Raw genomic sequence first — 43,750 nt, forward strand, 5'->3', positions numbered from 1 at the left:
CCTTTTGGGGGTGCTGCCCTTTTTCATTTGGAGCGCAACCACTGGGCGCGGGCCAGCAGCAGCAACAGGAGGAGGGCCGAGGCCAGCATGAGCGGAGAATCGGCGCGTTCGCCGAGATCCTGCACCCAAGTGCTGAGGTCGGCGCCGGACCAGGCGTAGACGCGGTTGGTGAGCCAGCCGAGCAGCAGGGAGCAGACGGCGATGGAGGCGAGGTAGGTGAGGGTCGCGGCGCGTCCCCAGAACCGTCCGACCACGGTAAGGGTGGCGGCGTTGGTGGCCGGACCGGCCAGCAGAAACACCAGGGCGGCCCCGGGCGAGAGGCCCTTGAGCACCAGCGCCGCGGCGATGGGCGTCGAGGCGCTGGCGCAGATGTAGAGGGGAATGCCGACTCCCAGCATGATGAGCAACGAGAGAAATTCGCCGCTCAGATAGCGCAGGAAGAAATCCTCGGGCAACAGGTAGGAAATGACCCCGGCGATGACGATGCCGAGGAGCAGCCATTTGCCGATATCGCGCAAGAGCTCGCCGAAGGCATAATCCAGCCCGGCGCGCAGGCGCCGGGGTAAGGAGGGCTGATCGGGCGGCGGGCAACTCCCGCCTTCCTTGGCCGGTCAGCCGCAGCCCGGCGGTTGGGCCGGGGCCGGGGGCGAAAGGGGCGGTCCCTCGGGCAGCAGGTTGATGAGCACGCCGGTGACGGTAGCGGTGAGAAACGCGGCCAGGGGCCGCACCAGGGTCATGATCGGATCGAGCAGCGCCCAGGTGATGGCGATGGAATCAACGCCGGTTTCCGGCACCGAGACGAGAAACGCGGCCGCCGCGCCCTTGCTCGCCCCCTGGCGGCGCAGGCCGATGGCGGCGGGGATCACGCCGCAGGAGCACAGGGGCAGGGGCACGCCGAACAGCGAGGCCTTGAGCACCGCGCCCAGGTTGTTGCCGCCCAGATGGCGCGCCACCGCCTCGGGCGGGATGAGCGCCTGAAGCAGGCCCGCCGCGAAAAAGCCGAACAGCACGTAAGGGGCGGCCTCGGCGAAAATCATCCAGCACTCGCGCAGAATGCCGACGAGCATCTCGAGCATTTTTCACGCCCTCACAGCGGCACGCGCGCTTCGCAGGGGATCCTGACCTGGCACAGGCCGCAGGGCGTGGCGCCCGTCCCGAAGGTCTTCGTGGTGTAGGGGGTGGTGACTTCGCGGATGTAGGCGTGGCAGCTTTTCTTGTCATGGCCCGCGGCGGTGGTGATGGCATCCACCGGGCAGCGCCGCGCGCAGACGCCGCAGGTGCCGCGCGCATGCCATAGGCACCAGGCCTGATGATCTTCGCCGTAGGGGCGCGCGCTGGCCGGCAGCGCCAGTTTCGTCACCACCGAGCCGAAGCGCACCGCCTTGCCCCAGGGAGTGATGAGGCCGTCGGAGAGGCCGAAGGTGCCCAGCCCGGCGACAAAGGCCGTGTGGCGCTCCGACCAGTTGGAGGCCAGGCCGAAGCCCTCGGACTGGCGGTAATCGAAGCCCGGCAGGCGCTCCGGGGCGACGGCCGGGTAGCCGGCGGCGCTCAGGTTCGCCGCCAGGTGCAGGCGCAAATCGCAGTTGAACTGCTCGCCGAAGAAGCGCGAGCGCGCCCAGCGCTCGGCGGGCAACTCCCGTTCCTGGGCCTGGTCGCGGCGGGTGGCGGCGGTCTGCGGCAGCACGTAGCTGAGGACGCTGAGTTCCGCGGGGGCGGCCGGCGCTTCGGGAAAGGCCAGGGCGAAGGCCTCCGCGGGCGTCCAGTAGAAGGGCCCGATCATCTCCTTGAGGCGGGCGAACCAGGGATCGTCGCCGCGCGCCACGGCCAGGCGCGGCATCTCCCAGGCTTTTTCATCTCCCGGCAAGTGCAGGCTGTTGGATGGGGCGGTGCGCCAGAAATCCTCGAGGATTTCTTGCACCCAGGCGAGATTGTGCGCGGTCGCATCGGTCATGGTCTTCTCCCCAAGATGAAGAAGGTAATCACCTGCGGTAAACCTCTTTGCGTTGTCCGACCTGAAGTACGGAAAGAATGCGGAGCTCCTGGTCAAGAACGTAGATGACGCGGATTTTTCCGTAGCGATAGCGATAGAGTCCCGAGAACGGCCCGGTCAGGGGTTTTCCCAGGGATAGAGGGTTTTGTGCCAGGTAATCGCGAACTTTGGCGATGATTTTTTTCGCCAGGGCCTTGTCCTTAAGTGCTCTTAAGTCCTCGAGGGCCGCCTCGTGCCATCGCACCTCAAAGATCAAGAAGTTTCTCCACCTCTTCGCTGCTGCGGAAGCGGGCGTTGGAGTCGCTCCGCCGCTCCAGGGCCAGGTAGGCTTCCTCGAGCTCGTGAAGATGGCTTTCAAGAATCTCCCTGACATAATAGCTTTTGGTGCGATGGGTTTTTTCCGCCAGCCGGTCGAGTCGTTCGGCAACGGCGTCGGGAACTCGAACATTGACCGTTTTCATAAAGTCCTCAGATTAGTTTGTAATATTTGTAACACAGGTAACACGCCAAGGGGCGAATGAAAAGCGAAAATTATTCGGCGGGAATTATTCTAGCCCCGCGCCAGGCTGCGCGGCAGGGCGCGGGTGAGCACGAACAGCAGGGCGGCGCTGACGACGATGGAGGGCCCGGCCGGGGTGTCCCAGCGCAGGGAAGCGAAAAGGCCGCCGCCCACCGCTAGGCAGCCGATCAGGCTGGCCAGGGCCGCCATGGCTTCGGGGGAGCGGGCCAGACGGCGCGCCGCGGCGGCGGGGATGATGAGCAGGGCGGTGACCAGGACGATGCCGACGATCTTCATCATCACCGCGACCACGAGGGCCAGCAACGCGGTGTAGAGCCACTGCACCAGGCCGGTGGCGACCCCGTCGACCCGCGCCAGGTCCTCGTGCACGGTGAGGGCGAGAAGCGGCCGCCAGATGGCCGCCAGGACGCTGATGGCGAGCAAGCCGCCGCCGAAAATCCAGGCCAGGTCGCCGCGGCTCACGGCAAGGATGTCGCCGAACAGATAGGCCATGAGATCGACGCGCACGTCCCGCAAAAAGGCCAGGGCCACCAGGCCCAGGGCCAGGGAGCCGTGGGCGAGGATGCCGAGGAGGGTGTCGCCGGCCAGTTCGCGTTGGCGTTGCAGGACAAAGAGCAGCAGGGCGAGCAGCTGGCAGACCGCGACCGTCGCCAGGGTCAGGTCGAGATGCAGCAAAAAGCCCAGGGCGACGCCGAGCAAGGCGCTGTGCGCCAGGGTGTCGCCGAAGTAGGCGAGGCGCCGCCACACCATGAAGACGCCGAAGGGTCCGGACACCGCCGCCACGCCGAGGCCGCCGCACAGGGCGCGCAGGAGAAAATCGTCGAACATGGGATCAGGGCTCCTGGGGCGGATGAAGGTGTTGGCGGTCGTGGCTGTAGATGGCGAGATTGCCGGCGCGCGCGCCGAACAGCTCGATGAAGGCGCCGTTCTGGGCGATGGCTTCGGGGGTGCCGGTGCAGCAGATATGGCGGTTGAGGCACACCACGCGATCCGTGGCGGCCATCACCAGGTGCAGGTCGTGGGACACCAGCAGGATGGCGCAGCCGTGGCGGCGGCGCAGGGCGTCGAGATACTGGTAGAAATCGAGCTGGCCGTGCACGTCGATGCCCTGGGTCGGCTCATCGAGCACCAGCAACTGCGGCTGGTTGAGCTGGGCGCGCACCAAGAGCACCCGTTGCAACTCGCCGCCGGAGAGTTTCTGCAGGGGCCGCTCGGCGAGATGACCGAGACCGGCGGCGTCCAACTCGGCGAGGGCGTCGAGTCCGCCGCGTGGAGCCAGGCGCAGAAAACGGCGCACGCTCAGGGGCAGGGTGTCGTCGACGTGCAGGCGCTGCGGCACGTAGCCCAGGCGCAGGCCGGGGCGGCGCCAGACCTCGCCCTGATCGGGCTTGAGCAAGCCCAGGGCGATGCGCAGCAGGGTGGTTTTGCCCGCGCCGTTGGGGCCGACCAGGGTGAGAATTTCTCCAGCGGCGATGTCCAGGTCGATGTTGCTGAGGATGTCGCGCTCGCCGCGGCGCGCGCCGACGCCCGTGACGCGCAGCAGGGTGGAGGGGGCTGTCATGGCGTTCAGTCCCGACACTGGGGACAGAGGCCGAGAATCTCCACCGTCGGTTGGCGCGGGGTAAAGCCCGAGGCCTGGCTGGAGCGGTCGATGGCCTTGGTGATGCCGGCATCGTCGAGCTCGGCGAGGTTCTGGCACTGCTCGCAAATCAGGAATTGCCCGGTGTGCGCCTCGCCGGGGCGCGTGCAGCCGACAAAGGCATTGAGGCTGGAGATGCGATGGATCAGACCTTGTTCGAGGAGAAAATCCAGGGCGCGGTACACCGTCGGCGGCGCCGCCGGACCCTGCTCCTGCAAGCGGGCCAGCAGGGCATAGGCGCCCACCGGCTTGTGGCTGGTCCAGACCAGCTCCAGAACCCGCCGCCGCAGCTCGGTCAGTCGCACGCCGCGCGCGCGGCACAGCTCCTCGGCGGTGGCCAGGGCGGCGCTGATGCAGCCCTGGTGATCGTGATCCTGGCGGGGAAAAGACGAATTGGCGATCAGGCTCAAGGGGCAGGTTCTCCTGTTTTTGACTTGACAATGTTATAACCTAACATATGCTGGTGCGCAAGGCGAGTTGTCCTTTGTCATTTGTCCTTTGTGTCCGTCCGTGCCTGGCCGTGCCCGTCTGACCCCGTCGGAGGTTTCATGCACAAAAAACTGCTCATGGTTCTTTTGCCCCTGCTCCTTGCCGTCCCTGCCTGGTCCCAGCCGGGGGTGGTGGTCAGCATCAAGCCGGTGCATGCCTTGGTCGCCGGGGTGCTCGAAGGCGTCGCCGAACCCGAGCTGCTGCTGAGCGGCGGCGAGTCGCCCCACAGTCACGCCCTGCGTCCTTCCCAGGCGCGCGCCCGGGCCGAGGCGCGCCTGGTGTTCTGGGTGGGGCCCGAGCTGGAGACCTTCCTGGCGCGGCCGCTGCGTTCCCTGAGCGGCGCGGCGCGGGTGGTGCGCCTGATGGATGCCGAGGGCGTGGAACTGCTGCCGGCGCGAAGCGGCGGGGTGTGGGACAGCCACGACCAGGCGCATGGCCATGCCCACGGCGGACACGGTCATGCCGAGGAACACGGTGCTGACCCTCACCTGTGGCTCGACCCGGTCAACGGACGGGCCATCGTCGCCATCGCCCTGCGGGAATCGCAGGCGTTGTTTCCCGAGCAGGCGGAGCTGCTGGCCGCCAACGCCGCGCGTCTCGACGCGCGGCTGAGGCAACTGGAGGCGGAGCTGGCCGAGCAGCTGGCGCCGGTGCGCGCGGTGCCCTTCGTGGTGTTTCACGATGCCTACCAGTATCTGGAGCAGCGCTTTGGTCTGAATGCCGCGGGCTCCATCACCCTTGATCCCGAGCGCGTTCCCGGCGCCCAGCGGGTGCGCGAGGTGCGGGAGCTGATCCGCGCGCGCGACGCGCGCTGCGTCTTTGCCGAGCCCCAGTTCACGCCGCGCCTGGTGGCGACGGTGGTGGAGGGCAGCGGTGCGCGCCAGGGCGTCCTCGATCCCCTGGGCGCCGACCTGCCCCCCGGCCCCGAGGCCTATTTCGACCTTCTGAGCCAGCTGGCGGCTAATCTGCGCGGCTGCCTGGAACCCTGAATGTCCCTGCCCGATCTGATCGCCGCCTATCAGCGCCATCTAGAAGGATACGACCGCTGGTTTGCCGCCTGCATGGCGCGCTTTGGCGAGCGCATCGTCTGCGCCGCGGGCTGCGCCGCCTGCTGTCGCGCCCTCTTCGACATCAGCCTGCTCGACGCGGCTCTCATGCAGGAGGGTCTGCGGCGTCTGCCCGAGGCGGCGCGGGCCCAGGTGCGCGAGCGCGCCGGAGCGATCCTTGCGCGCCTGCAACGGCGCTGGCCCGAATTCGCCCAACCCTTCACCCTCAATCATCGGCCCGAGGAGGACTGGGAGGTGCCCGAGGAGGACGACACGCCCTGTCCCTTCCTCGCCGCCGACCAGCGCTGCCTGGTCTACGCCTTTCGCCCCGCCACCTGCCGCCTGCACGGCCTGCCCAACGTCGACCACTGCGGGGAGATCTTCCAGGAACAGGGCTGCTCGCGCAATTTCCCCGGCGAGGAGGTGCTCGCGGTGCCTGAACTGCGCGGCGATTTTCGCGCCGCCTTCGCGGAAGAGGGGCGCTTGTACCGGCAGTTCGTCGAAAGACTATGGGGCTCGCCGGACCTCCAGGCCGACACTCTCATCGCCGCCGTGCCCTTTATCGATTTCGCCGCCCTTGGCGCGGCGCGGGGGCGTGGTACCCTTTAGGAAAATCCTCCAAACGGAGATTTTCCCATGCCCATTCCCCTGCCCGTCTATCAGCCCCCCGATTTCACCAGCCCCCGCCTGGCGGGCGCACCCCTGGCGCGGTTCGCGGCCGTGGCGCACGACGGGGTGGCGCCGCCCGATTATCACGCCACCTCGATTTTCCCCGAATACCTGCACTTGGCTCCCGGCGATTGGCGGCTGTTGCGCGCGTCGCGCATGGATTGCGTGGTGCGCCTGTGTCCCGACGGCGAGTTGGAAGTGGTGGAATTCCGCCGCCTGCGGCGCGGCGATCAGGTGGCACTGGGGCGTGGGGAGGATGGCCGCGACGGCATCCTCGTGCATGACGGCGGTTTTCCCGAGACGGCGCGGCTTGCCGAGAAATTCGCCTTCCGCACCCTGACCACCCGCGAATCCTCCTTTTCCTTCGATTACGATGAGCTCTATCAGTTGCTCGCCCATGAGCGCCGCGCGGGCTTCATTCTCTGGGTGCTGGGTCCGGCCCTGGCCTTCGACCGCGACGCCCGCGAGGCCTTCGCGCGCCTGGTGCGCGGCGGTTACGTCCAGGGCTTGCTGGCGGGCAATGCCCTGCCCACCCATGATCTGGAGGCGGCCCTCTACGGCACCGCCCTGGGCCAGGAGATCTATCGCAAGCGGACGGTGGCGGCGGGCCACTACCGGCATCTCGATGCCCTCAACCGCATCCGCGAACTGGGTTCCATCGAGGCCGCCGTGGCCAAGGGGCTGGTGCGCGAGGGCATCGTCCACGCCCTGGTGGCGCAGGGCATCCCCTATGTGTTCGCCGGCTCCATCCGCGACGACGGGCCGTTGCCCGGGGTCATCGCCGATGCCTACGCCGCCCAGGACGCCATGCGCGACCTGGCGGCGCGCGCCACCACGGTCATCGGCCTGGCGACGCAACTGCACACCATCGCCGTCGGCAACCTGACGCCCAGCTACCAGGTGCTTGCGGACGGCGCGGTGCGGCCGGTCTATTTCTACAGCGTCGACATGTCGGAGTTTGCCGCGCAAAAGCTCATCAATCGCGGTTCCCTGAGCACCCGGGCGGTTCTCACCAATGCGCAGGATTTCGTGGTGCTGCTGGAGCGGGGATTGAAAAAATCGGCTGAGACCTAGGATTCGTCGCGCACAATTTCGGTGCCGGCGTCTCCGGCGACGGCGGCTTCGAGATCTGCGACGGCGCAGATCAGTGCGCGGCGCCCGCCGCCGGCGAGAAAACGCAGGCAGGCCTCGACCTTGGGCGCCATGGAGCCTGGCGCGAACTGGCCGGCGCGCAGATGGGAGCGGGCCTCGGCGGCGCTGATTTTCCGCAGGAAGCGTTGCCGCGGGCCGGCGAAATCCAGGGCCGCGCCGGGCACGTCCGTGGCGATGAGAAACAGCTCCACCCCCACCTCCTCGGCCAGGCGGGCGCTGGCCAGATCCTTGTCGATCACCGCGTCGATCCCCTGGAAGCCGCGCGCCTCGCGCACCACCGGAATGCCGCCGCCCCCGCAGCAGATGACGATGAAACCCTGGGCGGTGAGCAGGCGGATTTCGCGTTTCTCGACGATGGTGCGCGGCTCGGGCGAGGCCACCACCCGCCGCCAGCCCCGGGGCGTCTCAATCAGGGGAAAATTCGCCGCCGGGCGCTCGGGATAAAAGGGGCCGATGGGCTTGCTCGGGTGGGCGAAGGCCGGGTCGGCGGCGTCCACCACCACATAGCTCAGCAGGCTGACCAGCGGCGGCGGATCCGCGATGCCCTCGGCCATGAAGGCCGCGTCGAGGCTTGATTCGATCATGTAGCCGATCTGCCCCTGGGTCTGGGCGACGAGGATTTCCAGGGGCAGGCGCGGCACCTCGCCGCAGCTTTCCTGCTGCAGCAGCAGGTTGCCGACCTGGGGGCCGTTGCCGTGGGTGATGAGCAGGCGATAGTCGCGCGCCATGCGCGCCAACTGGCGCACCGGCGCCGCCAGGTTGGCGAACTGCTGGGCAAGGGTGCCCTCCTCGCCGGCCCGCAGCAGGGCGTTGCCGCCCAGGGCAACCAGCAGCAGGGGCAAGGCGGCGCGCTCGTTCATGGCGTCCTCCCCTTGGTGGCCGGCAGGCCGCGCAGACGCGGGAGCACCACCTCGGCGAGGGTCGGGCGGCCGACGTCGGCATGGTCGTAGCGCACGCGCAGGCACGGGTGGCGGATGCGGAGCAGCCGTGCCAGATCGCTGGGGGTGGCGAACAGCACCAGGTCGCAGGGCACGGCGTTGATGCTTGCCTCCAGGTCGGCCATCTGCCGGGCGCCGTAGCCCAGGGCGGGCAGCGCCGCGCCCAGGTGGGGATAGTCGCGGAACGCCTCGGCCAGGGATCCCTGGGCGTAAGGGCGCGGGTCGATGATCTGCCCGGCCTGGTGGCGCCGCGCGGCGAGGGTCGCGGCGCCGAAGCTCATGCCGCCGTGGGTGAGGCTCGGGCCATCCTCCACCACCAGCACCCGTTTGCCGTGGATCCGGTCCGGCCGCTCCACGCGCAGCTCGGTGCCGGCGAGGACCACCTCGGCCGCGGGGCGCAGTTCCGCGATGCTTTGGCGCAGGGCCGCGACGGCCTCCGGTGGGGCCGAGTCGCTCTTGGCGATGATGGCGACATCGGCGCACCGCAGATTGCTCTCGCCGGGGTAGTACTGGCGTTCATGACCCGGACGGTGGGGATCGAGGAGCACCAGGTGCAGGTCGGAGCGGAAAAACGGCAGATCGTTGTTGCCGCCGTCCCAGATCAGCAGGTCGGCCTCGCCTTGCGCCTGGTCGAGAATCCTCTGGTAATCGACGCCGGCGTACACCACCAGGCCCTCGTCGAGGAGCGGTTCGTACTCCTCGCGCTCCTCGATGGTGCACTGGTGCTGGTCGAGATCGGCATGGGTCGCGAAGCGTTGCACCGCCTGGCGGGCCAGATCGCCGTAGGGCATGGGGTGGCGCACCACCACCGGGCTCAGGCCCAGGCCGCGGGCCAGGGCGCAGAGCTTGCGGGTGACGGCGGACTTGCCGCAGCCGGTGCGCACCGCCCCCACCGAAAAGACGGGACGGATGGCCGCCAGTTGGGTGCGGCGCGGGCCGAGCAGCAGGAAATCGGCGCCGCGCGCCAGGGCCAGGGAGGCGCGGTGCATGACCTCGGCGTGGGTGACGTCGCTGTAAGCGAACACCACCACATCCACCGTCTGGGCGCGCAACAGATTGTCGAGCTCGCTCTCCGCCAGGATCGGGATGCCCTCGGGATAGAGCGGTCCCGCCAGTTCCGGCGGATAGCGGCGCCCGGCGATGGCGGGGATCTGGGTGGCGGTGAAGGCCAGCACCCGGTGGCTCGGGTCCGCGCGGAAGACCAGGTTGAAGTTATGGAAATCACGGCCCGCCGCGCCGAGGATGATGACGGATCGGCTCATGCATCGCGCCTCCTTCGGCCTTTTCTTTCTAGTTTAACGGCAAAATCCTGCCCCGCGCCCCGGGAAAACTGCTACAATGCGGATCTTCTCAGGAGTTTGTGTCACAGGGAGGTGCCGGCATGGCCCGCAAGAAAGGCGAAGATGGCGGAATTATCAAGGGAATTTTCGCCGGTTATCTGATTCTCGTCCTCCACGCCCTGCTCATGCTGGTGGTGGCGCTGCTGGTGGTGTTCCTGCGCGGCGTGGTGGAGTACATGCTGTGGATTTTTCTCGGCGGGGTCGCGCTGATCGGCGGCTCGGCCTATTTTTTCTACCGGCGCTTGAAGAAGGGGTCGGGCAATCTGGGCAGCGTGCTCAATGATCCGGCCTGGCGCGACCGGCCCGTGGAAATCAGTTTTCTCGGCGGGCTGGCGTCGGTGCGTTTGGGTCAGCCCGGTCAGGGCGCCGGCGGCGAGGCGCCCCGCGCCCTGGAGGGCCGTCTGGTCGAGGAGCCGGCGCGCATCGAGGATCCCGAGGCGCTGCGGCGCCGCGAGCTGGCGCGGCTGGTGCTGATGCTGGAGAGAAACCTCATCACCCAGGAGGAATACAACCGCCTCAAGCAGGATCTGCTGCGCTAAGCTCTCGCCTTTAGCCGCGAAAATTGCGGCTGAAGTTCTCTTCTTGCTCGGGGCTGCCGATGAGGATCAGCCCCATTCCTTTTTCCAGCAGGGTTTCCGGCGGCGGCACCACCAGCGGCTCCTCGGCATCCTCGCGCTCCAGGGCGACGATGGAGCAGCCGGTGAGGGGGCGGATGCGCGATTCGGCGATGGTCTGGCCCACCAGGTTGGGGGGCAGGGGGCGGCGGAAGACGTTGATGCCCTCGGTGAGGAAAATCGATTCCTTGCCTTCCAGGACATTGTTGAGAATGCTCGCGCCCACCGAGGCGTTGGAGATGACGAAATCGGCGCCGGCGGCGTAGAGCTGGTCGACGTTCTCCTCGCGGTTGGCGCGCGCGACGATGCGGATGGACGGGTTGAGGTGGCGGCTGGCGAGGGTGAGAAAGATGTTGATGCTGTCGTCGTTGGTGGTGACGATCAGGCCCTTGGCTTGGTCGATGCCCGATTCACGCAGCACGTGGGGGCTGGTGGCGTCGCCGATCACCGCCACATGGTCGAGGCAGTCGGGACTGGGCTGCTTGTCGATGAGGATAAAGGGCACCGGGCGGCGATCGAGAAAGCTTGCCGCCGCGCAGCCGATGCGGCCGTGGCCGAGAATCAGGACCAGATCGTCGCTCTCTTCCTCGCCCGTGACCATTTCCAGGGCCTCGAGCTGCTCGCGGGTGCCGGCCAGCACCATGAGCGCCTTGGGCGACAGGCGCGTCGCGGCATCCGGGGTGGTGAAGCGGCCGCGCTCCCACAGACCGATCACGGCCAGGCCGGTGCGCTGGCGGATCCGCGCCTCGGCCAGGGTCTGTCCGGCGAAGGGCGTGGCCTGGACGGGTATCTCGGCGATCTGCAGGCGGCCGAAGGAATCAAGCACATGGGCCAGGGCCCCGCGGGTGGTGGCGCGGGTGGCCAGGTAGCGGCCGAGGATGCGCTTAAGGGCGATGGCCTGGTTGGCGCCGGCCAACCGCAGCAGTTCGCCGTGTTCCAGCTGTCCGACCAGGGTGGCGATGGGGGTTTCGCACAGCGACCGCACGGTCAGGCAGAGGTTGGTGTTTTCGGGATCGCTCAGGTTCGCAATGATATGGCGCGCCGCTTGCACGCGTGCGCCCTTGAGAAATTGGGCGTCGGTAGGGATTCCGAGAAGTACGCGAAACCCTTCTTCTTCCAGGCGCACCGCCTGGGCGTGGTCGGAGCAGACCACGATGAAGGGAATCTGGCGATTTTGCAACTTGCGCGTCAGGGCGCGGGTGACAGCGTCGAAACCGAAGATCAACACGTGATCGCGGGTTTCCTCGGGCAGTGCGACGGTTGGTCGATAACGCAGGCGCTGCTCGATCCACGGGGCCAGAAACAGGCTGATCATGCCGAAGGGCAGCAGGATCAGCATGAATATCACTCCGGAGATGGTGACGATGGTGGAAAACAGGTACCCGGGTTCGGTGGTGAAGGTGATGTCGCCGTAACCCAGAGTGGTCATGGCGACGACCGTCCAGTAAAGGCCGGCCAGAAACGAGTATTCGCGGCCCTCCAGCTGCCACATGAGAAAGCGGAAGAGGGCGCTGTAGGTGAGCACCAGGATCAGCAGGAAGGTGCAGTAGAGGATGAGGAGCTTGAGGTTCTGACGCGCCTGGCCGCGCAGGAAGAAGGCCAGCTCCGCGGCCAGGGTTTTCACAGGTTCTCGTTGACGCGGCCGGCGCCGACCAGGCGTTTTTTCCAATAGGCGCTGTCGAGATCGGCGATGGATACCCGTTTGCCGGGCGAGGGGGAGTGGACGAATTCGCGGCCTTCGAGATAGATGCCGACGTGATCGATGCGCTGGCCGCGGGTGCGGAAAAACAGCAGGTCGCCCGGTTTCAGTTCCTTGAGGTCGACGGGGTCGACCACCTTCATCTGGCTGGCGGCGCCGTGGGGCAGTTCCACGCCCACCTGAGCGAAGGCGAAGCGCACCAGGCCGCTGCAATCGAAACCGCCGGGGCCGGTGCCGCCGCGCCGGTAGGGCACGCCGATCTGCTCCAGGGCCGCTTCCAGAGCTCCGGCGCTCAGCAGATTGAAGCGCGGCGGCTCAGGTTCGGCTTCCTTGAGGGGGTGGACTTCGCACAGGGCCGGCGGCGACGGCAGGTCGGTCAGCCGCGGGCGGCTCTTGATGTTGGGGGGCGTGGGCGCCGCGGCGGGCGCAGGGGGCGACGGCAGTTCGGGGCCGCTCGGAACCAGGGCGGGTGCCTGAAAGGCGGACTCCGCGGAATAATCCCCTTGCGGGGGACGCGCGCAGCCCATGGCCGCGAGCGCAGCGGCGGTGCCGGTCAGAAACAACAATTTCAAGATACGCGACGAAGGCAAGAACATCATTCCGTTCCGGGAAAAAGAATACGGGGAACGTGTCTTTTTATCCCAATCGCGTTCTTGAGGCAAGAGCTATTTGGCTGACGGCTTCTCGCGTGATGCATCCGCCGGTGTTTGCGGGTATAATCGACCATGTGAGTCTTCAATTGCCTCGCGAACCTGGGACGAAAGGAATCAAGCCATGCAAAAGCTGCTTCTCGGCCTATTGAGTGTCGTTTTTCTGGTGGTGGTCGCCCCGACCCTGATGTTTGCCCTGTTCGCGCCTTACGCCATGGGCACCATCCTGGTGGCCTGGAGCACGGTGGTGGCCTTGGCGACGGTCATCGGCGGCGGCATTTGGGTTTTCGCGGCGCGCGCCGCCCGCCTGTCCTGACCGGCAGGGAGCAAGCCGCTTGAAAGGAATTGATGATGCGATGAGGGGATGGCTGTTTTTTTTGCCGCTGCTGTTGTGGGTCGGCCTGACGCATGGGATGGCGGCTTCGGCCGGCGACGATGCGCAGGTGCGTGAAATCCTGCGGCTGCGCATCGAAAGCGCGGGCCTTCCGGCGGAACTCCAGGCCGCCGGGGAAGCGGTGCGGGCGGCAACCGCGGTGCCGGATTTCTATGTGCGGCGGTTTTACCAACCGGCCTGGAGCCGTCAGGGCCAGCCCACCGCGGAGGCCGAGGCGATGCTGGGGGCGATCGCCGACAGCCGCCTGGAGGGCCTCGAACCCGCGCATTATCATCAGCCGGCCATTGAATCCCTGTGGTCCGGCCTCAGGGATGAAGCTCTCGATCAGGAGCGGCGCCTGTTGCTGCTGGCCGATTTCGACCTGTTGCTGAGCGACGCTTTCCTGCTGCTTGCCGCCCATTACCAGCAAGGCCGGATCAATCCGGAAACCATCGATCCGGACTGGCGCGCCCGCCGCGGGGATGCCGATCCCCTGCCGGTCCTGGAGGCGGCCCTGCAATCCGGGGAGATTCGTGCCTCCCTGGAGGGCCTTTTGCCCCAGGCGGCTGAGTACGCGGGGCTGCGCGCCGCCTTGGTGGACTATCGCGCCCGCCAGGCGGCGGGCCCCTGGCCCCAAGTGCCGTCCGGGCCGACCCTGCGTCCCGGCCAGCGCCAGGAGCGGGTGCCGGCGCTGCGCGCGCGCCTGATCGCCGGCGGCGATCTGGCGGCCCCGGCCGAGGATGAACGGGACAGCGAGCTCTATGATGACCAGCTGGTGGAGGGGGTGCGCGCCTTTCAGTCGCGTCACGGCCTCAACCCCGACGGCGTCGTCGGCCCCGCGACCCTGGCGGCCCTCAACGTGACCCTCGACGAGCGAGTGCGGCAGATCGAAATCAACCTGGAGCGCTGGCGCTGGTTGCCGCGGGATCTGGGCGAGCGCCACATCCTGGTGAACATCGCCGCCTTTCAGGTCGAACTGGTGGAGCAGGGGCGCGCCGTGCTCGACATGCGCGCCGTGGTCGGCCGGCTCTATCGGCGCACGCCGGTGTTCAGCGGTTCCATGACCTATCTGGTGCTCAATCCCAACTGGCAGGTGCCGCACAGGCTGGCGGTGGAGGACATTCTCCCCCAGGTGCAAAAAGACCCCGGCTACCTGAGCCGCCAGGGCTACCGGGTGTTTCGCGGCTGGGGCAGCGAGGCCATCGAGATCCATCCCGCCGAGGTGGACTGGCAGCGCCTGACCAAGCGCGGCTTTCCCTTCAATCTGCGCCAGGAGCCGGGACCGGCCAACGCCTTGGGGCGCATCAAATTCATGTTCCCCAACCCCTACGACGTCTATCTCCACGACACCCCGGCGCGGGAGCTGTTCCGCAAGGAGGCCCGGGCCTTTAGTTCCGGCTGCATCCGCATCGAGAAACCCCTCGACCTGGCCCTGCGCCTGCTGGCGGGCACTGCCCTCGGCGAGCCCGAGGGGCTGGCGGCGGCTCTGGAGCGGCCCGGCCCGCGCACCGTGCGCCTGCCGCGGCCGGTGCCGGTGCACGTCCTCTACTGGACGGCCTGGGTCGATCCTCAGGGGCGTCTGCAACTGCGCGCGGACATCTATGAGCGGGATGAACGGCTCGGTCAGGCCCTGGAGCAGCCGCCGCCTCAGCCGACCCGCACCACCTCGTAGCGCTCGCGCAGTTCACGGTTGAGCAGCCCGATGCCGCAACGGTCGCCCACCGTTTCCACCGCCAGGATCAGGTCGGGATTGTCGAAATCGATGCGTCCGGGGGTGCCGTTGGCCTTGAGCTGGGCCAGGAGAAAGTCGTCCAGGTCGCGCTCGATCTCGGGGGAGAGGATCTCGCCCTTGTGGCCGCGCCGTTCGAGGCGCACATAAAAGCTCTGGTGGGCGAGGCGCGCGACAAAGGGTGCGAGGTGTTCGCGCACCTGGATGAAAAATTCCTCCACCTGAAAGCTGAACACCTGCTCCAGGGGAATGATGCGGCCGAGATCCTGAAAGGCGTAGAATTTCTTCTCGCGCTCGCGGCGGATGGTTTCGAGCATCGCCAGGGGCTCGGCCACCTGGCCGAGGGCGACGCCGAGGAATTCGGTGCGCCGGAATTCGCCGAAGGGCGCGAGATCCTCCAGCATGTGACGGTAGCGGCCGGCATGGGCCATGGTGGCTACGACGTTGAAGGTCCACATCGCGGTCTTCCTCCTGGGGAAGGGGGCACTGCACGAGGCCGTCGCGGGGCTTGCATTCATTATAAACGCAAACCGCCTTTCGTGGAGACGTGCCCGTCGGTTCCGTGCGGACGCATGCGCCTTCGCCGCCGGAAAAAAAAACAGCAGGCCTCCCACCTGGGTGCCTGCTGTTTTTTTTTCCGGCGGAGGTTCCTCAGGCGGATCGCTGATAGACCTCCTGGTAGTAGTCGCGCAGGGTGGCGATGTGCCTTTCATCCTCGCGGGCGAGCAGTTGCAGGCGTTCCTTGAGTTTGGGATCGGTGAATTCGACGGCCGAACCCGCATGGGCCTGCATGAAATCCTCTTCCATGGCGATGGCCTGCAGCAGCACCTCATCCTCGCCGAGGCGCGCGTCCTCGATGCCTTGCAGCAGACTCTGGGCCTTGAGCAGCAGCAGGTCGAGGCGGGTTTTGGACAGCGTGGGACCGGCGATGCTGGATTCCGCGGGCAGCAGGCGGGCAAAGCGGATCTGGTTGACGTGATCCGCCTCGTCCTTGGCCATTTGCAGCATCAGGCCGCGCAGACGGTCGTTGCCGCGCACGGCGTCGGCCATGCGGCGGTAGATCAGGCTCATGGTGCTTTCAATCTCGGCGCAGGTGTCAAAAAACTCGTCCATCGGTTACTCCCGGCGATTGGGTAAAATTAGAGGGATTTTATCCCTTCTTTCCCGCCAGGGCAAGCGGATTCGGCGAATTCGGCGCTAGGTTTCAAGGGGAGCACCATCACCGAGGTAGGCGCGGGCCTTGGGGCTGAGGTCGGCGGCGGGCACCTCGAGCTCGATGGCCGGCTGCTGTTCATCGCCGTCGATGAAGCCGAACAGGCCGATGCAGCGCCAGGTGCGGCCGTCGAGTTCATGGGCGGGCATTTCGCGCCATGGCGCGGGGATGCGTCCGCCGAGAGCCGCGCGAACATCCGTGGCGAAGGTCTGCCCGGCGTCGGTGGCGATGCCGCTGAACACATGATGGCCCGGCAGCCTGACGGCCAGGTCGTCGAAGGCGTCGATATAGAGTTCGGCGTTGACGTTGAAGCTGATGCGCTCCTTCATGATGCGACCCCCTTTCTGGACTCCGTCTCCATTATAACCCGAGGGGACGGCGCGGGGCAGGCCGGCTCAGGGAAGGGCGCCGCGCAGGTGCACGCTGGTTGAGAGTTGCCGGCGGGGCCGGCCGTCGGCGGGCGGGGTGTAGGTCGCGCCCGAGGGCAGGCGAAAGCCGCGCCGGGTGGCCTGGGCGGAGTCCCCCGGAGCGTCGAGGCGCGCGATGAGGGTCAGGTCGATGGCGCGGACGCGCGGCAGCTGGTCGGCGTCGGGCCGGCTGAGGCGCCGTCCGTCGTCCAGGCGATAGGAAAATTCCAGCAGGTCGAGATTGGTGCACAAGACGCGGGCGAAGCCGCCGTCGTTACGCACCAGGTTGCCGGCGGACAGGATGTAGGTGAGGGTGGGTACCAGGGCCGCGGCCTGGGGGTCGGCGGCCGGGTCGCGAAAACTCAGGTGGGTGGGGCCGGCGCTGAGCAGGGCGGCCGCCGGCGGCGCGGCGGGTTCGGCCTGGCCCAGGGCGCGCAATTCACCGGCCAGAAGCTCCAGGGCCTGACGCAGTTCGGGGCGCGCCTGACCGGCGGTCGGCGCGTCCGGGCGCGGCGCTTCGGGGCGTGCCGCGAGCTGCCAATAAAGGGCAAGTCCGAGGAAAATGCCGCCGAGGGACAGGATCTGCAGCAGCCGGCGGACGGTGAGGCCGGTCTGGTTTTTCAGATAGGACGTCATGCAAGGCTCCGCGCGGGGGTTCCCGCGCAATCTTGCAGCAATATCCGCGCCAATCGCCTGGGCGGAAAGTTAGAAATCCACCTCGCGCCAGGCGCGCAGATTGAGGGCGGGGGCATCAAGGCGAGGGTGAATGAAACCCAGGGGCGCGGTGCTGGTCGGAGTAAAGAGGGTGGCCGCCTGTCCGGGGCGAGCAAAGCGCCACACCAGCCCGCCGAGTCGGCCTTCCCAGGTCGGCCCCCGGGGATCTTCGCCCTGCGTGGCGGCCGGAAGCACCCTCGCGCCGCCCTGCCGCGCCGGGACGCCCTGGTCGTGGCTCAGGGCATGGAGCCTGGTCAGGGCGGCCAGGGAGCAGGGGGCGGCGCTGGGCAGCAGGGTCGGAAAAAATACCGTGCCGGCCACCACCAGGGGCACGCCGGCCAGGCGTTCGGCGGGCGCGGCGCCATCGGCCTGCAACGCGAGAAACCAGCCGTTTTTCTCCAGGAGCGCGCGTTCCTCGGCATCCAGGGCGCGGCCTATGACCGTATCTTCGGCAAAATCCGTCACCTCGACCAGATCGCTGGCGGTCTGGGCGCGCGTCGGAAAGTCGGCGAAAGGATGCGGTCCCTCGCGGCGGCGCGTTTCGATGAGCCCGTAGAAGGCATGGGGCCGCGGGTCGGCGTGGTCGGCCGCGTCGGCATAGCGGCCGGTACCGAAGTAGATGCGCAGGTCGCCGTGACGGTCCAGGACCAGGGTCGGACGCAGGGCGATGGGCGGCCCGCCGGTGTGGAAGCGCGCCTGGCCGCGCCAGTGACCGGCATCGGCATCGAGGAAAAACTGCCAGAGGGTGCCCGCGCTGTCGCCGGCGTACACCAGATCGAGAAGACCGTCGCCGTCGCTGTCCAGGGCCACGGGGTCGGAGAGGGCGTAATGAGCGCCGCCCGCGATGCGCGAGCCGGCTTCCAGCAGGGGTGCATCGGCGGCGCCCAGGGGCAGGGAACGGCCGTCAACGAGGGCCAGGGCGCGCAGGCCGCCGGGCTGGTCGTCGTCGCGCAGGCCGCTGGTCAGCAGGGCGGCCCAATGGCCGTGGGGGGCGAGGGGGCCGAGGACCGGCCGGGTGCCGGTGCGCGCGCCGGCGAAGGGCGCGCTTTCCCACAGGGGCAGCGGCGCGTTGGGATCGGTGACATCGAGGGCGAAATAGTCGGGCCCGCCCAGCCCGGCGCCGCCGACCAGCACCGTGCGCCAGCCCGCGGCACCCCTGCCCCAGGCGGGGTCAAAGGCATCGATGGCGGCGGGCGTCAGGTCCAGCAGGTAGGGATGGGGGTTTGACGCCGCTTCCTCCAGGCGGTCCAGAACCGTGCCCGGCACATAGGCCCAGGCTTCGCTGCCCGGGGGAGCATCGCCTTCGGCGGCGGCGCGCAGGGCATGGAGCATGCCGTCGTTGGCGGCGACATAGATCCGTGTCGGTCGCTTCTGCCGGCGCTGGCGGAAGGCGACATAGTCGGTGCCGCGGTGGGCCGCCTGGGGCGGGCCGACGACCAAGGGCGCGGCATGAATGATGGCGCCCAGGGGCCGGTGCCGCAAATCCTCGATTCGAGCGGTTTCGTGCCGGGACTTGAGGATGCGGCGCTGCTCGGGTGGGGTTGTCTCCAGTTGCCGGGATGCCGACCAGAGCGGGGTGGGCGCGGGTGCCTCGGCGTCGGGCAGGGGCAGGGCATAGGCGGCCAGGTCGCCGCGGCCGCTCAGCGGGGCGAATCCGGTCTGCAGCAGTACCTCGGACTGATCATCCCGGTTGAGGATGGCCGGCGCCGTGCCGGAGACCCACGGCTGGAGGAAGTCCGCGAGAGGTGCGTCGAACCTCTGAAACAGCAGCGTCGGATCCGCCGGGATCGGGAGCAGGTGCGGCAGTGGCGCAAGGGTTTCGCCCTGGCGTTCCGGCATCCTCTGGTTCAGCCAGTCCAGGAGGTCGGCGGGAAATGCGCTCGCGCGGCCGACGAAGATCAGATGGATGGCGGCGCAATCGGTGAGGCCGAGATGGGACGCCGGGGCCGTAGGGGGCGGGTTCCGGGGACGGGTCCAGGTTTGCACCTGGCGGCGCAGGCCATCCATCGCGCCTCCGCAAGGCGCAAGAACCAGATCGGGCGGCGGCCAGGCGTCGTCTTCGCCGCCGCCGCGCAGCAGACCGAAGCGCACCCCCAGGGGCGCGTAGCGCTCCACCAGGGCGAGGAGGGCCTGGCGCGCCAGATCCCAATAGCTGAGGGCGGCGCCGGGGGGCGTCTCCTCCATGGCGGCGCGGTCGTCGAGAATCAGCAGAACCTGGGGCGCCGGGCGGCTCTTGGCCCAGGGCGGCAATTCGGGCTGCCAGGCTTCGGCCCCGGCAAGGCGCGGCAGCCACAGGCACAGCAGCAGGACCAGGGGCAAGCGCGGGCCGTGCATCTCAGTAGCCTCCGCCCGCCAGGAGGCGCCCGGCCTCGACCTCGATGCGCGCTTGGGTGCGGTGGGCGGCGAAGCCCGTGGCGCTCAGGCGGTAGTCGAGGCGCTGGAAATCGGTGCTGTAGAGAACGGGGTGGCTTGCCCCGCGCAATTCGATGGTCACCGCGAACAGCGCCGCGCCCGTTTCATCCTGCAGGGGAAGGGGCCCCGCGGCCAAGTGCGGGGCAAAGGCCTCGTCCCAGGGAGCGGGACTCGTCTGGCTGCCCTGGTCGTCGAGGATCAGGCGCGGCGCTCGAGCGAGCCAGGCCAGGCCGTAGCGCCAGCCGCTCTCGGCGCGGTAGAAGGCCATCGCGCGCAACTGCTCGTTGCGCGCGATGGCGATTTCCACCAGGGCGGCGCCGCTTGCCGCCATGCCCAGCAGGGTCAACAGAGCCAGCACCATCAGGGTGCTCAACAGTGCCGCGCCGCGCTCCCTATTTCTTCCAAGAACTGGTGTTCTCATCCGCGCCTCCTCCCTCAATCTCTTCCGGTCCGCACCAGATCCAGGGCCAGCCCCTTGTCGCCGGTCGGTCCCCAGCGGGCAGCGACGCGCAGGCTGATCAAGCCGGGGGCAGGGTCGTTTTCGGCGACGTTCCAACACACCTGCAAACCCTGCGGTCCCTCGGGCGGCAAACAATGATCGGCACCCTGCGGATCCGCCTCCCGGTCGTCCAGGCCGGCGCGACCGTTGCCGTTGCGGTCGCGCAGGTGCGGATGATCGTCGGGTAGGGCCAGCAGCCCCTCGGCCTGGCTGGCGGCCGCGGCCCGGGCGCGACCGCTCAGCTCGGCGCCGGCCGCGGCACGCAGGGCCTGGCCTTGCAGGGCGGCGACGGCCAGAATGCCCACCGCCAGGATGCTCAGGGCGATGAGCACCTCGATGAGGGTGAAGCCCTTTTGCCGCGCGTCCCACCTCATGGCGGCGGATTGCGCAGCAGCACCGTCTCGCGCAGCGTGCGTCGCCGGGTCTGCCCCTTGTAGCTCCAGGCGGTGGTCAGGCTGACCTCGATCTGGCGGATGTCCCGGGGATTGGCCACCTCGCCGCTGAGGGGATCGGGCAGGAGCTCGACCGACGCGCCGGTTTCATCCAGGGCGAAATAGCGAAAGCGCAGGGTCTCCACCTGCTCCGCCAGGGGCTGGTGGAAACCGCCGCCCGGGTGGCCCGCCGCCCCCGCGCCGCTGCCCGAGCAGCTGCCGCCGTCGCGGCTGCCGCTGTGCATGCCGAGGGTGCCGGTGCCGTAGCGGCAGAAGGCGAGGTGTTCGCCCGGCGCGCTCAGGCGGCCGTCGGGAGCGCTGCCGGCGCCCCCCTCGCCGTTGAGGTCGCGGGTCAGGTACACATAGCCCTCGCGCGCGCTGCGGATGCCGGCGTCGGCCTGCCCGGTGGGATCGTAGCCGGCCCCGCGCAACTGGCCGGTGATCACCCCCAGGGCGGCGCGCAGGCGGCTCTGATCCTCCAGGAGGCGGCGGTTGATTTCATGGGCATCGAGGTGGGTGCGATAGAGGCCGAAGAGAGCGGTGCTCGCCAGGCCCGTCAGGGCCAGGGCGAGCAGCACCTCCACCAGGGTGAAGCCGGCGCCGCGCCGTGTCGCGTGCCGGGCAGGGGACGTTTGTTTCATGGACCGCTCCTTCGGCCTAGACTTCAAGGCGCACACTGCCGTAGAGGCTGAGGGTCAGCCGGTAGGAGGCTTGCCCGCAGCGGCTGCGCAAGTCCACGCTCCCGCTGCCGTTGCTGGGCAGGCCCCGCTGGTTGAAGCCGCCGCGACTGCTGGTGCCGAAACGGGCGCGCTCCAGGCGCAGGGCGGAAAATGGGGTGAGGGCCTGGAGCTCGCGGAGGCTGCCGTCCGCTTCCTGGGCGAGAATGCGGTAGCCGCCGCCTTGGAGCGTGTCGGCTTCCCGGAAATCGAGCAGGACGCTGCAGTTGCGCCGGGCGGCTTCGGCGCGGGCCTGCTGAAAAGCGGCGAGCAGGGCGCGCGCCTCGGCTTTTTCCTGGAGGCGGACCTGCCAGTGGCGCAGGTTGGGATAGGCGGCGGCCAGGGTCAGGGAAAGGATCAGCAGGACGAACAGCGATTCCCCCAGGGTAAAGCCCCGGGACGATCCGGACAGGACGGGCATGGCGGGTTCCCTCCCACGAGCAATGACAAGAGCGGCAGAGCCGCAATCCATACAGCAAACGGCGGTACTATGCCGCAGCGCGTATTTTCGGGCAAGAAAAAATATGCGATCAGTGAGGGAAAACAAAAGCTTGTGGTGTTTTAATCCTTTTTGGGCCAGGGTTCTCGGTAAGGCGTCCAGGCTCGTTTCACCTTTCAACGTTTTTTTCGGCTATGCTGAATAAGCGTATGCAATTCCTTGGCTGATTTAACCGTTTCCTTGCACTCACAATAAACTAACAATCCGGCCCTAGGCTTGGGGCGCATGGGGCGACAAGGATCACCGCGAAAAAATGAGGATGGCGCATGTCCAACGAAAACATTCTGGTCATCGAGGATGAGGAAGACATCCTGGCGCTGGTGCATTACAACCTGGCGCGGGAAGGCTATACGGTGACGCCGGTCACCTCGGGAGAGGAGGGGCTCAAGGCCGCCGCCCGGCAGCTGCCCGATCTGGTCCTGCTCGATCTCATGCTGCCCGGCCTGGACGGGCTGGAAATCTGCCGGCGCCTCAAGAAAAGCCCGGAAACCGCCGCCGTTCCGATTATCATGGTCTCGGCGCGCGGCGAGGAGGCCGACGTGGTGGCGGGCCTGGAACTCGGCGCCGAGGATTACGTGACCAAGCCCTTTTCTACCAAGGTGCTGCTGGCGCGCATCCGCAACGTGCTGCGCCGCCGTGAGCGCGACGCGGCGCCGCCCGACGACAACGAGGCCCTCGTCATCAGCGGCATCAGCATTCATCCGGGGCGCAACGAGGTGCTGGTGGACGGCCGGCCGGTGGACCTGACCTACACCGAATTTCGCGTGCTGCATTTTCTCGCCGGCCGCCCCGGCTGGGTGTTCACCCGCTATCAGATCGTTAACGCCGTGCGCGGCGATGATTACGCCGTGACCGACCGCGCCGTGGATGTGCAGATCGTCGGCCTGCGCAAGAAGCTCGGCCGCGCTGGCCAGTGCATCGAAACGGTGCGCGGGGTCGGTTATCGCTTCAAGGATCAGGATTAGGAATCGCGCCCATGGTCGAATTTCTCCGGTCCCGTCGCCGGCGACTGGTCTGGCAGCTGTTTCCCGCCTTCGCCCTGGTGATTCTCCTCGCCCTGGGTGCCGCCGGCCTGCATGTCTCCCATGCCCTCGGGAACTTCTATCTTCAGCAAAGCGTCGCCCACCTCGAAGGGCTCGGCCGCATGGTCGATGAGAGCGTTGCCCCTCTGCTGGACAAATCCCCGGAGGAGCTCCAGGCCCTGGTGATACGCCTCGGACGCGGCGCCGGGGTGCGGGTGACGCTCATCGCCCCCGATGGCCGGGTGCTGGCCGATTCCGATGAAGATCCGGCGCGCATGGACAACCACGGCGGTCGTCCGGAAGTGCGCCAGGCCCTGCTCGGCGCGGTGGGCAGCGAAACGCGCTACAGCCATACCCTGCTGCAGACCCTGATCTACGTGGCGGTGCCGGTGGAGCGCGAGGCACAGGTCGTCGGCTGTGTGCGCACCGCTCTTTCGGCGGCCGCCATGGAGGAGAACCTGCGCACCATCCACCAGCGGGTGCTGGCCGGCGGACTGGGGGCGGCGCTCTTGGCGGCGCTCATCAGTCTCGGCTTGGCGCGGCGCATCAGCCGGCCCCTGGAGGATATCCGCCAGGGGGCGGAGCGCTTCGCCCAGGGCGATTTGGGGCGACGGTTGCCGGTGGTCGGTTCCGAGGAGATCGCCGGGCTCGCCGAAGCCCTCAACCAGATGGCGGCGCAGCTCGACGAGCGCCTGCAGGCCATGCTGCGCCAGCGCAACGAGCAGGAGGCGGTGCTGGGCAGCATGGTCGAGGGGGTGCTGGCGGTGGATACCGACGAGCGCCTGCTGCGCATCAACGCGGCGGCCGCCGCGCTGCTCGGCGTCGATGGCCCGGCGGCCCAGGGGCGGGTGATCCACGAAGTGGTGCGCAAAGCCGATCTGCAGCGTTTTGTCGCCCGCGCCCTGGCCAGTTCCGCGCCGGTGGAGGGCGACATGGTGCTGCACGGCGCGCGCGGCGAGCTCTATCTGCAGGCGCACGGCTCGCCCCTGCGCGACAGCCAGGGGCGCAACATCGGCGCCCTGGTGGTGCTCAACGACGTGACCCGCCTGCGCCGCCTGGAGCGCATCCGCAGCGATTTCGTCGCCAACGTCTCCCACGAACTCAAGACGCCCATCACCGCCATTCGCGGCTTCGTCGAAACCCTGCTCGACGGCGCCCTCGACAAGCAGGACGACGCGCGGCGCTTTCTCGACATCATTCTGCGCCAATCCGAGCGCCTGCACGCCATCATCGAGGACCTGCTGGCCCTCTCGCGCATCGAGCAGGAAAGCGAGCGCGGCATGCTCGACCTGCAGGAGGGGCGCCTGCAGCCGGTGCTGGCCGCCGCCCTGCAAGTGTGCGAGCCCGCGGCGGCGGCCAAATCCCTCCAGGCGCGCCTGGTCTGCCCGGAGGGGCTGAGTCTCGCCATGAACGCGCCCCTGCTGGAGCAGGCCCTGGTCAATCTGGTGGACAACGCCGTCAAGTACAGCCCGCCGGGCAAGGACATCCTGGTGGAAGCGGTCGGGGACGACAAGGAGGTGCTGATCCGCGTGCGCGACTGGGGCGTGGGCATTTCCCGCGAGCATCTGCCGCGGCTCTTCGAGCGCTTCTATCGGGTCGACAAGGCGCGCAGCCGCAAGCAGGGCGGCACCGGCCTGGGCCTGGCCATCGTCAAGCATATCGTCCAGGCTCACGGCGGCCAGATCGGCGTCGAGAGCACCCCCGGCCAGGGCAGCACCTTCAGCCTGCGCCTGCCGCGCCGGCGCGCGTCCCAACGTCCACAATAATTCGCGAACTTCTCACACCGGCCTAACAATTCCCTAACATGAAAGTTGATAATTCGTTAGCGACAGGGGGGCGCTCCGACGTCCCTCACCCAACTCTAACGGACAGCAAGGAGATGACTTTCATTATGCGCAGCACGATGAAAACCCTGACCAAACGCACCCTTCTCGGCCTGGCCGCCCTGGTGGCCCTGAGCGGTCTTGCCCAGGCCGCGGCCCCCCAGGTGGATCCCAACCTGCCCGACTATCAGCGGACCCAGGGCGTCTCGGGCAACCTCAACAGCATGGGTTCCGACACCCTCAACAACCTGCTCACCTTCTGGGCGGAAGGTTTCCGCCGCGCCTATCCCAACGTCAACATCCAAATCGAGGGCAAGGGATCGAGCACCGCGCCGCCCGCTCTCATCGAAGGCACCGCCCAGATCGGCCCCATGTCGCGGGCGATGAAGAAAGAGGAAATCGAGAAGTTCGAGGAGCGCCACGGCTACCGTCCGACCGAAATCGCCGTGGCCCTGGATTCCCTGGCGGTGTACGTGAACAAGGACAACCCCATCGAGAGTTTGTCCCTGCCGCAGGTGGACGCCATCTTCTCCAAAACCCGCCTGGGCGGGCTGGCCGAGGACATCGTCACCTGGGGACAGGTCGGCCTCACCGGCGAGCTGGCGAGCCGCCCCATCAGCATCTACGGGCGCAACAGCGCCTCGGGCACCTACGGCTTCTTCAAGGAAGTGGCTCTGTTCAAGGGCGACTTCAAACCCATCGTCAAGGAGCAGCCCGGCTCGGCCTCGGTGGTGCTGTCCGTGACCGAGGATAAGGCGGGCATCGGCTACTCGGGCATCGGCTACCGCACCTCGGGTGTCAAGGCCCTCGCCCTGGCCAAGAAGGACGGTGAAACCGCCTACGAACCGAGCTACGAGAACGTGCTGAGCGGCAAATATCCCCTGGGGCGCGCCCTCTACCTCTACATCGCCAAGAAGCCCGGCGAACCCCTCTCGCCCCTGGTGAAGGAATTCCTCAAATTCATCCTCTCCAAGGAAGGCCAGGAAATCGTGGTCAAGGACGGCTACCTGCCCCTGCCCCTCGATGTGGTGAATAAGCAGCTGGCGCTGCTTGACTAAAGACAACCGACCGGGGCCGAGATCCTCTCTCGCCTCGCTACGCAGACCGGGTCCCGGCAACGAAAGCCTTGCTTTCACTGCCGGGACCTGAAGTTGTTTTCCTACTGTGGGACTGGGAGTACATGGACCAAAATCTCCTCAAACGCATCAAGCGGCGGGATCGGGTGGCGCGCTGGGTCATCACCGCCGGCGGCTTTTCCGTCATCTTCTGCGTGGCGCTCATCCTCGTACTGATCGTACGGGTGACCCTGCCCCTCTTTCAGGCCTCCAAGGCGGAGGTCTTCGCCAAGCTCGCCCCCGAGGCCCTGACGCAAAACGGCGCGCGGGTGCTGGCCGCGGGCCTCGACGACTATCTGGAGAATTCCTACGTTCTCGCCGCCGATGGCTCCCTGAGCCTGTTCAACACCCTGACCGGGGAGTTGCTGGGTCGCGAGCCGTTGGCGCCGCCCGGCGCCGCCGATGCCCTGCCGGTGGACCTGGAGCGCAGCGGCGCGCCGCTTTACACGCTGTTGTGGAGCGACGGCGCGGTGTCCGTCGACGCCCTGCGCTTCGTGCCGCGCTTCGATGAGCGCGGGCAGCGCAGCATCGTCCATCGCCTGGAGCGCCTCGGTGAATTTGCTTCCGTCGCGGGGGATGCGCCGCAACGCATCCTCGCCCGGCCGCGCAAGGAGGACGGCGTGGTGCTGGTGCGGCAGTTCGGCGACAGCCGATTGCTGGTGACCCATGAGGTGGTCACGCGCAGCCTGTTCGGCGGCGAAAGCCGCGAAGCCTTCGAGGTGGAACTCGGCGAGACCGCCGGTGAAGTCATCACCGCCCTGGCCCTGGACAGCGACGGCAGCGACCTCTACGCCGGCACCGCGCGCGGCGAGTTGCTGCACTGGTCCCTGAGCGACCCCCAGGCGCCGCGTCTGGCCGAGCGGGTGCAGGCCTTTCCCGACCGGCGTGCCATCACCGCCCTGGCCCTGGTGTTCGGCGATGCTTCCCTGGCCGTTGGGGATGAACAGGGCGGGCTGTCCACCTGGTTCCGGGTGCGGGTGGCGCCGGACCGCGCCGAGTTCGAGCTGCGCCACATTCACACCCTCAAGAGCCATCCCGCCGCGGTGACGGCCATCGTTCCCTCGCAGCGCGACAAATCCCTGCTCAGCCTCAACCGCAAGGGCACGGCCCATTACGATCACATGACCAGCGGTCGCCATCTGCTGGCCCTGGACGCCCTTAATCCCCTTGCCCAGGTGTCCCTCAACGGCCGCAACACCGGCCTCATCGCCCTGGACAGCCGCGGCGAGGCGCTGGTCTGGCGCCTGGACGTGCCCCACGCCGAAGTAAGCCTGCGTACCCTGTTCGGCAAGGTCTGGTACGAGGGTTATCCCGAGCCGGCCTATGTCTGGCAGTCTTCATCGGGCACCGATGACTTCGAGCCCAAGATGAGCCTGACGCCCCTGATCTTCGGCACCATCAAGGGCACTTTCTACGCCATGCTGTTCGCCGTGCCCCTGGCGCTGCTGGCCGCCATCTACACCAGCAGCTTTGCCCGACCGCGCTTTCGCGAGATGGTCAAGCCGACGGTGGAGGTGATGGCCGCCATTCCCTCGGTGGTCATCGGCTTTCTCGCCGCCCTGTGGCTGGCGCCGCTGCTGGAGCGCAACATCGCCTCATTCTTTCTCAGCGCCGCCTTCATCCCGAGTTTTCTGCTGCTCGGTGTGCTGCTCTGGCAGGCGCTGCGCAAGATCGCCCCGCTGCGCAAGGTCGAGCGCGGGTTCGAGTTCCTCACCCTGGTGCCGATCCTGTTGCTGGCGATCTATGCCGCCTTCGCCCTGGGGCCCTGGTTCGAGCAGCTGGTGTTCGGCGGCGATTTCAAACTCTGGCTGTTCAATGAGACCGGGGTGCGCTACGACCCGCGCAACTGCATCGTCATCGCCTTCGCCCTGGGCTTCGCGGTGATTCCCATCATCTTCACCATCGCCGAGGATTCCCTCTCCAACGTGCCGGGCAGCCTCAAGGCCGCGTCCCTGGCCCTGGGCGCGAGCCGCTGGCAGACCGCCTGGCGGGTGGTGCTGCCCTCGGCGAGCCCGGGCATCTTCGCCGGCACCATGATCGGCCTGGGGCGCGCCATCGGCGAAACCATGATCGTGCTCATGGCCACCGGCAACACGGCGATCATGGACTGGATCATCTTTAACGGCATGCGTCCGCTGTCGGCCAACATCGCCGTGGAGATTCCCGAGGCCCCGGTGGGCGGCACCCTTTACCGGGTGCTGTTTCTCTCCGCGGTCCTGTTGTTCATGATGACCTTTGTCCTCAACACCGCGGCGGAAGTCTTCCGCCAGCGGCTGCGCAAGAAATACGGCCGGTTCTGAGGAGGCCCCGACTTTGAGCAATCTGCACGGCAAATCCATGAGAAAATTCTGGCGCACCGGCGAGCCCTGCGTGTGGTTCACCGGCGCCGCCCTGTCCCTGACCCTGCTCATCGCCGCGACCCTGGTGGCGGTGGTGCTGGTCAACGGCCTCGGCGTGTTCTGGCCGTCGCGCGTGGCGCTGCTGGAACTCACCGACGGCAGTCGCCTCATCGGCGAGGTGATGCGTTTCGAGGAGCGCCCCGAGGGCGCCGGCGAGCGCCTGCAGCTCAAGATCGGCAACCGTGACCTCTACGGCCTGGATTTTCGCTGGGTGAATGCCGATGAGGTGGCGCGCAAGAGCTTTCCCGAGGAGATCGTCGTGCTCGAACGCAGCGAGCACGGCAATTTTTACGGCTATCTGCGCGCGGTCGCGGCGCCGGGCCTCGATCTGCCCGCCGATCTCGCGCCCCTGGAGGCCTTTGGCCGGGCCTCGGTCGCGGTGGCGGAGCGGCAACGCGACATTGATGCCCTTGGCGCGCGCCTCGCCGGGCTCAATTCGCAGCTCGAGCGCCTGCGCCTGCAACTGCTCAAGCTCGAATATCGCGGCCGGGGCGGCGAGGATGCGGCGGTGCTCGACATCAAGCGCCGGCGCACGGTGCTCAAGGATGACTTCGAGCAACTAGTGGCGCGTCAGGGCCTGATGCTGGCCGAGCAGCGCCAGATCCGCGCCGAGTTCGAGGAGGCCGGCGGGCGCGTCAAGGAGATCGCCCTGGCCGAGGTGGTGCGCCTCTATCAGCCCAACGCCATGTCGGTGCCCGCCAAGGCCTGGTTCTACCTCGGCAAGCTCAAGGAACTGCTGTTCGCCGAGCCGCGCGAGGCCAACACCGAGGGCGGGTTGTTTCCCGCCATCTTCGGCACGGTGATCCTGGTGTTTCTCATGACCCTGGTGACCTTTCCCATGGGCGTGATCGCCGCCGTGTACCTGCGCGAATACGCCAAGGAGGGCCTGCTGGTGCGCATCGTGCGCATCGCGGTGAACAACCTGGCGGGCATCCCCTCGATTGTCTACGGCATTTTCGGCCTGGGCTTCTTCGTCTACGGGGTGGGCGGCGCCATCGACCAGCTGTTTTTCCCCGGGCGCCTGCCGACGCCGACCTTCGGCACCGGCGGCATCCTCTGGGCCAGCCTGACCCTGGCCCTGCTCACCGTGCCGGTGGTGATCGTCGCCACCGACGAGGCCCTGGGCGCCATTCCCGGCGGGGTGCGCGAGGGCTCCCTGGCCCTGGGCTCGACCAAGTTCCAGACCCTCATGCGCATCCTGCTGCCCATGGCCTCGCCGGGCATCATGACCGGGCTGATCCTGGCCATGGCGCGCGCCGCCGGCGAGGTGGCGCCGCTGATGATCACCGGGGTGGTCAAGCTTGCCCCGGCGCTGCCCCTCGACGGCACCTTTCCCTACCTGCACCTGGACCGCAAATTCATGCACCTGGGCTTTCACATCTACGACATCGGCTTTCAGTCGCCCAACGTCGAGGCGGCCAAGCCCATGGTGTTCGTCACCACCCTGCTGCTGGTGCTGATCGTGCTCGCCATGAGCAGCGTCGCCATCCGTTTGCGCAACAAGATGAAAAAACGCTACACTTACAGCACTTTCTAGGACGAAGGCATGACACCCAAGACCAGCGACATTGCGATTACCGATCCCGTCATCGAGGCGGACAAGCTGCATTTCTACTACGGCTCGAGCGAGGCCCTGCACGACATCAACCTGCGTTTTCCGCGCAAGCAGGTGACCGCCCTCATCGGTCCCTCGGGTTGCGGCAAATCGACCTTCCTGCGTTGCCTCAACCGCATGAACGACCTCATCGACAACACCCAGGTGGTGGGCAGCATCCGCCTCAACGGCACCGAGGTCAACTCGCCCAACATCGACGTCATCGAGCTGCGCCGCCGGGTGGGCATGGTGTTCCAGAAGTCCAATCCCTTTCCCAAGACGATCTTCGAGAACGTGATCTACGGCCTGCGCATCGCGGGCATCAAGAACAAGGCGGTGCTTGAGGAGACCTGCGAGAAGGCCCTGCGCGGCTCGGCTCTGTGGGACGAGGTCAAGGATCGCCTGCACCAGTCGGCTTTGGGGCTCTCGGGTGGGCAGATGCAGCGTCTGTGCATCGCCCGCGCCATCGCCGTCAACCCCGAGGTGATCCTCATGGACGAGCCGTGCAGCGCCCTGGATCCCAAATCCACGGCGCGCGTCGAGGAACTGATCAGCGAACTGCGCGAGAACTACACCATCATCATCGTCACCCATAACATGCAGCAGGCCGCGCGGGTCTCGGACCACACGGCGTTTTTCTTCGAGGGGCTGCTGGTCGAATACGGCCCGACCAAGCAGATGTTTCTCAAACCCAAGCACAAGCAGACGGAAGACTACATCACCGGACGCTTCGGTTAAGGACTCTCGCCATGACACTGCACATGCAACGCGAAATGGAAAAACTCAAGAAAAGCATCCTCGGTCTCGGCGCCCTGGTCGAGGAAACCGTGCAGAAGGCGGTGCTGGCGGTGGAAAACCGCGACATCGCCCTGGCCCAGGCGGTCATCGCCGGCGACGATCAGATCGACGATCTCGAAGTTGATTTCGAGGAGGACTGCCTCAAGGTGCTGGCCCTGCACCAGCCGGTGGCCAACGATCTGCGCTTCATCATCGCGGCGCTCAAGATCAACAATGATCTGGAGCGCATCGGCGATCTGGCCACCAACGTCGCCGAGCGCGCCCTGGCCCTCACCGAATTCGAGGCGATCCCCGCGCCCTTCGCGTTCTCGGCCATGGCGGACAAGGTCGAGGAAATGCTCAAGAAAAGCCTCGATGCCCTGGTCAACAACGATTTGCGCCTGGCGGCCCAGGTGTGCCGCATGGACGACGAGGTCGACGGCCACCACAAAAACACCTACAGCCTGGTCAAGGAAGAGATCCGCAAGCACCCCGAGCGCCTCGACTGCCTGATGCACTATCTGTCCATTTCGCGGCATCTGGAGCGCATCGCCGACCTCGCCACCAATCTCGCCGAGGACGTGATTTACATGATCGAGGGCGATATCGTGCGCCATACCTCCCTGACCCGCTGACGGCCAAGGCCCGGGGGCAGGGTGTGGTCGGTCCCGCGGGGCGCGGCGGCATCGCTTGCATTTTTTTTATGAAAAAAGTCGTTTCCCTTGGGGAACGGCTTTTTTTTTGCAAAAACTCTGCGCTATACTGCGAAAATTGTCAGGCGCAAAGGAGTCATACGTGCGGGACAAGGGAATCCTGGGGCTGCTGGTCGCGGCCCTGCTGTTGTGCGGAGGCACGGCGGCCCGGGCCTTCTGCTTCGAGGAAGCCGGCGCCGAATACAACGTGCCGCCGGGCCTTCTCTGGGCCATCGCCAAGGTCGAGTCGGGGTTCGATCCCCTGGCCTTTCAGCGCAACGCCAACGGCAGCACCGATTTCGGGGTGATGCAGATCAATTCGAGCTGGATCGGCCGCTGGCCCGATGTCAGCCTCGAAACCCTGCGCGATCCCTGCAGCAACGTGCGCATCGGCGCGCGGGTGCTGGCCGACTGCCTGGAGCGACACGGCTACACCTGGGAAGGAATCGGCTGCTACAACGCCCTGAGCATCGACAAGCGCGCCGCCTATGCCCGGCGGGTCATCGCGGTCATCGAGCGCATGCAGCCCTGAGGTCGCCGCTGCGTCGGTCCATCGCCCCCCACCCCTGACGGGTCGGGGGGCCGTTGCACTTTTATTGTTTTTGGAATGCCTGAATGCCGTGTTTTGCCGGAGGGGTTCGCCTTTCGGCAAGACCCTCGCGTAGGGGATGAGCTCTGATGGTTCGTGGATTCGACAAGCTGTTCCTGTTGCTGGCCCTGCTGCTGGGCCTATCGAGTGTCGCCCAGGCGCGCCTGACCCTGGGCGTGGTGGAGAACGCCAATCTGCTCGCGCCGCGCGAGGCGCAATTGCGCCTGCTGGCCGACTACCTCGCCGCGGAACTGGGCGAGGAGGTGCGCATCCGCCTGTTCCACGAACCGCAAAACCTGATCTTGTGGATGACCCGTCATCGCGAAATCGATCTGGCGGTGCTTCACCATGACCAAGTGCGGGGGCTGCGGGCGGGCGAGGTGCTGCCGGTGGCCGACTTCCAGCGGCGCGGCCAGGCCGGCCTGGCGGTGGACCAACTGGTGGCGAGTCAGGGCCTGAATGCCGCCCGGCGCGCCCGCCTGCAACAACTGCTCACGGAGATGGAGCGCAGCCCCGCCGGGCGCCGCACCCTGGAGCAGCTGGGTGTCGAACGGTTCCTGGCGCCGGGCAGCGGTCAGCCGCGCCTCGCCGAGGTTCGGCCGGAGCCTGCTCCCGCCCTCGCGCCCCCCGCTCGGGTCGCTCCTCGTCCCGCTCCCGCCCCCGCGCCCCAGGTCAGCAGGCAGCCCCCGCCGGCCGCCCCCGCACCCCGGCCGCAACCCGCACCGCAACCCGCGGTCCCGCCCAGCGAGCCGCCCGCCGTTGCGCCGGCCGAGCCGCCGGCCGAGCCGCCGGCCGAGCCGCCGGCCGAGCCGCCGGCAAGCGTCGCTCCCGCACCCAAGCCCGCCGCCCCAGCGCCCCGGATCTGGGCCGACGAGGCCGCCGGCAAGCCCGATGCCGCTCCCGCACCCAAGCCCGCTCCGGTTCCGGAACCGGAGCCTTCTCCGGTACCAGAACCTGCCGCGCCGATACAAGAAACCGCTCCGGCGCCCGCCCCGGCACCGGAAGCCGCTCCGCCGGTACAAGAAACCCCTGCGGCACCCGCCCCCGCGCCGGCGCCGACACCGGCGCCCCCGGCCGAGGTTCCCGTTGGGCCCGGCGACAAGGTCATTCCCGGCTGGCGCAAGGCCCTCGATCTGCTCATCGTGCTGGCCGCCGTGGGCGGCACCCTCTGGTTTTTCCGTCGTCGGCGCCGGCGGGCCGATCAGTCGGCCCAAACGATCGAGAAACGCCGGAAAGCTTTCGAGCAGCGCGACGCGGACGGTTATCTGGAAATTTCCGGCGAATCCCTCGCGGATGCCCCGACTTTGCGCGCCGAGCCCCGTGCGGGGCGCGCCGCCAAGCCGCGCGTCGCGCCCCCGGTTGCCGTCGCGCCCATCACGGCTCGGCCCCAGGGACCCATCGAGGTCGCCGGCGGCGATTATTGCGCCTTGAACCCGGCGCAGCTTCAGGGAACCCTTGATCTGGCGGGGGTCTTTTCCCTGCTGCGCATGATCGCCGATTACCCGCGCCCCGGCACCCTGGTGGTGCGCAGCCCCCATGACGAAAAACGCATTCACTTTCGCAACGGGCACATCTCCGCGGCTTTTTCCCTCAACCTCGCCAACCGGACCCAGGCCGGCTTCCTCATGAACAAGCTCGGTTACCTGCTGGTGCGCATGGGGATGGTGAGCGAGCAGCAGCGCGACCGCGCCCTGGATTTCTGCCGGCAGCATCCCGGCAAGCGTCTCGGCGAGGTGCTGGTGCAGAGCGGCGCGCTCACCGAGACCGATCTCAAGCGTGCCTTGCGCACCCAGGCCGAGGGCGTGGTGCTCTCGCTCTTCCTGTTCCCCCAGGGACGTTTCGAGGTGGCGGGCGAATCCCTCGACATCAGTTTGGACGACGACCTCGGCATCGCCGTGCAGGACATCATCAAGGAAGCGACGCGCTACCAGGAGGAATGGGACGGCTTGCGCGCCAGCATTCCTTCCCTGGATACCGTCATCGCCTTTGATGAGGATGGGCGGGCCAAGCTCGATACCGCGCGCATGACCGAGCATCAGAAGCTGATTCTCTCCCTGGTGGACGGCAGGCGCAGCCTCAAGGACATCTGTCGCGAGGCGACCATGCTCGATTTCGAGGTTTACAAATTCATCTATCTGATGGTGCGCGCGCACATCCTCAAGCCGGTGGTGGCGTCTTGAAACGAGCCGTCGGCAAGCGGGATTCAGGCCTGGGATTCAAGGCGTGGCCGGCCGCCATCTGCGTGGCGTTGTGCCTGCTGGCGGGCGCCGCGTCGGCTCAGGCCGGCCAGGATTTCTCCCTGTGGTTGGAGGACATGCGCGTCGAGGCCCTGGCGGCGGGCATCTCCCCGGCGCTGCTCGACGAGGCCTTTGCCGGTCTGGAGCCCCTGGAGCGGGTCATCGATCTCGACCGGCGCCAGCCCGAGTTCACCCAACGCTTCGAGGATTACGTGACGCGCCGGGTGAGCGCGGCGCGCATTGCCCGTGGCCGCGAACTGCTGCGGACCCATGCCGTCACCCTGGAGCGCGTTTCCCGGCACTATGGCGTGCCGCCGCGCTTTCTCGTGGCTCTTTGGGGCATCGAAAGCAATTTCGGGCAGCACACCGGCAACTTCTCCGTGATCCAGTCCTTGGCCACCCTGGCCTATGAGGGGCGACGCGGCGCCTATTTTCGCGGCGAACTGCTCCAGGCCCTGCGCATCGTCGAGGCCGGGCATATTCCCCTGGCGCGCCTGACCGGCTCCTGGGCCGGGGCAATGGGCCAGGCCCAGTTCATGCCCTCGACCTTTGCCGGCCATGCCGTGGACGGCGACGGCGACGGGCGCATCGACATCTGGCAGTCGGTGCCTGATGTCCTGGCCTCGGCCGCCAATTACCTGGCCCGCATGGGTTGGCAGGCGGATCAGACCTGGGGGCGGCCGGTGCGCCTGCCCCGCGGCTTCGATGCCCGCCACGCCGGTTTGGAGACGCGCAAATCCCTCGCCCAGTGGCAAAAACTCGGCGTGCGGCGCGTGGACGGCAGCGCCCTGCCGGTCCGCGACCTGCACGCCTCGCTGCTGCTGCCCGAAGGGGTGGGCGGGCCCGCCTATTTGGTCTACGACAACTTCCGCGTGCTGCTGCGCTGGAACCGCTCCAACGCCTTCGCCGTGACCGTGGGCACCCTCGCCGATCGCCTCGCGACCCCCTGAAGCAAGCGGTTTGGCCGCTGCCCCTTCTGTTTTCATTCTCCGTTACCCTTCAGCCGTGACGCTGTAAAGCGCAGCGCTCCGCGGCGCGTGCTGAACAGTGACCTTTCCCCTGTGATTTTCCGTAAATTTTTCTGCTTTTTCCCCTTGGCTTTTCCGTGCGCGGGAGTATAATGTTTCACCAGAAGAGGGAAATAATAACGAAAAAAGTATCCTCTTTATGGTGAGATGTTATTTATGTGGGACAAGGGGGCAACGCGGAGGAGGCCATGAGGGAAAAACTGATCGAGGCAGAACTGTGGGATTCAACGGATCAACGCAACCCGACCCAGGACGTGATCTGCGCGTGGAGCGTGCTCTCGCGCCTGGGCGCGCCCTACCGCTACGGCGGCCGCACGCCGGACGGCAGGCTCGAGTATCTGGTGCTCAACCTGGCGGGCGGCGAGGTGGTGGCCTCGGGATGCGGCGCCACGCCGGCGGAAGCCATGTGCCGGGCGGCGCTCGCCGCGCGCTGTGCCCAACTGCCCAGGGAAGCGCTGGTCACCAGTCACTGACGGGATCCGTCGACCACGAAAAAACGCCCCGTCGCGGGGCGTTTTTTCGTGGCGGTGCGGGCATGCGCCTTTTGTGCTGAAAAAATTATAGGAATTTCAGCGGCCTGGCTTTTCTCTACGCCTTGCGGGACCCTGCCGGAGTGGTTAAATTAGGAAAAACCACCGACAGGAGTGCTCATGGCGTCGCCCCTGCATCCATCCCCCCCGTCCCATCTTCCCGCGCCCGCCCCCGATCTGGTGGTGCGCGGCGCCGACCATCTCTGGCGCATCGAGCGGATTTCCTCGGGCTTGGCCCGCTGGGTCAACGAGTCGCCCGAGGCGCTGGCGGGTCGTTCCCTGGCGGCCGTGTTTCCCGACACCTTGCCGGATCTTGGCGAACTGGCGCGCGAGGTGGCCAACCAGGGCGAACTTCTCGAGGGCGTGCCGGTGCGTTTTTCCCGGGACGGGCACGCCACTGCCTTGCTGGCCCTGGTGCAGCCGGGCGGCCTGACGGAGGATTATCGGGGGCGGCGCGTGCTGTTTCGTTTCCAGCGCACCGAGGCCGAATCCGAGGAGGCGGTGCAGGAGTTTCACGGCCTGGTCGGCGCCAGCCCGGCCATGGCCGAGGTGCGGCGCAAAATCGGCCTCTACGCGGCTTCCGACGCCTCGGTGGTGATTACCGGCGAAACCGGCACCGGCAAGGAACTGGTGGCGCGTGCCCTGCACCTGGAAAGCGTGCGTCGCGCCGGACCCTATGTGGTGATGAACTGCGCCGCCATCGCCGAGGATCTGCTCGAATCCGAACTCTTCGGCCACGAGAAAGGCGCCTTCACCGGCGCCCTGCGCACCCACCGCGGGCGCTTCGAGCGGGCTCACGGCGGCAGCCTGTTTCTCGACGAGATCGGCGACATGCCCCTGCACACCCAGACCAAGCTGCTGCGGGTGCTGGAGGCCGGGCGCATCGAGCGGGTCGGCGCCGAGCAGGAACAGCAGGTCGATGTGCGCGTGCTCTGCGCCACCAACGTGCCCCTGGAGCGGGCGGTGAGCGAGGGGCGGTTCCGCGCCGATCTCTATCACCGCGTGGCGGTGCTGCGCATCCATGTCCCGCCCCTGCGCGATCGCGTCGAGGACATCCCCCAGCTGGTGCGGCATTTTCTCGACATCTTCAACCGCAAGTACGGCCGCGTCATCCATCGCCTGACGCCGGAAGCCCGGCAGATTCTCGAGGCCTACCTGTGGCCGGGCAACGTGCGCGAGCTGCGCAACGTGCTTGAACGGGTCTACGTGGAGACCCAGGCCGAGGTCATCGGCGCGCGCGCCTTTCGCGACTGGATCGAGGAGCGGCAGAGCTTCGCCCCGGGCGGCTGGAACCTCGACGCCGGCGTGGAGCGCAGCCGCGGCCAGGCGCCGGTGTACGCCTCCTTCCAGCCCCAGCGCGCGGCGCGCGCCCTGCCGCCCGGCGGCGGGCGGGTGTTCGATGCGGAATTCCTCGCGCCCGAGGGTGCGTCGGACCGACAGCGCTCGACCCGTCCCGCCGACCTCGACGCCGAGGAGATCCGCCGGGCTTACCAGGCCGCCGCGGGCAATCTCGCCGGCGCCGCCCGCCTGCTCGGCGTGCATCGCGCCACCCTCTATCGCTATTTGCGCAAACTGGGTCTGGAGCGTGAGGCCCTGGGGGAGTGATGCGGCAGCATGCGACGCCGCAAACCCAAGCTCGACGCCAACGCGACGTCGCAAGGCCCAAGCGTTATTTTCTAAGTTCTTGATTTTGCTTTCCTGGTGGATTGCCCAACGTCGGCACGAAATCTGATGATAAGGTTGACGGCAAGTCCCTATCATCCACCAGCCCGCGAGGAGCAACAATGGACATCAACAAGCTGACCGTGAAAACCCAGGAAGCCTTGCAGGCGGCACAGAGCCTGGCCATGAAATACGGCCACGTGGAGGTCGACGGAGAGCACCTGCTCGCCGCTCTGATCGAGCAGGGCGGCGGGCTGGTGCCGCGCCTGCTGCAGAAAATGGACGTCGATCCCCAGGCCTTCGCCGCCGAGCTGCGCCGCGAGCTGGAGCGGCGCCCGAGCGTTTCGGGGCCGGGTATCGAAGCGGGCAAGGTCTATGTGACCCAGCGCTTCAATCGCCTGCTCATCAAGGCGGAAGAAGAAGCCAAGCGCCTGCGCGACGACTATGTGAGCGTCGAGCACATTCTGCTCGCCATCGCCGAGGAAGGCGGCGCGACCGCCGCCGGGCGGCTGTTCAAGCAGTTCAATCTGAGCCGCGACCGCATCCTGCAGGCCCTGACCGCCGTCCGCGGCCATCAGCGCGTCACCAGCCCCGACCCGGAAGGCACCTACGAGGCGCTGGACAAGTACGGCCGCGATCTGGTCAAGGAGGTGCAAAAGGGCAAGCTCGATCCGGTGATCGGCCGCGACGGCGAAATCCGCCGGGTGATCCGCATCCTCTCGCGCAAGACCAAGAACAACCCCGTGCTCATCGGCGAGCCCGGCGTCGGCAAGACCGCCATCGTCGAGGGGCTGGCCCATCGCATCGTGCGCGGCGACGTGCCCGAGGGCCTCAAGGACAAAAGCATTTTCGCCCTGGACATGGGCGCCCTGGTGGCCGGCGCCAAATATCGCGGCGAGTTCGAGGAACGGCTCAAGGCGGTGCTCAACGAAATCCGTCAGAGCGAGGGGCGCATTCTGCTGTTCATCGACGAGCTGCACACCATCGTCGGCGCCGGCAAGGCCGAAGGCTCCATGGATGCCGGCAACATGCTCAAGCCCATGCTGGCGCGCGGCGAGCTGCACTGCATCGGCGCCACCACCCTCGATGAGTACCGTAAGTACATCGAAAAGGACGCCGCCCTGGAGCGGCGCTTCCAGCCGGTGCTGGTCGAGCAGCCCACGGTGGAGGACACGGTGAGCATCCTGCGCGGCCTCAAGGAGCGCTTCGAGGTGCACCACGGCGTGGCCATCCACGACAACGCCCTGGTGGCGGCGGCGACTCTGTCGCACCGCTACATCAGCGACCGCTTCCTGCCCGACAAGGCCATCGATCTGGTGGACGAGGCCTGCGCCACCATCCGCACGGAGATCGATTCCCTGCCCCAGGAGCTTGACGAGGTGACGCGCCGCGTCATGCAGCTCGAAATCGAGGAAGCGGCCCTCAAGAAGGAAAAGGATGCCGCGAGCCGCGCGCGCCTCGACGCCCTGAGCCGCGAATTGGCCGAGTTGCGCCACCAGGGCGACGTTTTGCGCGCCCAGTGGGAGCAGGAAAAGGAAGGCATCCGCAAGTTGCAGGGGCTGCGCGAGGAAATCGAAAAAGTGCGCCAGCAGATCACCGTGGCCGAGCGCGAGTATGATCTCAATCGCGCGGCCGAGCTGCGTCACGGGCGTCTGCCGCAACTGGAGAAGGAGCTCCATGAGCGCGAGGCGCAATTGAGCGGCGAACAGGCCGGACCACGCCTGCTGCGCGAGGAAGTCACCGAGGAAGAGATTGCCGAGATCGTTTCGCGCTGGACGGGGATTCCCGTGACGCGCCTGGTCGAAGGCGAGCGAGACAAACTGCTCAAGCTCGACGAGGTTCTGCACCAGCGCGTCATTGGTCAGGATGAAGCCGTGAATCTGGTTGCCGACGCCGTAATCCGAGCGCGCGCCGGCATCAAGGATCCGCGGCGCCCCATCGGTTCCTTTATTTTTCTTGGCCCCACCGGTGTGGGCAAGACCGAGTTGGCGCGTGCTTTGGCGCAAACCCTGTTCGACAGCGAAGACAACATGGTGCGCATCGACATGTCCGAGTACATGGAAAAACATGCCGTGAGCCGCCTGATCGGTGCGCCTCCAGGCTATGTGGGCTACGAAGAGGGCGGACAGCTGACCGAGGCGGTGCGGCGCAAACCCTATTCCGTCATTCTTTTCGACGAGATTGAAAAAGCGCACCAGGATGTGTTCAACGTGCTGCTGCAGATTCTCGACGACGGACGGGTCACCGATGCCCAGGGGCGCACCGTGGATTTCAAGAACACGGTGATCATCATGACCAGCAACATCGGCTCGCACCATCTGCTCGACGGCGTCGACGCCCAGGGCGGCATCAAGGAGGGCGCGCGCGCCCTGGTGATGAAGGAGTTGCGCGCTCATTTCCGCCCGGAGTTTCTCAACCGTGTCGATGACCTGGTGCTGTTCAAGCCCCTGACCCTGGAGGAAATCAAGCGCATCGTCGATCTGCAGACCGAGGATCTGCGCAAGCGCCTGGCCGGGCGGCGGCTCAGCCTGGAGCTGAGCGAGGAGGCGCGCGCCTACATCGCCGAGGCCGCCTACGACCCGGTGTACGGCGCGCGGCCCCTCAAGCGCTACCTCCAGCATCAGCTCGAAACGCGCATCGGCCGGGCGCTTATCGCCGGGGATATCCGCGACGGCGCGACCATCCGCATCGCGCGCGGCGTCGAGGGGCTGGAGGTGAGCCATGTGAACCCGCCGGCGGAGGATTAAGGCGCACCGGTCGGAACAGGTTTGGTGCAAGGGCGTCGCCAGGGTGCGGCGCCCTTTTTTTTTGAATTAATATGAAACCGGTCAAGAAAGGTTTGCAATTCGAGGAAAAGCTAAATATGATTAATTTTTATGAATTGGTCGCGGCAAACAAGGAGATAAGCACCCATGAGTCGACGCAAGCGGTTCGGCGAAATCCTCATCGAGGCGGGCCTCCTCAACGAAGAGCAACTGCGGCAGGCCCTGGAAAAACAAAAAGGGACTCGGCAGCGCCTGGGGCGCGTGCTGGAGGAACTCGGCGTCGTCACGGAAAAGGATATCGCCGTGACCCTGGCCCGTCAGTTCGAGTTTAAGACCGTGAGCGGGCTGGCCCGATTCAGTTACTCCCAGGAGGCATTGGATCTGGTGAGCGGTTCCCAGGCCCTTGAAAAGCTGATTTTTCCCCTCAAGAAACAGGAGCGCACCCTGTTTCTGGCCATGGTCAATCCCCTGGACATGGAAACCATCGACGGCCTGACCTTCCGTAACGGCTTGAAGATCGTGCCCTGCGTCACCACGCCCTCGGAAATCCAGGCGGCGGTGGATAAATTCTACCTGAGCAAAAAAGAGGAGGCGTCCTCGGACTGGTGGACGATTCTCGTCGTCGAGGATCAGGAACTGACCCGCGCCGCCGCGGCCGCCGCCCTGAGCAAGCAGGGCTACAAGGTGGTGCAGGCGGAAAACGGCGCCGAGGGTCTCAAGGAGGTCCATCAGCGCAAGCCGCATCTCATCGTCGCCGACACGGTCATGCCGCGCATGGACGGCTACGAGATGTTTCGCGCCTTGCAGGCCTCGCCGGCCACGGCGCGCATCCCGGTGATCGCCATGTCGTCAAAATCCTCGGCCGAGGAGGAGGCCCATGTCCTCGACCTGGGTTATTTTGACTTCATCGCCAAGCCCATCAATCCGGTACGCTTGACCGCGCGGGTGCGCCGGGCGCTGAAAATGGTCTACGGTGACCAGCCCCCGGCATCGCGCTAGGACGCTGAAATCGTCGTGATTTTTACCGATTTTCCTTGCCTGGGGCGGCCTGCGGGTTATAATATAACCGAAATTGTCAGCAAATAGCCGAAAGGGAGGAAGGAATGCGCATCGATGTTCTCTGCAAACCCGAAGGCGATAAACGATGTGAACGCACCCTCTCCCGGGTGCGTCAGGCGCTGGAGAATTTGGGCATGGAAGCCGAGGTGCATCTTTACCGCGACCAGCGCAAGATGATCGACTGCCGCGTGTACGTGGCACCCGCGCTGCTCATCGATGATATCGTTCGCGTGGCGGGGCGCGTTCCGACCGTCGAGGAAATCGAGCGCTTGCTGCGCGAGCGGCCGCGCTACCTGAAACGCATGCAGGCCGTGGCCTGAAACGGCTGGGCCTGATCCCGAAGCCAAACCCCTCGAACCCTCCAAGGCCGCTTGGGGGGTTTTTTTATGCCTCGGGGGGCAGCAAAATGCCCTCGGACACCGCGAAATCGACGAACTCCTCGCCTTCGCGGCGGTTGATGCTGCCGGCGAAGATCTCCCGCGGGGAGCGGCTGCCGTCGCTGTGGTCGAGCAGCTTGGCGAAGTCTTCCTCCAAGGACTCGCAGTAAACCTCGTTGCCGCGCCGCGCGAAGAGGGCCGCGGAGCCCACGGGCCGAAACAGGCGGGTGAACTGTTCCAGGTCCATGTCCTCGACTTGCAGCAGATCGATGATCTCGTAGCGAAAGCGCACCAGGTGCGCCGCCGGGTTGAGGCGCCAAGGCGTGGTCCAGAGGTCGCGGCCGCGCAGCAGCTCGCTCTCGACGGGCAGGGTCTCGGGGCCGAGCAGGGTCTCGGCGTAATAATAGTGGTAGCGGATCAGGTCGCGCGCCGCGGGAATCAGATGGCCGCGCTCCCGCTGGGTGAGCAGGTGCGCGGTGAATTCCATGTGCAAATCGCGAATGGCGCGCGGCAGCCAGGCCTCGCTGTCGCGGATCGCGGCCTCGCCCAGCGCCTTGTCCGCGCGCAGCCAGCGCAGGAATTCCTCCAGCAGCGCCAGGGCGCCGAGACCCGCGCCGCGTTGCAGGGGCACGAAAAAACCCACGGCGCGTCCGCGGTTGTAGAAGATGTCGGTGACGGCGGCCAGCAGGCACGCCTGCTGGAGATCGTCGGCCGGGAAGCCGGGCGCGGCTAGGATTTCATAGGGCGGCGCGGGTTGGCTGTCCAGCCCCAGGCGCTCGCGTTCGCGATGCAGAATGGTGCCGGGCAGCACCGCCAGGGGAAAGATGTCGATCTGGTTGGGACGCTGCTCCAGGGCGAATTCGAGGCTCGCGCCGAATCCGGCGAGGCTGTCGCCCGGCAGGCCGTAGATCAGGTCCAGTCCGTAAGTCACCCCCTCGGCGGCGAGCAGATGAATATTTTTGCGAAAGTCATCCGGGTCGAGGTTGCGGTGGATGGTCCTGAGCACCTTGGGGTGCGCCGATTGCAGGCCGATCTGCACCGAGCAGGACAGGGCTCCAAGCAGATGGGCGGTCTCCCGATCGAGAAAGTCGGCCTTGGCTTCGAGATGAAAGTGAATGTGCGGCGCCTTTTCGGCGAGCAGGCGCAGCAGCTTCTTGCCCCGCTCCGGCGGGTAATTGAAGGTCGAATCGAGCACCCAGATCTGCGCGACGCGCGCGCGCACGAACAACGCGAGTTCCGCCTCCAGGCGCTCCCAGGGCAGGGGGCGCACGCGATTGCTGCCGCGGCTGTCAAAACAAAAGTCGCAGGCAAAGGGGCAGCCGCGCGAGGTTTCCCAGAGCAGGCCGCCATCGGCGGGGGGAGTCAGTACCCCGCTCAGCCAGGGCGAGTTCAGCTTGTCTACCTCGGGCTGGGGGGCGGCGGGACCGCTTTGCAGCTGTCCGCCGTCGAAACGCGCGACGCCGGGGGGCGGTTGCGCGGTGTCGGGGGAGAGGGTTAGGACTTGGGGCAGGATGTCCTCGGCCTCGCCCTGGATGAGCAGGTCGATGGTCCCGGGGGCGAGCAGGGCCAAGGGGGCAGCGCCGGCTTCGGGACCACCGGCGATGATGCGCAAGGCGGGCTGCCGGCGCCGCAGCAGCGCGGCTAGTGCCAACAGGCGGTCGCGGTTCCAGACGTAGACCGGCAGGGCCACCAGATCCGGGGCCGCGTCGAGGACTGCCTCGGCCATCTCATCGAGGGATTGGCTCGGAAAAAGATCGACCAGTCGCGCATCGCGACGTGTTTCCTCGGGCAGGGCCGCGACCAGGCAGCCGGCGGCCAGGGGCACGGCCTGGGCGGAGGGGCGTACATGCAGGGTGGCGAAGACAATGCGCATGGGGTGATCCTCGGCCGGGGTTTAGCCTGTCTGCCTGCCGGGGGGCGGCAGGTCAAGGGCATCGCTGGTGCAGGCAATCCCGTGGCGATCAAGGACGGCCTGCATTTGCTTATATTGTCCCTTGAGATGGGCGAGCGTCAAATAATAGCTGTGGGTCATGACCTGGCAACGCGCCTCGAAGCTCATGGGATTCTGCAGAAAGAACAGGGATTCGGTCGGTTCGGGCTCGATGAGCAGGATATCCACGTCGGGGTGGTTGCGCCGCAGCAACTCCAGGCTAAGGGCCAGCTTGAAGCGGTCCTCGATGCGCTGCGCCTGCCCCCAGACGTAGCTCATCCCCAATTCGGCGATGCTGGAGCAGCGCCCGTAGGAGAGGGAGGGCAGGCAGGCGTGGCTCGGATCGTTGAGCATGGGCACCAGGGGATTGACCACGATGATGAGCCGCGCGCCATGGGCGATGGCGATGTCG

At 67.0% G+C, this 43,750-nt stretch carries 41 protein-coding genes and 2 pseudogenes; 21 read left to right on the forward strand and 22 right to left on the reverse strand.

Annotation, left to right across the window (positions count from 1 at the left end):
* Nucleotides 1–23: 23 nt before the first annotated feature.
* From QAT43_RS02000 to QAT43_RS02030, 7 genes and pseudogenes are all read right to left on the reverse strand, one after another.
* Nucleotides 24–1,076: pseudogene (locus QAT43_RS02000) on the reverse strand (SO_0444 family Cu/Zn efflux transporter).
* 11 nt (nucleotides 1,077–1,087) lie between these two features.
* On the reverse strand, nucleotides 1,088–1,951 hold the full coding sequence (locus tag QAT43_RS02005) for a 4Fe-4S ferredoxin (protein ID WP_305041357.1): 864 nt from the start codon (nucleotides 1,949–1,951) through the stop codon (nucleotides 1,088–1,090).
* A 28-nt stretch (nucleotides 1,952–1,979) separates the two neighbouring features.
* On the reverse strand, nucleotides 1,980–2,246 hold the full coding sequence (locus QAT43_RS02010) for a type II toxin-antitoxin system RelE family toxin (RefSeq protein ID WP_305041358.1): 267 nt from the start codon (nucleotides 2,244–2,246) through the stop codon (nucleotides 1,980–1,982).
* Nucleotides 2,236–2,451 carry a type II toxin-antitoxin system RelB family antitoxin gene (relB, locus tag QAT43_RS02015; RefSeq protein WP_305041359.1) on the reverse strand — a complete coding sequence of 72 codons (216 nt, stop codon included), beginning with the start codon at nucleotides 2,449–2,451 and terminating at the stop codon, nucleotides 2,236–2,238. The genes QAT43_RS02010 and relB overlap by 11 nt, the downstream gene beginning before the upstream one ends.
* Before the next feature lie 89 nt (nucleotides 2,452–2,540).
* Nucleotides 2,541–3,338: a metal ABC transporter permease gene (locus tag QAT43_RS02020; protein WP_305041360.1), complete on the reverse strand. Its 798-nt coding sequence runs from the start codon at nucleotides 3,336–3,338 to the stop codon at nucleotides 2,541–2,543.
* A 4-nt stretch (nucleotides 3,339–3,342) separates the two neighbouring features.
* The gene (gene znuC / locus QAT43_RS02025; RefSeq protein WP_305041361.1) at nucleotides 3,343–4,071 is read right to left on the reverse strand and encodes a zinc ABC transporter ATP-binding protein ZnuC; all 729 of its coding nucleotides are present in this window, start codon (nucleotides 4,069–4,071) and stop codon (nucleotides 3,343–3,345) included.
* Between the two features lie 5 nt (nucleotides 4,072–4,076).
* Nucleotides 4,077–4,550 carry a Fur family transcriptional regulator gene (locus QAT43_RS02030; protein WP_442900181.1) on the reverse strand — a complete coding sequence of 158 codons (474 nt, stop codon included), beginning with the start codon at nucleotides 4,548–4,550 and terminating at the stop codon, nucleotides 4,077–4,079.
* A gap of 147 nt (nucleotides 4,551–4,697) precedes the next feature.
* Between QAT43_RS02030 and QAT43_RS02035 the strand changes: the two genes are divergently transcribed.
* Genes QAT43_RS02035 through QAT43_RS02045 form a run of 3 tightly spaced genes read left to right on the forward strand, consistent with a single transcriptional unit; the run spans nucleotide 4,698 to nucleotide 7,427 of the window.
* Nucleotides 4,698–5,627, forward strand: coding sequence for a zinc ABC transporter substrate-binding protein (locus QAT43_RS02035; RefSeq protein WP_305041363.1), 930 nt, complete (start codon nucleotides 4,698–4,700; stop codon nucleotides 5,625–5,627).
* Nucleotides 5,628–6,293 carry a YkgJ family cysteine cluster protein gene (locus QAT43_RS02040; protein ID WP_305041364.1) on the forward strand — a complete coding sequence of 222 codons (666 nt, stop codon included), beginning with the start codon at nucleotides 5,628–5,630 and terminating at the stop codon, nucleotides 6,291–6,293. It abuts the gene before it with no gap.
* Nucleotides 6,294–6,320: 27 nt separating this feature from the next.
* The gene (locus tag QAT43_RS02045; RefSeq protein WP_305041365.1) at nucleotides 6,321–7,427 is read left to right on the forward strand and encodes an ornithine cyclodeaminase family domain; all 1,107 of its coding nucleotides are present in this window, start codon (nucleotides 6,321–6,323) and stop codon (nucleotides 7,425–7,427) included.
* Here the strand turns inward: QAT43_RS02045 and QAT43_RS02050 are convergent.
* Both QAT43_RS02050 and QAT43_RS02055 read right to left on the reverse strand, forming a co-directional pair.
* Nucleotides 7,424–8,365, reverse strand: a complete 942-nt coding sequence (locus QAT43_RS02050) for a carbamate kinase (protein WP_305041366.1) — start codon at nucleotides 8,363–8,365, stop codon at nucleotides 7,424–7,426. The genes QAT43_RS02045 and QAT43_RS02050 overlap by 4 nt on opposite strands.
* Nucleotides 8,362–9,705: a cyclic 2,3-diphosphoglycerate synthase gene (locus tag QAT43_RS02055; RefSeq protein WP_305041367.1), complete on the reverse strand. Its 1,344-nt coding sequence runs from the start codon at nucleotides 9,703–9,705 to the stop codon at nucleotides 8,362–8,364. The genes QAT43_RS02050 and QAT43_RS02055 overlap by 4 nt, the downstream gene beginning before the upstream one ends.
* A gap of 119 nt (nucleotides 9,706–9,824) precedes the next feature.
* Between QAT43_RS02055 and QAT43_RS02060 the strand changes: the two genes are divergently transcribed.
* A complete protein-coding gene (locus QAT43_RS02060; protein ID WP_305041368.1) occupies nucleotides 9,825–10,322 on the forward strand; it encodes an SHOCT domain-containing protein in 498 nt (165 codons plus the stop codon).
* A gap of 10 nt (nucleotides 10,323–10,332) precedes the next feature.
* Here the strand turns inward: QAT43_RS02060 and QAT43_RS02065 are convergent, their stop codons facing one another.
* Together QAT43_RS02065 and QAT43_RS02070 are read right to left on the reverse strand one after the other, a co-directional pair.
* Nucleotides 10,333–12,021, reverse strand: a complete 1,689-nt coding sequence (locus QAT43_RS02065) for a potassium channel family protein (RefSeq protein ID WP_305041369.1) — start codon at nucleotides 12,019–12,021, stop codon at nucleotides 10,333–10,335.
* Entirely contained in the window at nucleotides 12,018–12,668 is a 651-nt protein-coding gene (locus QAT43_RS02070) for a C40 family peptidase (RefSeq protein WP_305041370.1), read from the reverse strand. The genes QAT43_RS02065 and QAT43_RS02070 overlap by 4 nt, the downstream gene beginning before the upstream one ends.
* A 202-nt stretch (nucleotides 12,669–12,870) precedes the next feature.
* Between QAT43_RS02070 and QAT43_RS02075 the strand changes: the two genes are divergently transcribed.
* Both QAT43_RS02075 and QAT43_RS02080 read left to right on the forward strand, forming a co-directional pair.
* Nucleotides 12,871–13,062: a hypothetical protein gene (locus tag QAT43_RS02075; RefSeq protein ID WP_305041371.1), complete on the forward strand. Its 192-nt coding sequence runs from the start codon at nucleotides 12,871–12,873 to the stop codon at nucleotides 13,060–13,062.
* A 40-nt stretch (nucleotides 13,063–13,102) separates the two neighbouring features.
* The gene (locus QAT43_RS02080) at nucleotides 13,103–14,791 is read left to right on the forward strand and encodes a L,D-transpeptidase family protein (protein WP_305041372.1); all 1,689 of its coding nucleotides are present in this window, start codon (nucleotides 13,103–13,105) and stop codon (nucleotides 14,789–14,791) included.
* Here the strand turns inward: QAT43_RS02080 and QAT43_RS02085 are convergent.
* The 9 genes from QAT43_RS02085 to QAT43_RS02125 form a co-directional block, all read right to left on the reverse strand.
* Complete coding sequence (locus QAT43_RS02085) at nucleotides 14,767–15,306, reverse strand: THUMP domain-containing protein (protein ID WP_305041373.1); 540 nt, start codon at nucleotides 15,304–15,306, stop codon at nucleotides 14,767–14,769. The genes QAT43_RS02080 and QAT43_RS02085 overlap by 25 nt on opposite strands.
* Before the next feature lie 193 nt (nucleotides 15,307–15,499).
* Nucleotides 15,500–15,961, reverse strand: coding sequence for a ferritin family protein (locus tag QAT43_RS02090; RefSeq protein ID WP_305041374.1), 462 nt, complete (start codon nucleotides 15,959–15,961; stop codon nucleotides 15,500–15,502).
* 84 nt (nucleotides 15,962–16,045) lie between these two features.
* Nucleotides 16,046–16,390: a hypothetical protein gene (locus QAT43_RS02095; RefSeq protein ID WP_305041375.1), complete on the reverse strand. Its 345-nt coding sequence runs from the start codon at nucleotides 16,388–16,390 to the stop codon at nucleotides 16,046–16,048.
* Between the two features lie 66 nt (nucleotides 16,391–16,456).
* Nucleotides 16,457–17,104 carry a hypothetical protein gene (locus QAT43_RS02100; RefSeq protein ID WP_305041376.1) on the reverse strand — a complete coding sequence of 216 codons (648 nt, stop codon included), beginning with the start codon at nucleotides 17,102–17,104 and terminating at the stop codon, nucleotides 16,457–16,459.
* A 69-nt stretch (nucleotides 17,105–17,173) separates the two neighbouring features.
* A complete protein-coding gene (locus QAT43_RS02105; protein ID WP_305041377.1) occupies nucleotides 17,174–19,516 on the reverse strand; it encodes a pilus assembly protein in 2,343 nt (780 codons plus the stop codon).
* Nucleotide 19,517: 1 nt separating this feature from the next.
* Nucleotides 19,518–20,015: a PilX N-terminal domain-containing pilus assembly protein gene (locus QAT43_RS02110; protein ID WP_305041378.1), complete on the reverse strand. Its 498-nt coding sequence runs from the start codon at nucleotides 20,013–20,015 to the stop codon at nucleotides 19,518–19,520.
* Nucleotides 20,016–20,029: 14 nt separating this feature from the next.
* Nucleotides 20,030–20,467 (reverse strand): type IV pilus modification PilV family protein, encoded by a 438-nt coding sequence (locus tag QAT43_RS02115; protein WP_305041380.1) that lies wholly within the window; start codon nucleotides 20,465–20,467, stop codon nucleotides 20,030–20,032.
* Complete coding sequence (locus QAT43_RS02120; protein WP_305041381.1) at nucleotides 20,464–21,165, reverse strand: prepilin-type N-terminal cleavage/methylation domain-containing protein; 702 nt, start codon at nucleotides 21,163–21,165, stop codon at nucleotides 20,464–20,466. Before QAT43_RS02120 ends, QAT43_RS02115 begins: the two co-directional genes overlap by 4 nt.
* Nucleotides 21,166–21,181: 16 nt before the next feature.
* Entirely contained in the window at nucleotides 21,182–21,661 is a 480-nt protein-coding gene (locus QAT43_RS02125; protein WP_305041382.1) for a GspH/FimT family pseudopilin, read from the reverse strand.
* Nucleotides 21,662–22,005: 344 nt separating this feature from the next.
* Here QAT43_RS02125 and QAT43_RS02130 point away from each other — a divergent pair, with 344 nt between their 5' ends.
* The 15 genes from QAT43_RS02130 (at nucleotide 22,006) to QAT43_RS02200 (ending at nucleotide 41,351) form a co-directional block, all read left to right on the forward strand.
* Nucleotides 22,006–22,704 (forward strand): response regulator, encoded by a 699-nt coding sequence (locus QAT43_RS02130; RefSeq protein ID WP_305041384.1) that lies wholly within the window; start codon nucleotides 22,006–22,008, stop codon nucleotides 22,702–22,704.
* A gap of 11 nt (nucleotides 22,705–22,715) precedes the next feature.
* Nucleotides 22,716–24,527, forward strand: a complete 1,812-nt coding sequence (locus QAT43_RS02135) for a sensor histidine kinase (protein ID WP_305041385.1) — start codon at nucleotides 22,716–22,718, stop codon at nucleotides 24,525–24,527.
* 125 nt (nucleotides 24,528–24,652) lie between these two features.
* Nucleotides 24,653–25,642, forward strand: coding sequence for a PstS family phosphate ABC transporter substrate-binding protein (locus QAT43_RS02140; protein WP_305041386.1), 990 nt, complete (start codon nucleotides 24,653–24,655; stop codon nucleotides 25,640–25,642).
* Between the two features lie 122 nt (nucleotides 25,643–25,764).
* On the forward strand, nucleotides 25,765–27,999 hold the full coding sequence (locus tag QAT43_RS02145) for an ABC transporter permease subunit (protein WP_305041387.1): 2,235 nt from the start codon (nucleotides 25,765–25,767) through the stop codon (nucleotides 27,997–27,999).
* A 13-nt stretch (nucleotides 28,000–28,012) separates the two neighbouring features.
* Entirely contained in the window at nucleotides 28,013–29,635 is a 1,623-nt protein-coding gene (gene pstA, locus QAT43_RS02150) for a phosphate ABC transporter permease PstA (RefSeq protein ID WP_305041388.1), read from the forward strand.
* Between the two features lie 9 nt (nucleotides 29,636–29,644).
* Nucleotides 29,645–30,430 (forward strand): phosphate ABC transporter ATP-binding protein PstB, encoded by a 786-nt coding sequence (gene pstB, locus QAT43_RS02155; RefSeq protein ID WP_305041389.1) that lies wholly within the window; start codon nucleotides 29,645–29,647, stop codon nucleotides 30,428–30,430.
* Between the two features lie 11 nt (nucleotides 30,431–30,441).
* The gene (gene phoU / locus QAT43_RS02160) at nucleotides 30,442–31,104 is read left to right on the forward strand and encodes a phosphate signaling complex protein PhoU (protein ID WP_305041390.1); all 663 of its coding nucleotides are present in this window, start codon (nucleotides 30,442–30,444) and stop codon (nucleotides 31,102–31,104) included.
* Nucleotides 31,105–31,264: 160 nt separating this feature from the next.
* Nucleotides 31,265–31,693: a lytic transglycosylase domain-containing protein gene (locus tag QAT43_RS02165; RefSeq protein ID WP_305041391.1), complete on the forward strand. Its 429-nt coding sequence runs from the start codon at nucleotides 31,265–31,267 to the stop codon at nucleotides 31,691–31,693.
* A gap of 146 nt (nucleotides 31,694–31,839) precedes the next feature.
* Nucleotides 31,840–33,930 (forward strand): DUF4388 domain-containing protein, encoded by a 2,091-nt coding sequence (locus QAT43_RS02170; RefSeq protein WP_305041392.1) that lies wholly within the window; start codon nucleotides 31,840–31,842, stop codon nucleotides 33,928–33,930.
* Nucleotides 33,927–34,937, forward strand: a complete 1,011-nt coding sequence (locus QAT43_RS02175; RefSeq protein ID WP_305041393.1) for a lytic murein transglycosylase — start codon at nucleotides 33,927–33,929, stop codon at nucleotides 34,935–34,937. Before QAT43_RS02170 ends, QAT43_RS02175 begins: the two co-directional genes overlap by 4 nt.
* A 332-nt stretch (nucleotides 34,938–35,269) precedes the next feature.
* Complete coding sequence (locus tag QAT43_RS02180; protein WP_305041394.1) at nucleotides 35,270–35,488, forward strand: hypothetical protein; 219 nt, start codon at nucleotides 35,270–35,272, stop codon at nucleotides 35,486–35,488.
* A 177-nt stretch (nucleotides 35,489–35,665) separates the two neighbouring features.
* A complete protein-coding gene (locus QAT43_RS02185) occupies nucleotides 35,666–37,150 on the forward strand; it encodes a sigma-54 interaction domain-containing protein (protein ID WP_305041395.1) in 1,485 nt (494 codons plus the stop codon).
* A 179-nt stretch (nucleotides 37,151–37,329) separates the two neighbouring features.
* On the forward strand, nucleotides 37,330–39,954 hold the full coding sequence (clpB, locus tag QAT43_RS02190) for an ATP-dependent chaperone ClpB (RefSeq protein WP_305041396.1): 2,625 nt from the start codon (nucleotides 37,330–37,332) through the stop codon (nucleotides 39,952–39,954).
* 165 nt (nucleotides 39,955–40,119) lie between these two features.
* On the forward strand, nucleotides 40,120–40,971 hold the full coding sequence (locus tag QAT43_RS02195) for a response regulator (RefSeq protein WP_305041397.1): 852 nt from the start codon (nucleotides 40,120–40,122) through the stop codon (nucleotides 40,969–40,971).
* A 104-nt stretch (nucleotides 40,972–41,075) separates the two neighbouring features.
* Complete coding sequence (locus tag QAT43_RS02200; protein ID WP_305041398.1) at nucleotides 41,076–41,351, forward strand: thioredoxin family protein; 276 nt, start codon at nucleotides 41,076–41,078, stop codon at nucleotides 41,349–41,351.
* A 64-nt stretch (nucleotides 41,352–41,415) separates the two neighbouring features.
* Here QAT43_RS02200 and QAT43_RS02205 read toward each other — a convergent pair whose 3' ends face one another.
* Together QAT43_RS02205 and QAT43_RS02210 are read right to left on the reverse strand one after the other, a co-directional pair.
* Nucleotides 41,416–43,281 (reverse strand): B12-binding domain-containing radical SAM protein, encoded by a 1,866-nt coding sequence (locus QAT43_RS02205; protein WP_305041399.1) that lies wholly within the window; start codon nucleotides 43,279–43,281, stop codon nucleotides 41,416–41,418.
* Between the two features lie 21 nt (nucleotides 43,282–43,302).
* Nucleotides 43,303–43,750: pseudogene (locus QAT43_RS02210) on the reverse strand (hypothetical protein); the annotation flags it as partial.

It is taken from the genome of Geoalkalibacter sp. (assembly GCF_030604225.1).
Lineage (GTDB): Bacteria > Desulfobacterota > Desulfuromonadia > Desulfuromonadales > Geoalkalibacteraceae > Geoalkalibacter.

Excerpts from the sequence above, each read along its gene's own strand:
- QAT43_RS02005 (WP_305041357.1), bottom strand. The coding sequence starts at position 1,951 with ATGACCGATGCGACCGCGCACAATCTCGCCTGGGTGCAAGAAATCCTC.
- relB (WP_305041359.1), bottom strand. The coding sequence starts at position 2,451 with ATGAAAACGGTCAATGTTCGAGTTCCCGACGCCGTTGCCGAACGACTC.
- QAT43_RS02020 (WP_305041360.1), bottom strand. The coding sequence starts at position 3,338 with ATGTTCGACGATTTTCTCCTGCGCGCCCTGTGCGGCGGCCTCGGCGTG.
- znuC (WP_305041361.1), bottom strand. The coding sequence starts at position 4,071 with ATGACAGCCCCCTCCACCCTGCTGCGCGTCACGGGCGTCGGCGCGCGC.
- QAT43_RS02035 (WP_305041363.1), top strand. The coding sequence starts at position 4,698 with ATGCACAAAAAACTGCTCATGGTTCTTTTGCCCCTGCTCCTTGCCGTC.
- QAT43_RS02040 (WP_305041364.1), top strand. The coding sequence starts at position 5,628 with ATGTCCCTGCCCGATCTGATCGCCGCCTATCAGCGCCATCTAGAAGGA.
- QAT43_RS02045 (WP_305041365.1), top strand. The coding sequence starts at position 6,321 with ATGCCCATTCCCCTGCCCGTCTATCAGCCCCCCGATTTCACCAGCCCC.
- QAT43_RS02050 (WP_305041366.1), bottom strand. The coding sequence starts at position 8,365 with ATGAACGAGCGCGCCGCCTTGCCCCTGCTGCTGGTTGCCCTGGGCGGC.
- QAT43_RS02055 (WP_305041367.1), bottom strand. The coding sequence starts at position 9,705 with ATGAGCCGATCCGTCATCATCCTCGGCGCGGCGGGCCGTGATTTCCAT.
- QAT43_RS02060 (WP_305041368.1), top strand. The coding sequence starts at position 9,825 with ATGGCCCGCAAGAAAGGCGAAGATGGCGGAATTATCAAGGGAATTTTC.
- QAT43_RS02075 (WP_305041371.1), top strand. The coding sequence starts at position 12,871 with ATGCAAAAGCTGCTTCTCGGCCTATTGAGTGTCGTTTTTCTGGTGGTG.
- QAT43_RS02080 (WP_305041372.1), top strand. The coding sequence starts at position 13,103 with ATGAGGGGATGGCTGTTTTTTTTGCCGCTGCTGTTGTGGGTCGGCCTG.
- QAT43_RS02085 (WP_305041373.1), bottom strand. The coding sequence starts at position 15,306 with ATGTGGACCTTCAACGTCGTAGCCACCATGGCCCATGCCGGCCGCTAC.
- QAT43_RS02090 (WP_305041374.1), bottom strand. The coding sequence starts at position 15,961 with ATGGACGAGTTTTTTGACACCTGCGCCGAGATTGAAAGCACCATGAGC.
- QAT43_RS02095 (WP_305041375.1), bottom strand. The coding sequence starts at position 16,390 with ATGAAGGAGCGCATCAGCTTCAACGTCAACGCCGAACTCTATATCGAC.
- QAT43_RS02100 (WP_305041376.1), bottom strand. The coding sequence starts at position 17,104 with ATGACGTCCTATCTGAAAAACCAGACCGGCCTCACCGTCCGCCGGCTG.
- QAT43_RS02105 (WP_305041377.1), bottom strand. The coding sequence starts at position 19,516 with ATGCACGGCCCGCGCTTGCCCCTGGTCCTGCTGCTGTGCCTGTGGCTG.
- QAT43_RS02110 (WP_305041378.1), bottom strand. The coding sequence starts at position 20,015 with ATGAGAACACCAGTTCTTGGAAGAAATAGGGAGCGCGGCGCGGCACTG.
- QAT43_RS02115 (WP_305041380.1), bottom strand. The coding sequence starts at position 20,467 with ATGAGGTGGGACGCGCGGCAAAAGGGCTTCACCCTCATCGAGGTGCTC.
- QAT43_RS02120 (WP_305041381.1), bottom strand. The coding sequence starts at position 21,165 with ATGAAACAAACGTCCCCTGCCCGGCACGCGACACGGCGCGGCGCCGGC.
- QAT43_RS02125 (WP_305041382.1), bottom strand. The coding sequence starts at position 21,661 with ATGCCCGTCCTGTCCGGATCGTCCCGGGGCTTTACCCTGGGGGAATCG.
- QAT43_RS02130 (WP_305041384.1), top strand. The coding sequence starts at position 22,006 with ATGTCCAACGAAAACATTCTGGTCATCGAGGATGAGGAAGACATCCTG.
- QAT43_RS02135 (WP_305041385.1), top strand. The coding sequence starts at position 22,716 with ATGGTCGAATTTCTCCGGTCCCGTCGCCGGCGACTGGTCTGGCAGCTG.
- QAT43_RS02140 (WP_305041386.1), top strand. The coding sequence starts at position 24,653 with ATGCGCAGCACGATGAAAACCCTGACCAAACGCACCCTTCTCGGCCTG.
- QAT43_RS02145 (WP_305041387.1), top strand. The coding sequence starts at position 25,765 with ATGGACCAAAATCTCCTCAAACGCATCAAGCGGCGGGATCGGGTGGCG.
- pstB (WP_305041389.1), top strand. The coding sequence starts at position 29,645 with ATGACACCCAAGACCAGCGACATTGCGATTACCGATCCCGTCATCGAG.
- phoU (WP_305041390.1), top strand. The coding sequence starts at position 30,442 with ATGACACTGCACATGCAACGCGAAATGGAAAAACTCAAGAAAAGCATC.
- QAT43_RS02170 (WP_305041392.1), top strand. The coding sequence starts at position 31,840 with ATGGTTCGTGGATTCGACAAGCTGTTCCTGTTGCTGGCCCTGCTGCTG.
- QAT43_RS02185 (WP_305041395.1), top strand. The coding sequence starts at position 35,666 with ATGGCGTCGCCCCTGCATCCATCCCCCCCGTCCCATCTTCCCGCGCCC.
- clpB (WP_305041396.1), top strand. The coding sequence starts at position 37,330 with ATGGACATCAACAAGCTGACCGTGAAAACCCAGGAAGCCTTGCAGGCG.
- QAT43_RS02195 (WP_305041397.1), top strand. The coding sequence starts at position 40,120 with ATGAGTCGACGCAAGCGGTTCGGCGAAATCCTCATCGAGGCGGGCCTC.
- QAT43_RS02200 (WP_305041398.1), top strand. The coding sequence starts at position 41,076 with ATGCGCATCGATGTTCTCTGCAAACCCGAAGGCGATAAACGATGTGAA.
- QAT43_RS02205 (WP_305041399.1), bottom strand. The coding sequence starts at position 43,281 with ATGCGCATTGTCTTCGCCACCCTGCATGTACGCCCCTCCGCCCAGGCC.